This window comes from Clostridium ljungdahlii DSM 13528, assembly GCF_000143685.1.
GTDB lineage: Bacteria > Bacillota > Clostridia > Clostridiales > Clostridiaceae > Clostridium_B > Clostridium_B ljungdahlii.
In genome coordinates this window covers 230,686-288,356 of the sequence record NC_014328.1, presented here as the reverse complement: position 1 = coordinate 288,356, position 57,671 = coordinate 230,686, and the positions used below count along the sequence as shown (strand labels likewise).

56 protein-coding genes, 6 tRNA genes, 2 riboswitches and 1 other annotated feature (2 of these 65 only partly in view) are annotated in these 57,671 nt (G+C 31.7%); of the genes, 13 read left to right on the top strand and 49 right to left on the bottom strand.

Annotation, left to right across the window (positions count from 1 at the left end; genetic code table 11):
- Positions 1–23, bottom strand: partial view of a nucleoside kinase gene (locus tag CLJU_RS01390; protein ID WP_183128078.1) — the start only. 1,669 nt of this gene lie to the left of the window's left edge; only the first 23 of its 1,692 coding nucleotides appear in the window; its start codon is at positions 21–23; its stop codon lies off the left edge, out of view.
- 197 nt (positions 24–220) lie between these two features.
- Here CLJU_RS01390 and CLJU_RS01385 point away from each other — a divergent pair, with 197 nt between their 5' ends.
- The 9 genes from CLJU_RS01385 (at position 221) to leuS (ending at position 8,238) form a co-directional block, all read left to right on the top strand.
- The gene (locus CLJU_RS01385) at positions 221–916 is read left to right on the top strand and encodes a DUF421 domain-containing protein (protein WP_013236967.1); all 696 of its coding nucleotides are present in this window, start codon (positions 221–223) and stop codon (positions 914–916) included.
- A complete protein-coding gene (locus tag CLJU_RS01380; protein WP_013236966.1) occupies positions 913–1,293 on the top strand; it encodes a DUF4363 family protein in 381 nt (126 codons plus the stop codon). The genes CLJU_RS01385 and CLJU_RS01380 overlap by 4 nt, the downstream gene beginning before the upstream one ends.
- A gap of 339 nt (positions 1,294–1,632) precedes the next feature.
- Entirely contained in the window at positions 1,633–2,565 is a 933-nt protein-coding gene (gene fba, locus CLJU_RS01375) for a class II fructose-1,6-bisphosphate aldolase (protein ID WP_013236965.1), read from the top strand.
- Between the two features lie 127 nt (positions 2,566–2,692).
- Positions 2,693–3,223: a class IV adenylate cyclase gene (locus CLJU_RS01370; RefSeq protein ID WP_013236964.1), complete on the top strand. Its 531-nt coding sequence runs from the start codon at positions 2,693–2,695 to the stop codon at positions 3,221–3,223.
- Between the two features lie 8 nt (positions 3,224–3,231).
- The gene (locus CLJU_RS01365) at positions 3,232–4,110 is read left to right on the top strand and encodes a DUF5685 family protein (RefSeq protein WP_013236963.1); all 879 of its coding nucleotides are present in this window, start codon (positions 3,232–3,234) and stop codon (positions 4,108–4,110) included.
- Positions 4,094–4,675, top strand: coding sequence for a J domain-containing protein (locus CLJU_RS01360; RefSeq protein WP_013236962.1), 582 nt, complete (start codon positions 4,094–4,096; stop codon positions 4,673–4,675). The genes CLJU_RS01365 and CLJU_RS01360 overlap by 17 nt, the downstream gene beginning before the upstream one ends.
- Before the next feature lie 31 nt (positions 4,676–4,706).
- Positions 4,707–5,225, top strand: coding sequence for a hypothetical protein (locus CLJU_RS01355; protein WP_013236961.1), 519 nt, complete (start codon positions 4,707–4,709; stop codon positions 5,223–5,225).
- Between the two features lie 76 nt (positions 5,226–5,301).
- Positions 5,302–5,376 (top strand) — tRNA-Gln (locus CLJU_RS01350).
- 101 nt (positions 5,377–5,477) lie between these two features.
- Positions 5,478–5,684: a binding site (T-box leader), on the top strand.
- 121 nt (positions 5,685–5,805) lie between these two features.
- On the top strand, positions 5,806–8,238 hold the full coding sequence (gene leuS / locus CLJU_RS01345) for a leucine--tRNA ligase (protein WP_013236960.1): 2,433 nt from the start codon (positions 5,806–5,808) through the stop codon (positions 8,236–8,238).
- Positions 8,239–8,316: 78 nt separating this feature from the next.
- Here the strand turns inward: leuS and yjbM are convergent, their stop codons facing one another.
- Positions 8,317–9,105, bottom strand: coding sequence for a GTP diphosphokinase (yjbM, locus tag CLJU_RS01340; protein ID WP_013236959.1), 789 nt, complete (start codon positions 9,103–9,105; stop codon positions 8,317–8,319).
- A 187-nt stretch (positions 9,106–9,292) separates the two neighbouring features.
- On the opposite strand from yjbM, the gene CLJU_RS01335 reads away from it, so the two are divergent.
- Positions 9,293–10,096 carry a DUF2225 domain-containing protein gene (locus tag CLJU_RS01335; RefSeq protein ID WP_013236958.1) on the top strand — a complete coding sequence of 268 codons (804 nt, stop codon included), beginning with the start codon at positions 9,293–9,295 and terminating at the stop codon, positions 10,094–10,096.
- Positions 10,097–10,139: 43 nt separating this feature from the next.
- Here the strand turns inward: CLJU_RS01335 and CLJU_RS01330 are convergent, their stop codons facing one another.
- The 5 genes from CLJU_RS01330 to CLJU_RS01310 form a co-directional block, all read right to left on the bottom strand.
- Positions 10,140–10,826: a metallophosphoesterase gene (locus CLJU_RS01330; protein ID WP_013236957.1), complete on the bottom strand. Its 687-nt coding sequence runs from the start codon at positions 10,824–10,826 to the stop codon at positions 10,140–10,142.
- Positions 10,827–10,830: 4 nt separating this feature from the next.
- Positions 10,831–11,097 (bottom strand): EscU/YscU/HrcU family type III secretion system export apparatus switch protein, encoded by a 267-nt coding sequence (locus CLJU_RS01325; protein WP_013236956.1) that lies wholly within the window; start codon positions 11,095–11,097, stop codon positions 10,831–10,833.
- 74 nt (positions 11,098–11,171) lie between these two features.
- Positions 11,172–13,016 (bottom strand): hypothetical protein, encoded by a 1,845-nt coding sequence (locus CLJU_RS01320; protein ID WP_242825695.1) that lies wholly within the window; start codon positions 13,014–13,016, stop codon positions 11,172–11,174.
- A gap of 108 nt (positions 13,017–13,124) precedes the next feature.
- The gene (locus tag CLJU_RS01315; protein WP_013236954.1) at positions 13,125–13,751 is read right to left on the bottom strand and encodes an ECF transporter S component; all 627 of its coding nucleotides are present in this window, start codon (positions 13,749–13,751) and stop codon (positions 13,125–13,127) included.
- 87 nt (positions 13,752–13,838) lie between these two features.
- Positions 13,839–13,955, bottom strand: a riboswitch (FMN riboswitch).
- Between the two features lie 343 nt (positions 13,956–14,298).
- A complete protein-coding gene (locus CLJU_RS01310) occupies positions 14,299–16,464 on the bottom strand; it encodes a Tex family protein (protein WP_013236953.1) in 2,166 nt (721 codons plus the stop codon).
- A 161-nt stretch (positions 16,465–16,625) separates the two neighbouring features.
- Here CLJU_RS01310 and CLJU_RS01305 point away from each other — a divergent pair, with 161 nt between their 5' ends.
- Positions 16,626–17,966 (top strand): M28 family metallopeptidase, encoded by a 1,341-nt coding sequence (locus CLJU_RS01305; RefSeq protein ID WP_013236952.1) that lies wholly within the window; start codon positions 16,626–16,628, stop codon positions 17,964–17,966.
- A 92-nt stretch (positions 17,967–18,058) separates the two neighbouring features.
- Here the strand turns inward: CLJU_RS01305 and gdhA are convergent, their stop codons facing one another.
- The 14 genes from gdhA to CLJU_RS01235 form a co-directional block, all read right to left on the bottom strand.
- Positions 18,059–19,405 carry an NADP-specific glutamate dehydrogenase gene (gdhA, locus tag CLJU_RS01300; protein ID WP_013236951.1) on the bottom strand — a complete coding sequence of 449 codons (1,347 nt, stop codon included), beginning with the start codon at positions 19,403–19,405 and terminating at the stop codon, positions 18,059–18,061.
- A gap of 159 nt (positions 19,406–19,564) precedes the next feature.
- Positions 19,565–20,803 carry an MFS transporter gene (locus tag CLJU_RS01295; RefSeq protein ID WP_013236950.1) on the bottom strand — a complete coding sequence of 413 codons (1,239 nt, stop codon included), beginning with the start codon at positions 20,801–20,803 and terminating at the stop codon, positions 19,565–19,567.
- 79 nt (positions 20,804–20,882) lie between these two features.
- A protein-coding gene (gene prfB / locus CLJU_RS01290) for a peptide chain release factor 2 (RefSeq protein WP_099047006.1) occupies positions 20,883–21,990 on the bottom strand; the annotation gives its coding sequence in 2 pieces (ribosomal slippage) (positions 20,883–21,911 and positions 21,913–21,990; 1,107 coding nt in all).
- Positions 21,991–22,010: 20 nt separating this feature from the next.
- Positions 22,011–24,524, bottom strand: a complete 2,514-nt coding sequence (gene secA / locus CLJU_RS01285; RefSeq protein ID WP_013236948.1) for a preprotein translocase subunit SecA — start codon at positions 24,522–24,524, stop codon at positions 22,011–22,013.
- Between the two features lie 180 nt (positions 24,525–24,704).
- The gene (gene hpf / locus CLJU_RS01280; RefSeq protein ID WP_013236947.1) at positions 24,705–25,232 is read right to left on the bottom strand and encodes a ribosome hibernation-promoting factor, HPF/YfiA family; all 528 of its coding nucleotides are present in this window, start codon (positions 25,230–25,232) and stop codon (positions 24,705–24,707) included.
- Positions 25,233–25,664: 432 nt separating this feature from the next.
- Positions 25,665–26,345, bottom strand: coding sequence for a ComF family protein (locus tag CLJU_RS01275; RefSeq protein ID WP_013236946.1), 681 nt, complete (start codon positions 26,343–26,345; stop codon positions 25,665–25,667).
- On the bottom strand, positions 26,318–27,340 hold the full coding sequence (locus CLJU_RS01270; protein WP_013236945.1) for a hypothetical protein: 1,023 nt from the start codon (positions 27,338–27,340) through the stop codon (positions 26,318–26,320). The genes CLJU_RS01275 and CLJU_RS01270 overlap by 28 nt, the downstream gene beginning before the upstream one ends.
- Positions 27,324–29,561, bottom strand: coding sequence for an SF1B family DNA helicase RecD2 (gene recD2 / locus CLJU_RS01265; RefSeq protein ID WP_013236944.1), 2,238 nt, complete (start codon positions 29,559–29,561; stop codon positions 27,324–27,326). The genes CLJU_RS01270 and recD2 overlap by 17 nt, the downstream gene beginning before the upstream one ends.
- A 130-nt stretch (positions 29,562–29,691) precedes the next feature.
- Positions 29,692–30,867: a methionine adenosyltransferase gene (gene metK / locus CLJU_RS01260; protein WP_013236943.1), complete on the bottom strand. Its 1,176-nt coding sequence runs from the start codon at positions 30,865–30,867 to the stop codon at positions 29,692–29,694.
- A 170-nt stretch (positions 30,868–31,037) separates the two neighbouring features.
- Positions 31,038–31,137: riboswitch (SAM riboswitch) on the bottom strand.
- Between the two features lie 79 nt (positions 31,138–31,216).
- Positions 31,217–31,301, bottom strand: a tRNA-Tyr gene (locus CLJU_RS01255).
- Positions 31,302–31,306: 5 nt separating this feature from the next.
- Positions 31,307–31,382 (bottom strand) — tRNA-Thr (locus CLJU_RS01250).
- 21 nt (positions 31,383–31,403) lie between these two features.
- Positions 31,404–31,479: transfer RNA gene (locus CLJU_RS01245), tRNA-Val, on the bottom strand.
- Between the two features lie 9 nt (positions 31,480–31,488).
- A tRNA-Tyr gene (locus CLJU_RS01240) sits at positions 31,489–31,573 on the bottom strand.
- A 5-nt stretch (positions 31,574–31,578) separates the two neighbouring features.
- A tRNA-Thr gene (locus CLJU_RS01235) sits at positions 31,579–31,654 on the bottom strand.
- 249 nt (positions 31,655–31,903) lie between these two features.
- Here CLJU_RS01235 and yyaC point away from each other — a divergent pair.
- A complete protein-coding gene (yyaC, locus tag CLJU_RS01230) occupies positions 31,904–32,452 on the top strand; it encodes a spore protease YyaC (RefSeq protein WP_013236942.1) in 549 nt (182 codons plus the stop codon).
- 91 nt (positions 32,453–32,543) lie between these two features.
- Here the strand turns inward: yyaC and mreB are convergent, their stop codons facing one another.
- The 27 genes from mreB to CLJU_RS01095 all read right to left on the bottom strand — a co-directional run bounded on the left by mreB (position 32,544) and on the right by CLJU_RS01095 (position 56,096).
- Complete coding sequence (gene mreB, locus CLJU_RS01225) at positions 32,544–33,575, bottom strand: rod shape-determining protein (RefSeq protein WP_013236940.1); 1,032 nt, start codon at positions 33,573–33,575, stop codon at positions 32,544–32,546.
- Positions 33,576–33,672: 97 nt separating this feature from the next.
- Positions 33,673–33,927 (bottom strand): sporulation transcriptional regulator SpoIIID, encoded by a 255-nt coding sequence (spoIIID, locus tag CLJU_RS01220; RefSeq protein WP_013236939.1) that lies wholly within the window; start codon positions 33,925–33,927, stop codon positions 33,673–33,675.
- A 222-nt stretch (positions 33,928–34,149) separates the two neighbouring features.
- On the bottom strand, positions 34,150–34,866 hold the full coding sequence (locus CLJU_RS01215; protein WP_013236938.1) for a M23 family metallopeptidase: 717 nt from the start codon (positions 34,864–34,866) through the stop codon (positions 34,150–34,152).
- A 151-nt stretch (positions 34,867–35,017) separates the two neighbouring features.
- Complete coding sequence (gene spoIID, locus CLJU_RS01210) at positions 35,018–36,064, bottom strand: stage II sporulation protein D (protein ID WP_013236937.1); 1,047 nt, start codon at positions 36,062–36,064, stop codon at positions 35,018–35,020.
- Positions 36,065–36,248: 184 nt separating this feature from the next.
- Positions 36,249–37,508, bottom strand: a complete 1,260-nt coding sequence (gene murA, locus CLJU_RS01205; protein ID WP_013236936.1) for a UDP-N-acetylglucosamine 1-carboxyvinyltransferase — start codon at positions 37,506–37,508, stop codon at positions 36,249–36,251.
- Positions 37,509–37,602: 94 nt separating this feature from the next.
- On the bottom strand, positions 37,603–38,340 hold the full coding sequence (locus tag CLJU_RS01200) for a YwmB family TATA-box binding protein (RefSeq protein WP_013236935.1): 738 nt from the start codon (positions 38,338–38,340) through the stop codon (positions 37,603–37,605).
- Positions 38,341–38,679: 339 nt separating this feature from the next.
- Positions 38,680–39,078 carry a F0F1 ATP synthase subunit epsilon gene (locus CLJU_RS01195; RefSeq protein WP_013236934.1) on the bottom strand — a complete coding sequence of 133 codons (399 nt, stop codon included), beginning with the start codon at positions 39,076–39,078 and terminating at the stop codon, positions 38,680–38,682.
- A gap of 66 nt (positions 39,079–39,144) precedes the next feature.
- Positions 39,145–40,539, bottom strand: a complete 1,395-nt coding sequence (atpD, locus tag CLJU_RS01190; protein WP_013236933.1) for a F0F1 ATP synthase subunit beta — start codon at positions 40,537–40,539, stop codon at positions 39,145–39,147.
- 12 nt (positions 40,540–40,551) lie between these two features.
- Positions 40,552–41,403: an ATP synthase F1 subunit gamma gene (atpG, locus tag CLJU_RS01185; RefSeq protein ID WP_013236932.1), complete on the bottom strand. Its 852-nt coding sequence runs from the start codon at positions 41,401–41,403 to the stop codon at positions 40,552–40,554.
- A 22-nt stretch (positions 41,404–41,425) separates the two neighbouring features.
- Positions 41,426–42,940 (bottom strand): F0F1 ATP synthase subunit alpha, encoded by a 1,515-nt coding sequence (gene atpA / locus CLJU_RS01180; protein ID WP_013236931.1) that lies wholly within the window; start codon positions 42,938–42,940, stop codon positions 41,426–41,428.
- Positions 42,941–42,944: 4 nt separating this feature from the next.
- The gene (locus tag CLJU_RS01175) at positions 42,945–43,490 is read right to left on the bottom strand and encodes a F0F1 ATP synthase subunit delta (RefSeq protein WP_013236930.1); all 546 of its coding nucleotides are present in this window, start codon (positions 43,488–43,490) and stop codon (positions 42,945–42,947) included.
- A 2-nt stretch (positions 43,491–43,492) separates the two neighbouring features.
- The gene (locus CLJU_RS01170; protein WP_013236929.1) at positions 43,493–43,972 is read right to left on the bottom strand and encodes a F0F1 ATP synthase subunit B; all 480 of its coding nucleotides are present in this window, start codon (positions 43,970–43,972) and stop codon (positions 43,493–43,495) included.
- Between the two features lie 58 nt (positions 43,973–44,030).
- The gene (gene atpE / locus CLJU_RS01165) at positions 44,031–44,276 is read right to left on the bottom strand and encodes an ATP synthase F0 subunit C (RefSeq protein WP_013236928.1); all 246 of its coding nucleotides are present in this window, start codon (positions 44,274–44,276) and stop codon (positions 44,031–44,033) included.
- A gap of 42 nt (positions 44,277–44,318) precedes the next feature.
- Positions 44,319–45,002: a F0F1 ATP synthase subunit A gene (locus CLJU_RS01160; RefSeq protein WP_023162552.1), complete on the bottom strand. Its 684-nt coding sequence runs from the start codon at positions 45,000–45,002 to the stop codon at positions 44,319–44,321.
- Between the two features lie 28 nt (positions 45,003–45,030).
- A complete protein-coding gene (locus CLJU_RS01155) occupies positions 45,031–45,393 on the bottom strand; it encodes an ATP synthase subunit I (RefSeq protein ID WP_023162551.1) in 363 nt (120 codons plus the stop codon).
- Positions 45,394–45,786: 393 nt separating this feature from the next.
- Positions 45,787–46,941, bottom strand: a complete 1,155-nt coding sequence (gene wecB / locus CLJU_RS01150) for a non-hydrolyzing UDP-N-acetylglucosamine 2-epimerase (RefSeq protein WP_013236925.1) — start codon at positions 46,939–46,941, stop codon at positions 45,787–45,789.
- Between the two features lie 17 nt (positions 46,942–46,958).
- Positions 46,959–47,987, bottom strand: coding sequence for an MraY family glycosyltransferase (locus CLJU_RS01145; RefSeq protein ID WP_013236924.1), 1,029 nt, complete (start codon positions 47,985–47,987; stop codon positions 46,959–46,961).
- 49 nt (positions 47,988–48,036) lie between these two features.
- The gene (locus CLJU_RS01140; RefSeq protein ID WP_013236923.1) at positions 48,037–48,447 is read right to left on the bottom strand and encodes a deoxycytidylate deaminase; all 411 of its coding nucleotides are present in this window, start codon (positions 48,445–48,447) and stop codon (positions 48,037–48,039) included.
- Positions 48,448–48,591: 144 nt separating this feature from the next.
- Entirely contained in the window at positions 48,592–49,221 is a 630-nt protein-coding gene (upp, locus tag CLJU_RS01135) for a uracil phosphoribosyltransferase (protein ID WP_013236922.1), read from the bottom strand.
- Between the two features lie 126 nt (positions 49,222–49,347).
- Positions 49,348–49,797 carry a ribose 5-phosphate isomerase B gene (rpiB, locus tag CLJU_RS01130; RefSeq protein ID WP_013236921.1) on the bottom strand — a complete coding sequence of 150 codons (450 nt, stop codon included), beginning with the start codon at positions 49,795–49,797 and terminating at the stop codon, positions 49,348–49,350.
- A gap of 101 nt (positions 49,798–49,898) precedes the next feature.
- Positions 49,899–50,357 carry a low molecular weight protein arginine phosphatase gene (locus CLJU_RS01125; RefSeq protein ID WP_013236920.1) on the bottom strand — a complete coding sequence of 153 codons (459 nt, stop codon included), beginning with the start codon at positions 50,355–50,357 and terminating at the stop codon, positions 49,899–49,901.
- A 52-nt stretch (positions 50,358–50,409) separates the two neighbouring features.
- Positions 50,410–51,462 (bottom strand): L-threonylcarbamoyladenylate synthase, encoded by a 1,053-nt coding sequence (locus tag CLJU_RS01120; RefSeq protein WP_013236919.1) that lies wholly within the window; start codon positions 51,460–51,462, stop codon positions 50,410–50,412.
- Between the two features lie 112 nt (positions 51,463–51,574).
- On the bottom strand, positions 51,575–52,297 hold the full coding sequence (locus tag CLJU_RS01115) for a ZIP family metal transporter (protein ID WP_013236918.1): 723 nt from the start codon (positions 52,295–52,297) through the stop codon (positions 51,575–51,577).
- Positions 52,298–52,365: 68 nt separating this feature from the next.
- Positions 52,366–52,992, bottom strand: a complete 627-nt coding sequence (locus CLJU_RS01110) for a hypothetical protein (RefSeq protein WP_013236917.1) — start codon at positions 52,990–52,992, stop codon at positions 52,366–52,368.
- Between the two features lie 64 nt (positions 52,993–53,056).
- Positions 53,057–54,130, bottom strand: a complete 1,074-nt coding sequence (gene prfA / locus CLJU_RS01105) for a peptide chain release factor 1 (protein ID WP_013236916.1) — start codon at positions 54,128–54,130, stop codon at positions 53,057–53,059.
- A gap of 60 nt (positions 54,131–54,190) precedes the next feature.
- Complete coding sequence (gene prmC / locus CLJU_RS01100) at positions 54,191–55,054, bottom strand: peptide chain release factor N(5)-glutamine methyltransferase (RefSeq protein ID WP_013236915.1); 864 nt, start codon at positions 55,052–55,054, stop codon at positions 54,191–54,193.
- A complete protein-coding gene (locus tag CLJU_RS01095) occupies positions 55,044–56,096 on the bottom strand; it encodes a DUF1385 domain-containing protein (RefSeq protein ID WP_013236914.1) in 1,053 nt (350 codons plus the stop codon). Before CLJU_RS01095 ends, prmC begins: the two co-directional genes overlap by 11 nt.
- A 172-nt stretch (positions 56,097–56,268) precedes the next feature.
- Here CLJU_RS01095 and rpmE point away from each other — a divergent pair, with 172 nt between their 5' ends.
- Positions 56,269–56,481 carry a 50S ribosomal protein L31 gene (rpmE, locus tag CLJU_RS01090; RefSeq protein WP_013236913.1) on the top strand — a complete coding sequence of 71 codons (213 nt, stop codon included), beginning with the start codon at positions 56,269–56,271 and terminating at the stop codon, positions 56,479–56,481.
- Between the two features lie 64 nt (positions 56,482–56,545).
- On the opposite strand, the gene rho is transcribed toward rpmE, so the two are convergent.
- Positions 56,546–57,671, bottom strand: partial view of a transcription termination factor Rho gene (rho, locus tag CLJU_RS01085; RefSeq protein WP_406541098.1) — the 3' portion only. Its footprint extends 305 nt past the window's final position; the window shows 1,126 of its 1,431 coding nt (coding positions 306–1,431); its start codon lies off the right edge, out of view — the gene reads right to left on this strand; its stop codon occupies positions 56,546–56,548.

Below are 57,671 nucleotides of genomic sequence, written 5' to 3'. Positions count from 1 at the left end.
GCTTCACAAATATCTTTGTACATCAATTTAGTACTTACCTTCCCCATATAATTCATCCCCTTTGACTTAAATATCTTACTAAATTAAGTGCTACTATCATTATACTTCATATTTATTCTAAAATGTTCTCGTTTTTACTTATATTTTTTTGTATTAATGTAAATATATAAATAGATATATATTTTCAATATATAATTTGGAACTTGAAGGGTGGTATTTTATGTTCATAGTACTTTTTAGAACTATTATCTTATATTTACTAGTTGTAATATCCATGAGGCTTATGGGAAAAAAACAGATAGGTGAAATGGAACCTTTTGAATTAGCTGTAGCAATAATGATATCCGAATTGGCTTCTCTTCCAATGCAAGATACCAGAATTTCTATAATTCACGGTATAATTCCAATAATAACTCTTTTGACTTTACAAACTCTTTTAGCGTTACTTCAGCTTAAGAGTGAAAAAATAAGATTATTTTTTAGTGGAAAACCAACCATACTAATTGATAAGGGAAAGCTGGACTTAAAAAAATTAAAGGACGAAAAATTCAATATAAATGATTTAATGGAAGAACTGAGAATGCAGGGATATTACAATTTATCCGATGTAGAATATGCCATACTTGAAACCAGTGGCCAACTTTCTGTTATACCTAAAACCGAACTTACCCCTGTAACTAAAACAGATTTAAAAATAAAACCTTCTCAAGATGTACTACCCATAACACTCATAATGGATGGTAAAATAAACTTCAAAAACTTGATTATAGCAAAAAAAGATGAAGCTTGGCTCAAACAAATGATGAAGAAAAACAGCATAGTTTCTACAAAAAATATATTAGTAGCTTTACTCGATTCAAAAGGGAAATTTTATTACCAACTAAAAGAAAAAAATACACAGGATGTGATTAAATGAAAAGTTCTATAACATCTTTTACCATATTCATATTGATGATGTTATCTATACTATTTTCAATACAATATTTAAATACAATATGTAGTAAATTAGAAAGTTCAAACATAAAAATAGAAAAATCTATTGAATCAAATTCCTGGAATGAAGCCCGTAAAAATTATGAGAATTTCATGATTCAGTGGGAAAAATATTCACCAAAGGTATCAATTTTTTCAAATCATAATGAAATAGACAATATAAACAGTGAGTTATGGAAATTAATGCAGCATATAACATATAGAAATGGAGAAGAATCCCTAGCCTCTATAAATGTAATAAAAAATTTGCTGCATCATATACTGAAAATGGAGCAACTAAACATCCAAAATCTATTTTAAATGCAATTTTCTATTTAAATTCCATATATTCGATATTGTATTTATGGTAAAAACTATTTACTTCTGATATACTGTAATTGTACGTTTAGTACCTTTAGACTTAACTAGCGAATATTGTAAAAATGTTCGAAAAATAAGTTTGTCCATAACTTTAAAAACTTTATATAGGGTTCATAACTTAAACTTATAGATTTATATGTAAAAAACTTTTATTCTTATATTAATAAGACACAAGAATAAACTGAATTGCTTATAATATATCCATGTGTATACATCTAGCTTTCACTTAGAATCCCTATATTATAGCTATAAAATATTATATTGGAAGGTGGAATAATAATGGCATTAGTTACTACTAAAAACATGTTCAAAAAAGCTTATGAAGGAAAATATTCAATAGGCGCTTTTAATATTAATAATATGGAGATAATTCAAGGTGTAGTTAATGGAGCAAAGGCTAAAAACTCTGCTGTTATTTTGCAATGTTCAGCAGGTGCAATAAAGTATGCAGGTCCTAAATATTTAAAAGCCATGGTAGACGCTGCAATAGAAGAAACAGGTATTGACCTTGCACTTCACTTAGATCATGGTCCTGATTTTGAAACTGTAAAACTGTGTGTAGAGAATGGTTTTACTTCAGTAATGTTTGATGGCTCACATTTTGATTATGAAGAAAATGTAGCAAAAACTCAGGAAGTTGCAAAATATGCTCATGACCACGGAGTAGTAGTGGAAGCAGAGCTTGGTGTACTTGCTGGAATAGAAGATGATGTATCTGCCGCAGAACATATATATACTGATCCAGATCAAGCAGAAGATTTTGTAAATAGAACTGGTATAGATTCCCTAGCTATAGCTATAGGTACTTCCCATGGTGCATTCAAGTTCCCGCCAAACTTCAAACCTAAATTAAGATTTGACATACTTGAAAAAGTTCAGGAAAAACTTCCAAACTTCCCTATAGTACTTCATGGTGCTTCAGCTGTAGATCAAGAAGCAGTAGCAACTTGCAATAAGTATGGAGGAAATTTAGCTGGTGCTAAAGGAATACCAATAGATATGCTTAGAAAAGCTTCTTCAATGGCTGTATGTAAAATAAACATGGATACTGACTTGAGATTAGCTATGACTGCTGCTGTGAGAAAAACTTTTGGAGATAAACCAGAAGTTTTCGATCCAAGAAAATACTTAGGTGCAGGAAGAGATGAAATACAAAAAGTAGTAGAATACAAAATAGATAATGTTCTTGGTTCTGCAAATTCCTTAAAATAAAAAATAAGAGGCTTCCTTATTAGGTTTAAGGAAGCCTCTTATTAAATTTTTATTAATTTAACCTTTAGATATTAACTTTTATGGTATAATTCAAAATAACAATAGTTTTTCATAGGGAGTGAATTCTTTGGAAGAATGCGAAACAAGAATAATAAAAATAGATCCTGATCATATAAGATTAAAACTAAAACAGATGAAAGCTATAAATGTTAAAATGGAAAATCAAACAAATTATATATATGACTTTAAAGATGGACGTCTCATAAAAAATAAAGGTTATGCTAGAATAAGAGTTGTAGAAGATCTACTCCACAATTCAAATCATTTTTACATGACTACTAAAAAACTTTTAAGTCAAGAAAAATATAAAGTAATGGAAGAAAATGAAACTGAAATACTTGATGCAGAAGCAGGTAAAAGAATATTTAGATCACTTGGACTAAACTTACTTCAAGCCATAAAAAAGTACCGGGAAAGTTACAGATATAAAAACAGCTTAATTGAAATAGACATAAATGATACATCCTTCTGTCCTTTCCCTTATATAGAAATAGAAACTAAAAGTGATAGTGAATTAAATGAACTGGTAGAATTGCTTGGATATTCCATAAAAGATACTACCTCCAAAACCATATATGAAATATTAAATGAAAAATAGGAGAATCTATGTTTGGTTATGTAACTCCATACAAAATGGAGCTTAAAATAAAAGATTATGAAAAATTTAAAGCTTATTATTGCGGATTATGCAGGTCTATAAAATATAACATTGGGAATGTTCCCAGGATCTCTCTAAATTATGACATGACTTTTCTTGCGCTGCTTTTAGACTCTTTAGGAACTGGTGAACAAACTTATGTAAAAAAAAGATGTATCCTTCATCCTCTGCAAGAAAAAATTTTTTTAAAGGACAATGATTCTCTGAAATATGCAGCTTTTTGCAATATATACCTAAGTTATTTCAAACTTTTAGATGACACAGTCGACGACCATTCTTTGAAAAGCAAAATATTTTCGATTTGTCTCAAAACATACTTTAGCAAAACAGATGAAAATTATAAAAAAGTTTTCATACATATAAAAGAAAATTTGAGTAATCTTTATGAACTTGAAAAGAAAACTAATAATAAATCCATAGATATGATATCTCATCCTTTTGCACACCTTACTGGATTTATATTAAGTTCTTTTAAGTATGAAAAATTTAAAGAGGAACTGTATTTTCTTGGATATAACCTTGGTAAATGGATATATATTATAGATGCTTTAGATGACTTACATGATGATATGTCAAAGGGAAAATTTAATGTTTTAAATAAATGTTTTAATGTGGAAAATTTAAGCTATGAAAGATTTTCTAAAAAAATAGAAGGTAGAATTGATTTCATTTTAGGTACTTGTGCTGCACAGTGCATGAATACTTTTGAAAAACTTCCTATAAAAAAGAATAAAGAATTACTACACAATATATTACAATATGGACTTTTAGATAAGATGGATAAAGTTTTTAAAAGGGGTGTTTACAAAGATGAAAAATCCATATGAAGTACTTGAAATAAATGAAAATGCTTCAAAAGATGAAATAAAAAAGGCTTATAGAACCTTAGCTAAGAAATATCATCCTGATCAGTATGGTAACAATCCACTTAAGGATTTAGCCGAGGATAAAATGAGAGACATAAATGAAGCCTACGACTATTTGATGAAAAATGAAGGAACAAATACATATAATAATGGAAGTGGTAATACCTATACTGGCAGCAATTCTAGCACATATCAGTCTATAGAAAATGATATTTATAATGGGAATTTAAGTAGTGCAGAATCAAAACTTATGGGAATAAACACAAGAGATGCAGAATGGCACTACCTCATGGGGATTTTAAACACTAGAAAGGGCTGGTATGACCAGGCTAGCACTAATTTAAGCACCGCCTGCAGTCTTGATCCAAATAATTTTAAATATCAAGAGGCATTAAACAAGTTAAGAGGTATGAATAATTCCTATAGACAACCTTATTATGACAACAGGAGAAGAGACCCTGACATATGTAACATCTGTGCTACATTATATTGTTTAGACTGCTTATGTGGAGGTGGAAATTGCTAAAACTATCAATCTAAAAAAGAGGTGGGTATCAATGACAAAAGCTCAAAATAAAACCTCCAATATAACTAAAGGAGGTTTTTTAACTACCTTAGGAGTTATTTTAGTATACTTAAGTGGCATAGTGCCAGTAAATAAGGCTTCTCTTCTGGCTTTAGCTTCTTTTATCATACCATTATCCGTGCTTGTTACAGGTTACAAAAATGCTATTACTATTTATGCAGCTACTTCCTTACTATCGCTTTTAATATGTGGGTTTAAAATCACAGTGCTTTCCTACATAGTATTTTTTGGTCTCTATGGATTAATAAAATACCTTGTTGAGAAACTCAGGAAATTACCTCTTGAAATTATATTAAAACTTGCTTTTTTTAATATATGTTTATTAGTACTATTTTTACTCTACAGTCTATTTTTCCCCGGTCTTTTAAAAATAAAAATAAGTCCTTATTTAATTGTATTAGGTACTGAAATAGCTTTTGTAATATATGACTATCTATTAACCTTATTTATAAATTATGTTAACAGATATATCTTAAAAATAATAAAATAGTATTGTATTTAATAATAAACTATTGACATATGAATTTATGGTGATATAATGTTTATTGTTGAGATTTACATAACAGTGCCCATTCGCCAAATGGTAAGGCACCTGTCTCTGGAACAGGTATGTGTTGGTTCGAGTCCAGCATGGGCAGCCAAGAGAGAACTCTTTATTTTAGGAGTTCTTTTTTAAAATAAAATTTAAAAATAAATTCTTGACAGAAAACTGTTTAATATTATAAAATAAAAAATAAACCAATATTTGGCTTTGAAAAAGGAACAGTAGTATTTGTATCACTAAAGAGAGCTGTTGTTAGGTGAAAAACAGTGTGAACAGAATGCGAACTCACCTTAGGAGCTTATCTGAAGAAAATCAGATACGGTATGAACCGTTATTTTTTGAGTGAAACCAGTTTATAGGTTTAATTAGAGTGGTACCGCGGAAGTTAAATCTTTCGTCTCTTGATTTTAAGAGATGAGGGATTTTTTTATATTCTAGCAACAAATAAACACCACAATTCTACTAGACTTCTTAGCTTACAAAAGCGTAAAGGCTATATTAAATTACAAATAAAGGAGAAGATATTATGTACAGTATCGAAACTGATAAAAAATGGCAAGCAAAATGGGAAGAAACATCACTTTATAAATTTGACGATAACAATTTAGATAAAAAATTATATGTACTGGAGATGTTCTCCTACCCTTCAGGTAGTAAACTTCATGCAGGACATTGGTTTAACTATGCTCCTGTAGACTCCTGGGCAAGACTTAAGAAAATGCAGGGATATAATGTGTTCCAACCAATGGGTTTTGATTCTTTTGGTCTTCCTGCAGAAAACTATGCTATTAAAACTGGAATACACCCAAGTGATTCCACAGAAAAAAATATAGCTACTATGGAAAAACAACTTAAGTCTATGGGTGCAATGTTCAACTGGGAAAACGAAGTAATTACCTGTCGTCCTGAATATTATAAATGGAATCAGTGGTTATTTTTGCAATTATATAAACATGGTTTAGCTTATAGAAAAAATGCCCCTGTAAACTGGTGCCCTAGTTGTAAAACAGTACTTGCAAATGAACAGGTACAAGATGGATTTTGTGAAAGATGTGGTACCGAGGCAACTAAAAAGGATTTAACTCAATGGTTCTTCAAAATTACAGATTATTCAGAAGAACTTCTTCAGTGCCTAGATAAACTGGATTGGCCAGAAAAAACAAAAGCTATGCAAAGACATTGGATAGGTAAATCCACCGGTACAAATGTAACTTTTAAAGTAGCAGATTCCGATATTGAGTTCAGTGTATTTACCACAAGAGTTGATACCTTATTTGGTGTTACTTATGTAGTTTTATCACCTGAAAATACCTTAGTTGATAAATTAACCAAAGAAGAATACAAAGATGAAGTAGAAAAATATAAAGAATCAGCTAAGAAACAAAGTGAAATCGAAAGACAATCAATTACAAGAGAAAAAACTGGTGTATTCAGTGGTTCTTATGCTATAAATCCTATAAATGGTAGGAAAGTTCCTATATGGATAGGAGATTATGTACTAAATACTTATGGTACTGGTGCCGTAATGGCAGTTCCTGCCCACGATGAAAGAGACTTTGCATTTGCAACAAAATATAAGTTACCTATTGAAAGAGTTATAGAAGGTGGAGATTCCTTACCTTATGTAGAACATGGCAAGATGATAAATAGCGGTGAATTCAATGGTCTAACTACAAAAGAAGGCAAAGAAGCTGTAACTAAAAAACTTGAAAGTATGGGATTAGGATCTGGAAAAGTAAATTACAGACTAAGAGACTGGTTAATTTCAAGACAGAGATACTGGGGAACTCCTATTCCTATAGTATATTGCGAAAAATGTGGAATAGTTCCTGTACCAGAAGATCAACTGCCAGTTGAACTCCCTTATAATGTAGAATTTTCTCCTGATGGTAAGTCTCCTCTTTTAAAATCAGAAGAATTCATGAATACTACATGCCCTTGCTGCGGAGGTCCTGCCAAAAGAGAAGCCGATACTTTAGACACATTTGTATGTTCTTCCTGGTATTACTTAAGATATGTTGACAACAAAAACAGTGAAAAACCTTTTGATAAAGCTAAAATAGATAAAATGCTTCCAGTAGACATGTACGTAGGCGGACCTGAACATGCTTGCATGCATCTTCTGTATGCCCGATTTATTACTAAAGCTCTTAGGGATATGGGATTCTTAGACTTTGACGAACCTTTCCTATCTCTTAGACATCAAGGTATAATACTTGGTCCTGATGGTCAAAAAATGAGTAAATCAAAGGGAAATACCATATCTCCAGATGACTGCATACAAGAATACGGTTCTGACGTATTTAGAATGTATTTGATGTTTGGATTTGACTACAGCGAAGGTGGAGCTTGGAACGACGACGGAATTAAATCCATAAGTAAATTTGTAGATAGAATTGAAAGAACTATCTCTTCTGTAAAAGAAATTATAGAAAGTGGGGATACCGGAAAAACTTCTATGGATGCTGCGGAAAAAGAACTTAACTATACAAGGAACTTTTCAATCAAATCTGTATCAGAGGATGCTAATAAATTTCAATTTAATACATCTATAGCTAGAATTATGGAATTTACAAATGCACTTTCGAAGTACATTCAGCAAAAAGATAAAAATATATCGCTGCTAAAAGATACTGTAATTGATTTTGTAAAAATCATAGCACCTTTTGCACCTCACTTTGCAGAAGAACAATGGGAATCTCTAGGAAAAAGCTATTCCATATTTAATGAAAAATGGCCCGATTTCGAACCCAATGCACTTATAAGAGACGAGGCAGAAATAGCCATTCAGATAAATGGTAAAATCAAAGCTAAAATAAACGTATCCACGAACTTGAAAGAAGACCAGATAAAAGAGTTATCTCTTTCTAATGAACATATCAAATCCCTTTTAGACGGTAAAGATATAAAGAAAGTCATAGTTGTAAAAGGCAGACTTGTAAATATAGTAGCAAAATAACAATATGTAAATAGCTGTCATTACTAATTTCAGTTGCTAGTTTTAGCTAAAACCTGCAACTGAATTGTAATATGACAGCTATTTGTACATTTGAAGTAACTTTTCTGTAGAGCGGAGTAAGCTTACAAGTTCAGACACTTCTCCCTCTTCAATTAAACTATTTAATTGGACTTGATATCTAGTTGATTCGCTTAATTTTCCCATAGAAGACATCGTAAGTATATTGTTCATTATATCAGAAACCAAGCTTGACTTTACTTCAAATAACTTTTGAGCATCCTTTATTTCATCCTTGATCTCAAGCATCTGTTGATCAAGCTGGAAAGCTGCATCTGCCGCACTCTTAAGTTTTAATTTTATTCCACCAGGTATGTCCTGCTTATATTTGTAGTTCAGCGAGTGCTCTATAGTAGCCCAAAAATTCATGGCAAGAGTCCTTATCTGAAACTCAGCTAGTATTTCTTTCTCACCCTCTGCCATATTAACAGGATATTTAATTATTACATGGTAGCTCCTATATCCACTTTCCTTCACATTAGATACATAATCTTTTTCATACATTATACTCATGTCTTTCCTATTTCTTATTATCTCAACTACCTTTTCTATATCATCTACAAACTGACACATAACTCTAATACCAGCTATATCTTCCATCTCATAACCTATTCTGTCAAGAGGTATATTGAACTTATTGGCTTTCTCTAATATGCTAGATATCTCTTTTACTCTTCCAGTAACAAATTCTATTGGTGAGTATTCATTCCTTTTTCTATATTCTTTTCTTATACTTTTAAATTTTACTTTTAGCTCTTCAACAGCTTGACTATATGGTATTAAGAATGTTTTCCATTCCCCTATTGCCACACAAATCACCCCCAACAAATTATATAGGTACATTATTATTATATCAAAGATTTAAATTATTCAATATAGTATATATGTTTCCCATATACTTAATAGTATAATTTTAATAATTTTTTTGATATAATAATATTATAACTTAATAATTAGTAAAAATAATATATTATTCATAATGAAGGTGGCTACAGATATGTCTAAAAAAACCTCTTTGGGTCTAGAAAGTTTAAATGAAGATGATGGCTTAAGTGAAGAAGAAAAGCAAAAACTACTGCTTTACAATAAAAAAGTAGTATGTCCTGTTTGTGACAATAATTTTAATGCTAGAGCTATTAAGAAATCTTCTTATAGAATACTAAAAAAAGATTCTGACTTTTTTATAAGATATTCTATTATAAATCCCTATTTTTATGACGTATGGGTATGTGATGAATGTGGTTATGCTGCTATGAAAAGTGACTTTGAGCACCTGAGTGATTATGATGCAAACATAATTAGGGAAAACATCTCCCCTAAGTGGAAAAGTAAGAATTATCCTGAGGTATATGATATAGATTTAGCTATAACAAGGTACAAGTTATCTCTTTTAAATTATTACATTATAAATGCTAGATCTAGTAAAAAAGCAATGAATTCTTTAAAAATCGCCTGGATGTACAGACTTAAGGAAGACGAAATAAAAGAAATGGAATTTCTAAACCAGGCATTAGAAAATCTTCAAAATGCATATTATAATGAGCCTTCTCCTATATACGGTATGGACAAGTTTACTACAATGTATCTTATAGGAGAGCTTATGAGACGTACAGGTAAAGAAGAAGACTCCATAACTTGGTTCAGTGAAGTAACATCCTCTACTATAGCATCACAAAAAATTAAAAATTTAGCTAGAGATCAGAAAGATCTTATAAAGAATGTAATAACTGAAGATAATAATCCTACGGATGACTCAGGTGATAATAAAAAACATGGACTTTTTTCTAAATTTCACAAGTAACCTGTCCATACATTTTTAGAGTAAGCTTATTTTTAAGTTTACTCTACATTATTCTTATAGGGTTAAATTTTATATAGTCTGCAGAAGCTAGTATGTACTCTACACCATTCAAATTTCCCGTTACAGCCTTGGACAAGGATTCTCCATGAAGATGTCCATATATGACTTTCTCTACGCCATATTCCCTAAATATATCTGTAAATCCCGAGGACATAAACTTTTCACTTATAGGCGGATAATGTATCATTACTATAAATTTTTTATATCCTGACTTTACTGCACAATCCAAAGAATTTTTCATTCTTAAAAGTTCTCTTTTATATATTTTTTCATCATGAGCAGAAAAATTATCACTTTCTGGACAATTCCATCCCCTTGTTCCGCATATTCCATAATCCTTATAGGTAAAAAAATTATTTTGTATAAAACCCATGTCTTCATACATATTATTTAGTTTAGTAATACTGTTCCACCAATAGTCATGATTTCCCTTTATCATTAATTTTGTTCCCGAAAGTTGGTGCACCCACTCTAAATCACAAGCTCCTCCTTCCATATTCATGGACCAAGATATATCTCCTGATATCAATACCTTGTCTTCACTAGTTATTTTACTGTTCCAATTTTTTTTAATTTTTTCATCATGATTAGCCCAGTTGTTTCCAAAAACATCCATAGGCTTACTGCCCGTTAAGTCCAAATGCAAATCTGATATTGCAAATAAAGCCAAATAATCACCTTCTACTTATATTTTTATCTATATCTATCACATAAGCTATTACTTTAGCTACCGCATCGTATAACTCAAAAGGCACATTATCCCCTATGTCCACATTACTCAAAAGATTGGCAAGCTCTTTATCATAAACTATAGGAACACCGCTCTCTTTTGCCTTATTCAGTATATTATCTGCTATTTGACCTATGCCTGCTGCAGTAACTATAGGTGCTTCATAATTATATTCATATTTTAAAGCTGCTGCTTTCTTTTTCTTATCCATAATATTCCCCTTCAATAAGAGTTCAGTAATGAGTTCATAATAATCAGTGAGGTATCTGAAAAAAATGCCTAAAGTTACGCCTTTGTATTTATAACACCTATATCACTATCCTGAAAAAATTCTCTACAAGTTGATATGTTCATCTCTTCTTTCTTTTCATCAAATCTAACATATACATTATACCCTATATCAGATAAGCTCTCCAGTACCCTTTTTTCAGTTTTCTTGAATAAATTAAGCCATTCCTTACTACATTTGATATCTATATCCATGCTACGGTTTTTAACGCTTAAATATGCATCTACTGTTCCCATATTTTCAGTACTTACAGAAGTTACTATTTTTACATTAGTAGAATCTATTTTTTTCCCTTTTTGCCTATCATCCTTAATCATCAGTTTACATTGATAATCTTGTTGATTTAAATTTATAGGAACATCCATATAATAGTATGAATTAGATACAGTATTGAATACTTTGAAATCGTTCATGTTATTGTTAAGCACCTGTACAATATTTCCACTAAGTTGATTTTTGCCATCTCCTTTTTGATCTAAAACTGTTCTTATAATATCCTTCATCTCACTAGTCTTTATGTTTATCTGTTCTTTTATCTGGCTTACAATGTCATCCATACCATTTTGCTTTATAAAATTATTATGGTGAGGACTTTCAACTTTACTTCCTTCCTTTTCAGAAAACTTTGAAACCGTATTTGAGGTATCCTTTTGTTCTAAATTCTCTATATCCTTAGAAGAAATGCCCTTATCTGTACCTGTTTTTTGTTCTATATTTTTAGAAGACATATCTTTATCTATACTTGTCTGCTGTTCTATGCCTTTAGAGGAAATATCCTCCTTTACATTAGATGATTGTTCTACATTTGGAGATTGAGTTTTTTCTTCACCTACTGAATTTTTGATTTTATTTAAAATCTCATTTAACTTATTTGCATCCAATCCCTCACTATTTAAAACAGTTTTATTTTCTACGCCAGCCCTTTCTGTACCTGTCCTACTAACAGTGTCCTTTTCACTCTGTGTAGAAGCAATATTGTCCTTAGTAGCTATGTTTTCTGCTTTGCTGTCACTATTTTCACTTCTATATACTTCAGTTTGGGCTTTTTCGGAAATAACTTTTAGATTGTCTTTTGTACCTTCAACTTGGCTTTGTGGCTGTACATTAGTGGATTTCTGTCCAGATAGAGTTTCTCCCAAGAATTTTATTTCATTATATATGGTTCCGTCTTTTTTAAATACATTGTTAAAACTTTTTATATTATCTTCACTTAGTTCCATATTGTTTTCTAGGAAAGTAAGCAAATCATCACCACTTATCTGTTTTAGTTGACTAAAAAAATTTTTTAATGTACTAGTGGTAAATTTACCTTCTGTGCTTTCAGGGGATATGCCTCTACTATCCAAATATTTATCTATAAACTCATTTTCTTCATTAGGCTCACTTTTTATTTTGTCTATAAAATCCAGGGTAGTTTTTATATTAGAAATATTGCTTTTGGTAAGTGGTATTTCGTGCTTAAGCATGCTTTTTACAAGCTGGTAGTCATCACTACTTAAATTAAGGTCACCGGATTCTCTAATAAAACTATCTATAGAATCTTTGCCTCCGACTTGTTCTCCATCTTGGGAGTTCACAATTTTTAACTTAAGCTTTCCATTTTCGAATCCTTGTACTTCTAGTCTTACAAGCTTATTTGGCAAAAAATCTACTGGGTTTTCTATTTCCGCAGAAAATTGCCATCCATCTAAAAGTTTTAAAAGTATCTCTCCCGTAGATTTTTTTAAATCTAAAATTCTAGCGGAAAATTTTTCACCTACTTCAAAAGATAATTTAGTAGATATACGCTTGTTATCTACATTATAACTACTGTTTACATTCCATATACCTGGCAAATTCATCACCCTTTATAATTTATTCTCTTTTTAAGTTATGTATAAATTATCGTACAAAAATGTTTTTTCATAAAGATAAAAATAAAAAAACCTGGGATAAACCCAGATTTTCCTTTAATTATTATGTTCTGCCAAACCTCTGCTTTTACTCTGCTCTTGTTTCAGTACCGGTGATACACTCTTATACAAAACTAGTGTAAGTGCTGTAAGTAATAATCCTTTTAATAAATTAAAAGGTACAATAGCAAATAATATCAAGGTATTTATATCTGTTATACTTCCATTTACTTTTCCTGCTGCTGCTACCATTGCACTTATAGGGAAATTAAGTACTTTTTCATAAAGCGGAAGTAATACAAAGTAATTTAACACTGCAGCAAATACTGACATAGCAATAGTTGCCGCCCCAAGACTAACTGCTGCTGTCTTTTTAGTTTTATGTCTATTATATAAATATCCTGCTGTAAACACTAAAACTGAACCCACTGCAAAATTTGCAAACTCTCCTATAAATGCTGTTTTTCCATCAAATATTCCATGAAGTATATTCTTTAAAAGCTCTATGGCAACTCCAGCTCCAGGTCCAAGTGCAAAAGTGCCTATTAAAGCCGGTAAGTCACTTATATCAATCTGTAAAAACGATGGGAACACAGGAATTGCAACTTCTATGAACATAAGTAAAAATCCAATTACACCTAACAATGATATCTTTACTAGCCTGTTTAACTTATTGCTTCTCATATCTAACATCCCCCTAAAATATTGTGTATAACCTTCTAAGGTAAGCAAAAAAGCCCTGATAAAATATCAGGGCTAATAAACGCTACATTTTACCTTCTTTCATCCAGACTCTACTGTCGGCCTCGGAATCTCACCGAATCATACCAATTATGGCTCGCGGGCTATACCGCCGGTGGGGAATCACACCCCGCCCTGAAGATTATATTTTAAATTTTCAAATTTATTATAATACTTTTACCAGCACATTTCAACATATTCTTAAAATAACTTTTATCCAATGATTACCTTATCTAATAGTCCTATAGTTTCTGTTTGTCCGATCGCTACCATCGATAACACCCCATCGCACACAGCGAAAGCGACTATCACCAAATCAAAGATTTGGAATATCTGCTTTTCTTCAAAGTGGGGTATAAGCACTGCTACGCGCCTGGATAAGCTCTTCCCCTAAAGGATAACGTATTCTAAGTGCTAAAGACACTAAGAATACTGTTTAATAAGGTTCAGATGGAGAAAGGTATTCCTTATAAGCAAACTCCACCTGAACCTAAGAATCACTTGATTTCATGCTAAGTGATATTCTCTTTCTCTTTTCATCTACTTCAAGTACAGTTACTTGGACTATATCTCCTACTTGAACTACATCAAGTGGATGCTTCACAAATTTATCTGACAACTGACTTATATGAACAAGTCCATCCTGATGAACTCCAATATCTACAAAAGCTCCAAAATCTGCTACATTTCTAACCGTGCCTGTAAGCACCATACCTGGCTTTAATTGATTAATGTCTATTATTCCAGTCTTAAGTATAGGTTTAGGAAGTTCTTCTCTTGGATCTCTACCCGGTTTTTTTATCTCTTTTATTATATCTTTTAGAGTTGGCTCACCTACATTAAGCTTTTCTGAAAGAACGTCTATGCCTATTTTATCAACTCTATTATCTATACCTGAAAGTTCTCCATTTTTTAAATCTTCCATATTATATCCAATAATTTTCAAAAGTTCTTTTGCTGCATCATAAGATTCAGGATGGACAGAAGTATTGTCAAGTGGCTCACCGCTTTCCATTACCCTTAAAAATCCTGCACACTGTTCAAAAGCTTTGGCTCCCAATCTTTTGACCTTTAAAAGCTCTTTTCTGTTTTTAAATTTACCATTTTCCTCTCTATAAGCTACAATGTTTGACGCTATAGCAGTATTTATTCCAGATATATAGGATAGAAGAGAAGGCGTTGCTATATTTAGGTCTACACCTACACTATTTACACAATCTTCTACAATTCCCTTTAAAGATTCATCCAATTTCTTTGGTGCAACATCATGCTGGTACTGCCCTACACCTATGGATTTAGGATCTATTTTAACAAGCTCTGCTAAAGGATCTTGAAGCCTTCTGCCTATAGATATAGCTCCCCTTAAAGATACATTTATGTCTGGATATTCCTTTGCTGCAAGTTCCGATGCAGAATAAATTGAAGCTCCTGCTTCAGATACAATTACATAGTACAGGTCCTTTCCTTTCTCTTCCTTAACTTCTTTTATAAGTTTTCCAATGAGTTCTTCAGATTCTCTGCTAGCAGTTCCGTTTCCAAGGGATACAACATTTACATCGTATTTATATACTAGCTCTTTTAGTTTCTTTATAGATCCTTCCACATCATTTTGAGGTGCAGTAGCATATACTATTGCGGTATCTAACAACTTGCCTGTATCGTCCAATACTGCAATTTTGCATCCATTTCTAAAACCAGGGTCATAGCCAAGTACATTTTTTCCCTTTATAGGTGATTGCATCAAAAGCGCCTTCAAATTGGCTTTAAATATTTTTATAGCACCTTCTTCTCCCATATCTGTAAGTTGTGACCTTATTTCTCTTTCAATAGATGGATAAATTAGTCTCTTTAGCGAATCTTCTACACTTTTTTCTATATAAGTATCTGTTATATTATTTCCTTTAAGAGATTGATTTTTTAAGTAAATTTCTATATTCTTCATATCACAACTTATCTTTACAGATAAAACTTTTTCTTTTTCCCCTCTATTTATAGCTAGTATTCTATGAGGTGGAATAGACTTAACTGCTTCTCTATAATCATAGTACATTTCATAAGGAGTTGGTTCTTTGCTTTCACCCTTCGTTTCAATTATTCCATTTTCCCAAACAAATTTTCTTATCCATTTTCTATATTTTGCTTCATCAGAAATAACTTCACTTATTATGTCAACTGCACCTGCTAGTGCATCTTCTACAGACTCAACGCCCTTTTCTTCATTTATAAATTTTTCTGCATACTTTTCTATATCATCTTGGAAGTTACCAGCTAAAATAGCTTCTGAGATAGGCTTAAGTCCCTTTTCCTGTGCAATAGTTGCTCTGGTTCTTTTCTTTGGTTTATATGGTCTATATATGTCTTCTACTTCTGTTAAAGTACTGCTGTGTTCTATAGAATTCTTTAATCCTTCCGTAAGTTTTCCCTGTTCTTCTATTATTCTTATTACATCTTCTTTTCTAGATTTAAGATTTCTAAGATATGTAAGTCTTTCTGCCAGTTTTCTTAAAGTTACATCACTCATGCTTCCTGTAAGTTCTTTTCTATATCTAGCTATAAAAGGCACTGTATTACCTGAATCTAAAAGTTCAATTACACTATTTATATATTTTTTATTTACACTAAGCTCTTCAGCTAATGTATCTATTATATTATCCATTTTTACCTCCTGGTTAATTTTATTTATGATAAATCTCTAAGTTAAAAGCAGGATTAAACATATTGAAAAAGTAAATCAGCTAAAAATATATTACAACAGTTATATACACTTTGGCAAATTAATATATATTTAGAAACACTTTATTTTAGAGGTTATTATTAATGAAAAAATTTATGTTTATACTACCATTAACTATATTTTGTATTATTTGTTCGTTAAGTTTTCAATATTACTATTTTATACATCCACTAAATTCTTTAAAAGTTAAAAATACTATTTCCTATCTATCTTCAGATAATTTTAAAGGAAGGCTTACTGGGACCTTAGAAAATTATGAAACAGCGGCTTTTATAAAACATTATTTTAAATTAGAAAATTTAAGTTCTTACAATAAGGACTATCTACAATCTTTTAATGTGGTTTATCCTGAAAAAATAGATGCTGCTCCATATCTCATAGTAAAGGATAAAAATGGCTTTATAGTAAAACAGTATAAGTATGCTGCAGATTATAAGGAAGATATGCTAAATTTTAAAAATAGTATTGTATCTTTTAAAAAAGGTGATGTTATTTCACCATTAGGAAACAGCTTTCAAGTACAGACATCAAACCAATATTTTTTGTTTTATACTCCCAAAAATAATAGCTTAGATTTTAGAAGTTCCTTTATTTCAAATTCTCGGGGAAGTATGTACATTATGATAAAAGAACAAACTGCCAGAGAAATAAAAAATTATTTAAATTTAGGTTGTGAAATAAGCTGTTTTATACCTTTTCATAATAAATTGACTTCTGCTTACAACGTAATAGGATACATAAAAGGTAAAAACCCTGCTCTACCTCCACTTGTTCTATCTGCCCATTTTGATCACCTTGGCTCTGACCTTTCCGGCACAATATATAGCGGTGCCCTAGACAATGCTTCTGGTACATCTTTTTTACTTGGTCTTATAAAATATATAAATTCTATTGGGAAACCGGAAAGAAATATAGTAATTGCAGCTTTTAATGCAGAAGAATTTGGATGCCTAGGGTCAAAAAATTTTGCACAGCAATATAAAGACACCCTAAGAGGGGGAAAAGTTATAAATTTTGACATGTTAGGCAGTGATAAAAACGTTCCTCTTTCCATAATGGCTGGAAAATGGGATTCAAAAAATTCACCTTTTGTAAAAGAAATAGCACAATTATGTACTAGTAGCAAGATAAACTTTAAGTATGCTTTTGAAAATTCCAGTGATCATCAATATTTTAGAGCTTATAACATAGACGCCCTAACTTTATCAGATGCGGACACATCAAAAATACACACACCTATGGACAAATCTCAATATATAAATACAAAATCCATAGATAGGTGTTTCAATGTAGTTTCAAAAGAAATTGACAGCTATGCCTTCAATAATAATCCTTTTATTTTATACTCTAAATATTTATTAGTCATATCGTTTTGTGGAATACTTATAATGGTTAATTTATATTTGCATCAATTTTATAAATAAATCTGCTTAAAAGTTCATAATTGACAGTAGACGGTTGAAGGAGGATTTTTCTTTAAAAAAATCCTCTATAACTTCCAAGTTTCTTTGTAAACTTAAATTATGCCTTGGGCCATCATAGCCTCAGCAACTTTTAAAAATCCAGCAATATTGGCTCCTACAACTATATTTCCTTCATTTCCATATTCTTTTGCCGCGTTTTTAGAATTATTATAAATATTAATCATTATATTTTTGATCTTATTATTTACCTCTTCAAATGTCCATGAATACCTTATACTATTCTGAGACATTTCAATAGCAGAACATGCAACTCCTCCTGCATTAGCTGCCTTAGAAGGTCCAAAAAGAATCTTATTACTTAAAAATACATTTATTGCATCTAAAGTTGACGGCATATTTGCTCCTTCTGATACAGCTATAACACCATTTTCTACAAGAGCCTTAGCAGATTTCTCATTTATTTCACCTTGAGTTGCACAAGGAAGAGCTATGTCACACTTAACATTCCAAATTTCTCTAAAATCTGGTACATACTTAGCAGTAGGCACACTTTTTAGATATTCTTTTATTCTTCCCCTTCTAACTTCTTTAATTTCTTTTACTACATCTAGATTAATTCCATTTTCATCTAAAATATATCCATTAGAATCAGAACAAGTAATAACTTTAGCTCCAAGTTCAGTTGCTTTTTCAATAGCATAAATAGCCACATTTCCCGAACCTGAAACTACTACTTTTTTATCTTTGAAACTCAAATTATGATCCTTTAGCATTTCTTCAGTAAAATAAACTAATCCATATCCTGTTGCTTCTGTTCTGGCAAGACTTCCTCCATAAGTCAGTCCCTTGCCTGTCAAAGTACCCTGTTCACTTACACCTTTAAGTTTATTATAATAGCCATATAGATATCCAATTTCTCTTCCACCGACACCTATATCTCCTGCAGGTACATCTCTATTAGAACCTATGTACTTGTACAGCTCAGACATAAAAGCTTGACAAAATCTCATAACTTCGTTATCAGATTTGCCTTTTGGATCAAAATCTGAACCGCCTTTTGCTCCTCCGATAGGTAACCCTGTTAAGGAGTTCTTAAATATTTGCTCAAATCCTAAAAATTTTACGATACTTTGATTTACAGATGGATGAAATCTTAACCCACCCTTATACGGTCCTATAGCCGAATTAAATTGAATTCTAAAACCTCTGTTTACTTGAACCTCTCCATTATCATCAACCCATGGGACTCTAAAACTTATAGCTCTTTCTGGTTCAGTTAATCTTTCAAGTAATCCTGCTTTAATAAAATCAGGTCTTCTATCAAATACAGGTACTAAAGAAGTTAAAACTTCTTTTACCGCATCAAGAAATTCTTCTTCACCTAAATTTCTTTTTTGTACAGTACTTAAAACTTTTTGAACATACTCTTTGCCATCCATATTATTACTCCTTCATAAAATAATTGTAGTTATCTTTACTATTTTACTTATAATTATACCAAAATTAACATAATTCAAAAACATATTCTATCATCTTCTAAAAATTTTGTACAAGCTTGAATTACTATTTATCCATATTATCCAATATATGTAACATAATCAATTATATCTAGGTTTCCTGTTTTTTAATTCAACAAAAAATACAGTGATAATCGTAAATAGAAACATCATTAATCCACAGCTAAAGAATCCAAATTTACCACCGAATTTTTCCATAACTGCACCCACGAAAGCACTACCGAAAGGGGTGCTTCCAATATTTAAAAGGGCATATATACTCATTACCCTCCCCCTATATTCATCTTCTGTATTAAACTGCAGTGTAGCATTTGCTTTATTTAAAAAAGTAAGCCCAAAGAATCCTATACATACAAATAGCATCCCTACCAATAAATAACTACTTGTAAATAAAGTTACTATTTGTAAAATAGCCAATATAAATGAATTTATAATGAGGAAATGCTTACTTCTAAGTCCCCTGCCTATCCCTGCCATAAAAATAGCTCCTAAAAATGACCCCGCACCTGAAAGACTTAAAAAAATACTATACTCTTTCGCTCCTCCATTCATGACTTGCTTTGCAAATACAGGTATAATTACATTGCTATTAAATGCAAAAGTACATACTATAGCCATCATAAACATTACAGATAGAAGTATTTTCTTATTTATAGTATACATAATCCCACCTTTTAAATCCTGAATTAGATTGAAATTTTTGGTTCTTAATGTTGGATTACCTTTGGCCTTTATTTGAAACACACCATAGATAACAGGTATAAAACTAATTGTATTGACAAGAAAGCATTGAAATACTCCTAATTTGTTCATTATTATTCCTGCAAATGCAGGTCCAACTATACGTGATATATTAAAAACAGTTGAGTTTAAAGATATAGCATTTGGAAGATCCTTTTTTCCTACAAGTTCAATAAAGAAGGACTGCCTTGTAGGCATGTCCAAACTTGTTATAATCCCATTAATAACAGCTAATATAGCTAATATCCAATACTTACTATATCCAATATAAATAACGAAAGTCAATATAAAGGACTGTATCATATAAGAAAACTGAGTCATTAAAATAATCTTTCTTTTGGGATATCTTTCTGCTATAACACCTGCAATAAGTGTAATCAAAAGTACTGGTGCATATTGAAATACTGATATAAGTCCAAGAAGAAAAGGAGAATTAGTTATCTTATACACATACCAACTGAGTGCGGTATTTTGAATCATAGTTCCCATTAGTGACAAAAGCTGTCCTGACAAAAAATATCTAAAATCTCTATGTTTTAGGGATGAAAAGACATCCCCTACTGTACTTTTAAAACTCAAGCTAAATCCTTCTTTCAATTATACGTTAAAAATACATGCAAATAAATGCTATCAGATTGTACGCCTGATAGCACTTTATTTACTTTGCCTGCTGTCTTAAATAGGCTAATATAAAATTATCAATTTCTCCATCCATTACTGAAGACACATTCCCATTCTCTACTCCAGTTCTATGATCTTTTACAAGAGTATATGGATGGAATACATAGGATCTTATCTGGCTTCCCCATCCCATGTCCTTAAGTTCTCCTGCAAGATCTTCTATCTTTTCCTTATGTGCTCTTTCTTTAAGTTCCACAAGTTTTGATTTTAACATGAGCATTGCAGTCTCTCTATTATAATGCTGACTTCTTTCATTCTGGCACTGTACAACTATACCCGTAGGTATATGAGTTATCCTGACTGCAGATTCCGTTTTATTTACGTGCTGTCCGCCTGCACCAGAAGACCTATAGGTATCTACCCTTAAATCTTCTGGCCTTATATCTATGTCTTGGTCTTTGGTAAGTTCCGGCAAAACCTCTACAGATGCAAAAGAAGTCTGCCTTTTCCCATTAGCATTGAAAGGTGATATTCTAACCAATCTATGAATACCCTTTTCGGCTTTCAAATACCCATAAGCAAATTCCCCTATTATCCTTAATGATACACTTTTTATTCCAGCATCATCTGCAGGAAGAATATCTAAAGTCTCAACTTTATACCCAGACTTTTCTGCCCATCTGGTATACATCCTCAAAAGCATCTCCGTCCAGTCTTGGGCATCTGTGCCACCTACTCCCACATGTAAATTCAATATGGCATTGTTTTTATCATATTCTCCTGATAAAAGTATTTCTATTTTAAGTTTATCAATTATATTTTCGATATCTTCCACTTCAGATAATATATCTTTGCAGTCAGAAACGTCTTCCTCTTCTTCCGCAATATGAGCTAGAATTTCTGCATCATTTATTCTACTCTCCAACTTATTATACATATCCAGCTTTTCATTTAAAAACTTTTCCTCAGAAGTTACTTCCTGTGCCCTTTCCAAGTGATCCCAGAAATTAGGTTCCTGCATTTTCATCTGCAATTCTTCTATCCTATTCTTATAGTTACCTAGGTCAAAGAGACTCCTTTATTTTATTTAATGTTTTTTTTAATATGCTCAATTTTGATAGGGATTCTTCCAAATCAATTATCATACAACCACCTCAATGTCATCTTAGTTATTTGCAAGCTTTCCACAACAATTTTTATATTTTTTGCCGCTGCCACAAGGGCAAGGATCATTTCTTCCTACAGTTTTTTCTTTCTTTATAGGTTTTTTCTTCATTGCAGTTTCTTCACCTTGATTAGTAACTACATTCTTAGCTACTCTTTCTCTCTCAGGTGCTTTTTCAATTTGTACATGAAGAAGATACTTAACCGTATCCAATTTAATATTATATATCATTTCTTCAAACATTTCACTGCCTTCAAACTGATATGCTTGCGCTGGTTCCTGCTGCCTGTAGGCTCTAAGTCCAATAGCTCTCTTTAAGTGCTCCATATCATCTATATGATCCATCCACTTTGTATCAACAACTCTAAGTAAGATAACTCTCTCAATTTCTCTCATCTGTTCTGGAGTACACTCTTCTTCTTTTTCTTCATAAATTTTTTGACCTATATCTATATATTTCTGCTTAATTTCCTCATTAGAAAGATTTATAATATCCTCTTTCTTTATGGAATCTTTTTGTACATAAACTTCTTCCATATATTTTATTAGCTTTTCTACTTCATCTTCAAAATCTTCTTCTATACCGGATATATGAGAATCTACAATAGAAGATACTAAACTCTTTATCATATCAACCATGTATTCTCTAAGATCTTCACCTTCAAGCACTTGTGATCTCTGTTTGTATATAATTTCCCTCTGTTTATTTATTACATCGTCATATTGAAGTAAAGTTTTTCTTATATCAAAGTTATTTCCTTCTACTTTCTTCTGCGCACCTTCTATAGCATTTGTAACCATTCTACTTTCTATGGCCTCATCTTCTTTGAGACCTAATTTTTCAACTATTCCCTGAAGTCTATCTGAACCAAATATTCTCATCAGATCATCTTCTAGTGATACATAAAATCTTGACGTACCAGGATCTCCTTGACGTCCTGAACGCCCTCTAAGTTGGTTATCAATTCTCCTTGACTCATGTCTTTCAGTTCCTATTATTTTAAGTCCGCCAAGAGCAACTACATCCTTTCCTAGCTTTATATCAGTACCACGACCTGCCATATTAGTTGCTATAGTAATTGTTCCTTTTTCTCCTGCATGAGAAATTATTTCTGCTTCCATTTCATGAAACTTAGCATTTAAAACTTGATGAGGTACTCCTCTTTTCTTTAACATATCTGAAAGTAACTCAGACTTTTCTATACTTACTGTACCTACAAGTACAGGCTGGCCTTTTTTATAGGTTTCATATATTTCATCTGCTATAGCTTTAAATTTCCCTTTTGCACTTTTATAAACTACATCAGGGTAATCTGTTCTTGCTATAGGCTTATGGGTAGGTATTACTATTACATCAAGTCCGTATATTTCTCTAAATTCATTTTCCTCTGTCAGTGCAGTACCTGTCATACCTGATAATTTATTAAACATCCTAAAATAATTTTGATAAGTAATAGTTGCAAGTGTCTTTGATTCTCTCTCTACTTTTACATTTTCCTTAGCTTCTATAGCTTGATGTAACCCATCGCTGTATCTTCTGCCTTCCATCATTCTTCCTGTAAATTCATCTACAATGAGCACTTCTCCATTTTTTACCATATAATCTTTATCTCTTCTCATTATATAGTTAGCCTTCAAAGATTGAACTACATAATGCTGTATCTCCATATTCTCTGGATCCGCATAGTTTGCCAATTGAAAGAAGTTTTCAGCCTTTTTTACACCTGTATCTGTAAGTATTACCGAATTTGCCTTTTCATCTACCTCATAATCCTCTTTTTGTAAGGATTTTGCAAAGCTATCCGCAATATTATAAAATTCAGTTGATTTTTCTCCTTCACCTGAAATAATAAGAGGTGTTCTTGCTTCATCAATTAAAATAGAGTCAACCTCATCCACTATAACAAAATTAAGCCCTCTTTGTACTCTTTCTTCTTTGTAAATAACCATATTATCTCTCAAATAGTCAAATCCAAATTCACTATTAGTACCGTAAGTTATATCACAATTGTACGCTTCTTGTCTCTGGGTTTGATCTAAATCATGTAGTATTACACCTACTTTAAGTCCTAGCGCTTCATATATAGGTGCCATGGTATCTCTATCTCTTTTTGCCAGATAGTCATTTACTGTAACTATATGAACTCCTTTTCCTGTAAGTGCATTTAAATATGCAGGTGCGGTAGCAACAAGTGTTTTACCTTCACCAGTTTTCATCTCTGATATTCTTCCTTGATGGAGCACTACTCCACCTATTAACTGCTCCCTATATTGCTTTAAGCCTATAGTTCTATATCCTACCTCTCTAACAACAGCAAAAGCTTCAGGTAATATTTCATCTAAAGATTCACCCTTAGAAAGTCTATCTTTAAATTCATCTGTCTTTGCTCTAAGTTCTCCACTCGTCAATCCCTGCATTTTTGAATCTAAACTATCTATTTTATCTACTATAGGGATAACTCTTTTTACTTCCCGTTCACTATATGAACCGAATATTTTCTGAAAAAGTTTCATTATTTTCATCCTCACCATGTTAAATTTGTTTACAAAAGTATACACCTTATAAATTATATCATCTAATTATTAGGTGTTCAACTTATTAAATAATAGTTTACTTTAGTTTAATAATATGCTGTCTATTTTTAAAGTATAAAAAGAGGAAGCTTTATGCTCCCCCTTTATTGCATCTAACTTTTAAAATTCAGGCTCTATTAATCCGTAATTTCCATCCCGCCTCTTATATACTACATTTACTTCTCCATTTTCAGCATCCTGATATACAAAGAAACTATGACCTAAAAGTTCCATTTGAAGAACTGCTTCTTCAGATGACATTGGTTTTATTGCAAATTTCTTGGTTCTAACTATTTTTTGTTCTTGTTCGTCTTTTTCTGACTCATCTGGTATGCATTGAAATCTCAAAGATTCCGAATTGTTTCTTCTTAACAACTTTGTCTTTTGCTTTCTTATCTGTCTCTCTAATTTATCCACAACTAAATCAATTGAAGCATACATATCTGAATTTCCTTCTTCTCCTCTTAGTATAACTCCTCCAAAAGGAATAGTGACTTCAATTATTTGTCTAGTTTTTTGTACGCTTAATGTAGCATGCGCTACTACATCAGGGTTGAAATATTTTTCTAGCTTACATAGCTTCTTCTCCACCGCATTTTTCAATGCATCAGTTACCACGATATTTTTCCCTTTTACAGTTATTTTCATATTTCCAGCCCCTTCCTATTGTAATCCTAAACATATGTAAAGGATTAATCTATGTTTTGTTAGTTATATTTTAATACTGTTTATCATAAATTACAATAGCTATTAATGACACATTTATACTACTTTTTTATTAATACCAAAAACTAATAATAAATAATCTTTTAAAATTAATATAGCAGCCTTAAAAAAGGCTGCTATATTGCACTGTTAGTGCATTTGCAAGTTAGCTGACCTGGTCTTTGCCCCCACACTCGCCTGCTGGAACTTTCGCTACCGGGAATTAACCTCTCACTACTAATCCTCTCGTATTTTACGGCAGGACTTACTTCTAAGCCGCACCATGCTCATTAAATATTTTATCTAACTTACGTGGATCGTTTTGCCTGCGACTGGCATCGACTTTCAACCACAAACCTAACTTGACTAATAAAATTATACTCTACTTTTTGCTCCAGTCAATACGTTAATTTTTTTTGCTCCATTTTTCAAAAGTTCTGAACAGCATCCAAAAGCTGTAGCACCAGTAGTTAAAACGTCGTCTATTAACAAAATTTTTTTATTTTTTATAATTTTTTTATTGCATACCTGAAAGCTTTCTGACATATTACTCCATCTCTCTGTTTTATCCAATCCTATTTGATCCTTTGTTTCCTTTATTTTGTCTAGACAGCATATAACAGGCTTATTAGTATAACTCCCCAAACTGTTCGCCAAATATTCAGCTTGATTATATCCTCTCTTTTTCAATGCTTTCTTAGTCATAGGTACGTATGTAAAAACATCGAAATCAATGTGATTATTAGCTATAATATTTCTCATACACTTTGCTATAACATCTCCAGCTTTAAAAGAACTCTTATACTTTAATTTTATTATAAGTTCCATCATCGCTCCAGAATAATAAGCACTACTATAGCATTGAATTTTTTTATCATCATATCCAATCTCAAAACTGTCTTTACAAACTTTTATATTGCTTTCACAAGCTTCACATATGTTTCTATCATTATATATATCTTTTTTACATAGTATACATCTTTCATCTCCACAATATATAAGCCCTAGTACACAATCTAATAAAAATTTTAAATTTTTAGTAATCCCATGTTCCATGCTTCCCTATTAAAATTGCTAGTTATACTCTTTGCTTTCTCAATCTCTTCTGTCTCTATATTGGAAACCAGTATAACCTCCTCTTTTAAATCTTTTTCACCTCTTCCAACACTTCCACACAAGTAAACAAATTCTTTATAAGTAAAGTTAACATCATCTGCAAAATATACTATCAATTCTGAATTTTTTGCATTTAATGCAGTTTCTTCAAAACAGTTAGTTATTAATATTGAGTTTTTTGTCTGTAAAAACTTATAAATCAATTTCTTATTCGATTCCCCTTTAGCAAAACATACTACATCATGTGCTAAATTTTTACAATATTTATGCATATATGAAGCTACCTTGTCTATTTTATATTTGCTAGGTACATATATTATTATCTTCTTGCCTATACTTATTGACCATTTTAAATAATCGTATACCAAAAAAGGCATTTCTTTATTCATATTCAGTCTAGTAAGTATACTCCTCGGTTCAATTATTAATCCTTCATTTTTAGCAGGCAAAAATACCTTTTTACTATTTTCAACTATACTTTCTATAGAATATATTATAACTTTACTATCCTCATGAGTTAATTTGCTAATTAATTTGCATATCTCGTACTTATTGTATAATGAAAAACTACTTATATCATCATATATAACTAATTCAAACTTATCTTCCAACTTTGACGCATTTTCAAAATTACATATCTGCAATTTACAATTTGAATTACTTTTACATCCTTTTACATAGCAATAATCTGTAAAATGTGTATACTTTTTTATATTTTTTATTATATCCACATTACCCATTTTTTCATTAGTAATATAAATAATATTTTCATTTTGTCTTATGTATTTTTCAATAATCTCCAGGAAAATCTCAGTAGAATTATAAGGAACTGAGATACAGTTTAAAAAAATATCTTTAGTACCGCTCCATTTTACTATATTCTCACTTATTTTTTTTCTCTCATTAATAAGACATGATTCATTCCACAGTAGCATTTGTTTCACTCTCCATTATATCCATTATTCTATATTTTAATAACGAATACCTTTCAAAGCTTTTATTATTATTTATCATAAAGTTCAAAGCTTTCAAACTCCCAACAAGTATTACCATCTGTTTTGCTCTAGTTATAGCTGTATACAATAAATTTCTATTCATAAGCAGCGGCGGACCCATAAACATAGGTATAATAATTACTGGGAATTCACTACCTTGACTTTTATGTATGGTTATTGCATAAGATAAATCCAGCTCATCTAAGTACATACTATCATATACAACTCTTTTTTCTTCATCAAACACAACTACCACTCTATTTTTTTCTTCATCTATGTCTTCTATATATCCAAAATCGCCATTAAAAACACCCATACCACTTTCCTTGTTTTCTTCTGAAATGCCTTGCCATTTTAAAGTATAATTATTTTTAATCTGCATCACTTTATCTCCTACCCTAAAAGTCATATCTCTAAACTTTTTTTCTCTCTTATTGGGACTTTTAGGATTTAGAACTTGTTGAAGTTTTTTATTTAAATTTGATACTCCCAAAACTCCCTTTCTCATAGGAGATAGTATTTGAATATCCTCTATTTTATTCCAACTACTATTAAAACTTGGCAGCCTTTTATCTATTAATCCTACCAATGTATCTAATATATCCGAAGGATCCTGACACTTTATAAAATAAAAATCTTTATTCTTTTTATTTAAAATAGGCATCTCTCCAGAATTTATCTTATGAGCATTAACTATAATCATACTCTCTTTTGATTGCCTAAATATCTCTTTTAATCTAACTACTTTAATACACTTACTGTCTATAAAGTCTCTTAGCACATTTCCAGGTCCTACAGATGGAAGCTGCTCTGCATCCCCTACTATTATTAACCTAGTTCCCATAGAGACAGCCTTCAATAAGTTATTCATGAGCACTATATCTATCATAGAAGCCTCATCTATAATAACCACATCGCATTGTAGTGGTGATTGCTCTCCTCTTGAAAAAAATAAAGCTTCTTCATCGCTTCCCACTCCCATTTCAAGAAGCCTATGTATGGTCTTTGATTCTCGTTTTGTAGATTCTGACATTCTCTTTGCTGCCCTTCCCGTGGGAGCACCCATTAAAACTTTAAGCTTTGCCTTTTCAAATAATCTAATTATGCAATTAATTATTGTAGTTTTACCTGTTCCAGGACCTCCTGTTATTATCTCCACTCCATTTTCAATTGCCCCTCTAATAGCTTCTTTTTGAGAAACAGCAAAATTCATATTATTTTCCTTCTCAAAATCTTCTATCTCTTTATCTATATTAAAATCCATATCCTTATATTTAGTAAAAGCTAACATCAATATTTTTCTAGTTACACTCAATTCGCAATAATAATAGGTCATAGAAAATACACATACTTTATCTTCCCACTTCTCCAATTTTATTTTTCCATTTACAGAACTTTCATATATGTTTTCTTCCAGTTCTTTTTGAGTTATATGGAGTATGTCAACACCTTCTTTTATAAGGTTATCTATAGGCATATACGTATTTCCCAAGCTGCAAAACTTATTCACCAAATACCTTATTCCACTTTGTATCCTAAATGGAGAATTATTCTCTATTCCAAGGCTTCTTGCTATCTTATCTGCCGTTTTAAAACCTATACCACTTATTTCTTCTGTAAGGGTATATGGATTTTCTTTCACAATACTTATAGAATCTGCTCCAAATTTTTTATGTATTTTAACACACTGACTAGGAGTTATTCCATAAGTTTGCAGAAATATCATTATATTTCTCACTTCATTTTGTTTAGAATAGGATTCCTCTATTAAAGCTATTTTTTTTGCTCCTATACCTTCTATTTCTTTTAATCTTCCTATGTTATTATCCAATATTTGAAGGGTATTTTCACCAAACTTCTCTACTATTTTCTTTGCTGTTACTGGACCTATGCCCGATATTATTCCAGAGGCCAAATATCTCTCTATGCCAATAGTAGTACTAGGTATTATCTCTTCAGAAGCCTGAACCTTAAATTGATTCCCAAACTGAGGATGAAGAACCCATTCCCCTACAGCCTTCAAATTTTGTCCTTCAATTATATTAGGTATACATCCTACTATAGTTACTTCATCTTTATTTTCTCTTATTTTAGCAACTACATACCCATTATCTTTATTTTGAAATATTATACTTTCTACAATTCCTTGTAATTCTTGCATAGAATCTCTCCTACCCTTATTTGCAAACAAAATCATATATTTATAAATAATTATACCACATTAAACTTTGTCTTAATCCACCATACTAAAAAAGCTCTATATCATTTTACAATATAGAGCTTTTCATTATTTACATATATTTTTTTATTTCTTCAACCTTATCTAGCCTTTCCCAAGGTACATCAATATCAGTTCTTCCAAAATGTCCATAAGCCGCAACTTGCCTGTATATAGGTCTTCTAAGATTTAAATCTTTTATTATAGCAGCTGGTCTCAGATCAAATACCTTGTTTACTATATCTACTATTTTTTCTTCCGGTATATTTCCTGTACCAAAAGTATCTACAGTTATAGATACAGGCTTTGCTACACCAATGGCATAAGCAAGTTGTATTTCCAACTTATCTGCAATACCTGCAGCTACTAAATTTTTTGCTACCCATCTTGCAGCATAAGCAGCAGATCTATCAACCTTGGTTGGGTCTTTACCAGAAAAAGCACCGCCGCCATGTCTTCCATAACCACCATAGGTATCTACTATTATCTTTCTTCCTGTAAGTCCAGAATCTCCCTGGGGACCTCCAACAACAAATCTTCCTGTTGGATTTATGAAATACTTAGTTTTATAATCTAAAAACTCTCGTGGTACAACAGGTCTTATTACATTGTTTATTATATCTGTTTCAATTTGTTTTCTAGTTACCATTTCATCATGCTGAGTAGATACTACTATGGTATCAACTCTAACTGGCTTATTGTCTTCATATTCTATAGTAACTTGAGTTTTTCCATCCGGTCTTAGATAATCTAAAACTTTATCTTTTCTAACCTGTGCTAATCTCTTTGCAAGTTTGTGAGCAAGACTTATTGGCATAGGCATATATTCTGGAGTTTCATTTGTAGCAAATCCGAACATCATACCCTGATCTCCAGCACCTATAGCTTCTATGGCCTCCATTTCGCCTTCCTTAGCTTCTAAAGCTTTATCGACTCCCATAGCTATATCAGATGATTGTTCATCAATTGAACTTATTACTGAACAAGTCTGGCAGTCAAATCCATATTTAGCTCTAGTATATCCTATTTCTCTTACAGTATTTCTAACTATTTTTGAAATGTCAATATAACAATTGGTTGATATCTCACCCATAACCAAAACCATACCTGTAGTAGTTGCAGTTTCACACGCTACTCTTCCATAAGGATCTTGTTCCAGTATGGCATCTAAGATAGCATCTGAAATCTGATCACACATTTTATCTGGATGGCCTTCTGTAACTGATTCAGATGTAAATAGTTTTCTCATTTTCTATACCTCCCATGTAAAAATATACTTTTCTTACAATAAGTGAATTAATTCTATTGCATTAAATGCTAATTTAAATCCTATATTCACAATATAAACTGAAATACCTAAAGTGGCATATCAATTAAAAAAACCTCTTCGATAAGAAGAGGTTAAATAACTTAACTACTCTCTTATCTTGCAGAATACTGCAGGAATTGGCACCTTGGTGATTTTCACTGGTTGCCGGGTTTCATAGGGCCTTGTTCCCTCCGCCTCTCTTGATAAGAGCTATAATATAATTTTTTGATTTATTAAGATTATAAAATTTTTATAAAATAAAAAACACCTAAAAGTGCCTTTATATTTATGGTGGAGGAAGATGGATTCGAACCATCGAAGTCACTGACAACAGATTTACAGTCTGCCCCCTTTGGCCACTCGGGAATTCCTCCGCATTTGGTGCTGGCAGTAGGAATCGAACCCACGACCTACTGATTACAAGTCAGTTGCTCTACCTGCTGAGCCATGCCAGCTTATTCTATTATTATTCTAAATGGTGGGCACAATAGGGCTCGAACCTATGACCCTCTGCTTGTAAGGCAGATGCTCTCCCAGCTGAGCTATGCGCCCTTATATTTATGGTGGAGGAAGATGGATTCGAACCATCGAAGTCACTGACAACAGATTTACAGTCTGCCCCCTTTGGCCACTCGGGAATTCCTCCATGTTTGGTGCTGGCAGTAGGAATCGAACCCACGACCTACTGATTACAAGTCAGTTGCTCTACCTGCTGAGCCATGCCAGCTTATTTTATTACCCTACGCTCTTTAAAACAAGAACGTACTCAACGTAAATTAGTATACAGTTTTATTAACTTATTATCAAATTTAATATATGATTAAATTTTAATATTATATATATCTTTCTCCATATTTCTCTATATTTCTTTCAAAATCATATTCACTTAATTTAACTTTAATAATTTGTATAAACTCATCATATAAATTATATATAGTGTTCTTCACAAGTACATACATAAAAGAAGGTGAATATATTGAATAAAGCAAAAACTAATTATAAAGATCCCTTAGCATATTACAAGCTTGCCTATTTTTTAAAAAATTACATTAATAACGATACCATAATTGTATGCATTGGTACAGATAGATATATAGGGGACTGTCTGGGTCCCTTAGTAGGTACACTTTTAAAGTGCAAACATTTTCCTCTACCTGTCTACGGTACAATCTCAGATCCTATACATGCTTTAAACATTGAAAGCAAACTGAATAAAATAAATTTACTTCACCCGCATAAAAACATTATAGGAATAGATGCTTGCTTAGGTGATCTAGAAACTATAGGCGATATTCAAGTAAGAGACTTTCCAGTTCATCCTGGCAAAGGTGTAGGGAAATCTCTCCCGGATGTAGGGAATTCCTCAATAATAGGTATAGTTGATTCAAATAGCAGTGAAGATTTATTTAATAATTCCAGCAGCAATATACGTCTTAATTTAGTTTTAAGTATGGCTGAAGTAATACTTTATTCATTAATTCATTCATATTATTTATATTACAACAACATATTTATTGATATTTAACTATGTCTAACATTTTAGTGTATATAAGAAAATTAAAATCTAACTTATTAAAAAATACATAATACTAAATAAGTTAGATTTTTTCTTTGTTTTAATCTATTAACGTTATATCATCGCCGCTAAAAACTACTTCCATTTTGTCTAAATATTCAAGTACTTTACCTGTACCCAGTGCTACACATGATACTGGTTCTTCTGCAACATAAACAGGTACGTTAGTTACTTTTTGTATTAAATTACTCAATCCATTTAAAAGTGCACCTCCACCAGTCATAAAAATACCTTTATCAGCTATATCAGCTGATAATTCTGGTGGTGTTTTTTCCAGTACTGCACGAGTTGTATCTGCTATAGAATTTACAGTTTCTTTTAGTGCTATTCTCATTTCCGCAGAAGATACCGTTATATTTTTAGGAAGTCCTGTAATTAAATCACGACCTCTTATTTCCATACTTACTTCTTCATCTCTATCAAAAGCAGATCCTATTTTTATTTTTAAATCTTCCGAGGTTCTTTCACCAATCATCAACTTATGTTCTTTTCTCACATATTTCATTATGGCTTCATCGAACTTATCACCTGCAACTTTAATAGAAGACCTTACAACTATTCCTCCAAGTGAAATTACTGCTACATCAGTGGTTCCTCCACCTATATCTATTACCATATTTCCACTTGCCTTAGTTATATCAATACCAGCTCCTATAGCTGCTGCCAGTGGTTCTTCAATTAAAAATACCTTTTTTGCGCCTGCATTTTTAGCCGCATCAATTACAGCTCTTTTTTCAACTTCAGTAGCTTCACATGGAACGCAAACAACTATTCTTGGTGAAGATATTCTATTTTTACCACAAGCCTTGCTTATAAAATACTTCAACATTTTTTCCGTTACATCATAATCAGATATAACTCCATCTTTTAATGGACGAATGGCAACGATATTACCAGGTGTTCTACCTATCATCTGCCATGCTTCTTCTCCTACAGCTAGTACTCTATTTTTTATCTTATCTATAGCAACAACTGAAGGTTCCTTTAAAATTACCCCCCTGCCTTTAATATAAACAAGTACGGTTGCTGTACCTAGATCTATTCCCATATCTGTTCCTATGCTAAAAAACATTCCCTTTTCACTCCTAATCTCCTTTGCTTTTGAAACTAAAAGGTAAATTTATTTACCTTTATTATCATATCATATTCTAATTATAATAGGAATGTTTTTAGCCTTCAATAGCTTTATATTTCATTTTAGTAGCTTTACCACCTCTTATATGTCTCTCTGCCTTATTATAATCTAATATACTCTTAGCTTCCTGAGCGATCTGAGGATTTATTTTAGGCAACCTTTCTGTCATATCCTTGTGTATAGTACTTTTACTTACCCCAAAAACTTTAGCCGTTTTCCTTATTGTGGCCTTAGATCCTATTATATATTTGGCAACTTCCAAAACCCTTTCTTCAATATAATCTTTCAATTTTATTCAACTCCTTTTTACAGTTACCGTTTTACAATCAACAATTGATGATGAAACTTTACATTATATATCCATAAACGTATTTACTCGTATTTATCATTAAACTAAATAATCTCTGCCAATTATACTTGTTCCTATATATTTATAAATATGCTGATTAATATTTTAAAATTCATTGTGTATGGGCCATTTCTCCATAAAATTCTAAGAAATGGCCAAATATTAGTATTTTATATATTTACCTGGGTCAACAAATTCTTTTCCTTTCAAAACAGCGAAGTGCAAGTGATCTCCGTATTTCTCATAAGCTGATCTCAATGTACTTTTCCCAACTACTCCAATAACTGCTCCTTTTTTTATGGTTTGACCTGCACTAACTTTCACATTTGGATCTAGGTTAGAATAAACTGTTTTTAATCCATTTTGATGATCTATAATAACTTCTACTCCATCCTGTGTTGCTGTATTTACTGATTCTACCTTTCCATCCATAGCTGCAAACACTGGTTTGCCAAGTGGAGTTTGTATATCATATCCTAAGTTTGGTCTATAAGTTGCTGTAGAATCCCAATATACTGGATCCTCTGAATAACCTCTTGCAATATTACCCTCTACTGGCTTTTGAAAGGAAGTGCTTACTGAGTTAGATACTCCCTTCGATGCTTCGTTATTAGATATATTGGATTTTGACTTATTATCCTTTTTTACTTGAAGAGCATTATTATAATTGGAAGAAGGCTTTTCATTTGCCTTTGCTGTTTCCCTAATTTTTTTCTGCTCTACAGCCTGACTTTTTTGAAGCTGTGCACTTTGATTTTTATTATTTCTTGCTGTTATTACTGCTGCTGTTACTGCAATGCATAAACATATAAACAGTATTACATAAAAGCTCTCCTTTTTTAAAAAGTTGATTGCTTTGTTAAAAGATTTTTTGTTCATACTAACACCTCCTTTTTGTAGTTTGTCCAGAGAATAGAAAAAAATACATATTTTATGAAATTTTTTTACAAAAAAAAGAGGAAATTTCCCTCTTTTTTACTTAATATTTATTTAATGTATTTTAGTAACATACAATTAGATGATATAATCATTATTTTTTAAATAAGTTTACATCTTCTAGACTAGTTCCCTCATAATAATGAGACAATATATTTTTATAGTTTTGGCCATTTTTGCCCATATAATTAGCTCCCCACTGGCTCATTCCAACTCCATGTCCATATCCAATGCACTGAATATACACACCATCTTTAAAATCTATACTAAAGTTTGCCGAATTCAATCCCATAATAGCTCTAAATTTTGTACCAGATATTGTAACAGCACCAAGTTTAATTTCTTTTACAGATCCACTTTCATTTTTACTTTTTATAGCTATTTGATTAGATAAATTTTCTGAAGATAACCCTGAATTAGCGTAACTTGAGTTTACCTTGTTTATAAAATCCACATATGACATTTTCACTGAAGTTTTATATTTTCTAGCACTTTCTTCTCCTGGACTTTCTACGCTCTTTAAATATCCCTCTGCTTCTCCAAATACGTCTTCTGAATTTTCAGTTTTTCCTGCACTTACTGCAAAATAGTATGGCTCCATCACCAATTTATTTTTATAAGTCAGCACCTGACCTGAAGTAGCTTGCACTGCATCTACAATTTTGCTCCAATACTTATCCCCATCACTCTTAGGCCAATTTTTAATTCTATCTTCTTTGTTAACAAACACCTGACACTTGACTGTATCACATACATCTGCACCTGTATTGCTTTTGTATTTTTTCCCTCCGTACACCTCCATATGTGCAGCTGCAAAAGTTCTAGACGCCACAGCCTGTGCTTTAAGTGCTTCTTCCGAAAATTCCGCAGGCATTTCAGCAGCTACTACTCCTGTTACATATTGCTCTAAATCCATTTCTTTTACTTTATCTTCTTTAGTTATATACACCTTTATTTTTTCTGAATTGGTATCCTGTTTTTTTAGTATTATATTTTTTGAGTTTATCAGGAATTGAGGTAAATTATCACATTTTGAGTTTCCAGTTCCAACTATAAATAAGGAAAGTACAATTATAAATAATGTACCCATAAATACTAAAATAATAAATTTTTTTAAAAAGTCTAATACATCATTCTTCATATTTTTCTCCTGTTAGGCCCTTGAAAGAAAATATCAATTCATTTCTTTGAAAATGCCTTATATATATTTTAAACTACAATATTATATTTTTATTGCAATATCTTATAAAATATTCCAATAAAAAAACAAAGAAAAAATTTTGTTCTAATCTTTTCTTTGTCTAATAATATATATAATAGGAGTATTATTCATTTATCCTCTTAATATCAGCTCCTAGTGCTTTTAATTTTTTTTCAATATCTACATAGCCTCTATCTACATGGTATATATCTGCAATTTCTGTTTCACCTTCTGCTGCCAACCCACAAAGTATAAGGCTTGCACCTGCTCTTAAGTCAGTTGCTTTAACTTCTGCTCCAGTAAGTTTTTTTACACCTTCTATAACAGCACTTCTTCCATCTATCTTTATGTTTGCTCCCATCCTTTTCATCTCTGCTACGTGCATAAATCTATTTTCAAAAATAGTTTCTGTTATTATACTTGTACCCATAACAGTACATAAAAGTCCTGTCATCTGTGACTGCATATCAGTTGGAAATCCAGGATAAGGCATAGTTTTAATATCTACTGGTCTTAATTCATCTCTTCCATCTACAATCAAGCTACTTCCTTGTGAGCTTATATGAACTCCAACTTCAGTTAACTTGGCGATTATAGGTTTTAAGTATTCTTCATTAGCACCATTTATTTTAATCTTGCTTCTAGTTATAGCAGCTGCCACCATAAAAGTACCAGATTCTATCCTATCAAATATTGGTCTATGAGTACTTCCCTTTAAGCTTTTTACTCCTAATATTCTAATAGTACCTGACCCTGCACCAATAATATTTGCCCCCATGCTATTTAAAAATTTTGCCAGATCCCTTATTTCGGGTTCTTCTGCTGCATTCTCTATTATAGTTTCTCCTTCTGCCATTACTGATGCCATCATTATATTTTCTGTAGCCCCTACTGAAGGAAAATCTAGATATATTTTATCCCCTATCAATTTCTTAGCACTTGCTTCTACATATCCATGCCCTACATTCACCTCTGCTCCAAGAGCACTTAATCCCTTCAAGTGAAGATCTATAGGTCTAGTTCCAATATTGCATCCACCTGGAAGACATAATCTGAACTTTCCAAACCTAGCTATCATGGGACCCATTATTAAAAATGACGCCCTCATTTTTTTTACCAATTCGCTGCATGGGTTACAATCTTTTATATTAGATGAATCTATTATTACTTTATTTGTATCTTTGTCTATATTTATATCTGCAGATATACTCCTCAATATGTCACTTATTACAAAAACATCTTCAAGCATTGGTACTTTTTCTATTACACATTTATCTCCGCTTAAAATACAAGCTGCTATAATAGGCAATACAGAATTTTTAGCAGTACTGATATTTACTTCCCCATGCAGTTTATTTCCTCCCTTAACTACTATTTTACTCATAATGTTCCTCCATTCTATAATTGCTAATATGTTACTTAATTTTTGTACCGCCTTATAAGTTACATTTAACAAAAACATCCATATTATATGATTCCTAATATGTAACCATTATTTCTGGAGTTCCCATAATTATATAAGTGCCTGTATCATATTTTACAACAGCATAGTTAAAATCTATTAAACCTGTGCCACTTTGTATTGGCTCATACTTATGTGTATAAGCAGTAGAACTGTATCCTTCCTCTAAAGCTATAGTTTTAATGTCAGATGTACCATAGCATTTTAAAATGTTTTTAACTTCACTATTTACACTACTTACGTCTTGTTTCTGAGTTTTTGCCTTTACATATTCAAAATACTTACACTTTTCTTTTCTATCACCTAGAGATCTATCTACCATACTTTTCAAATCCTGTAATTTGTACTGACTGGATTTTCTTGTAATGTTAACTGTAATGATATTATAATTTTCATTTTCTACACCTTCTACATAGCCCTCTGCATAATATCCATTAAATTCTATACAATAAATTTTATTATTTCTCCACACTTTTTTGTTACACTCACTATATCTCATTAATACCTTAAATATTTCATCTACAACCTTTTCCTTACCACTAGAAGTATTAAAAGTAGCCATAATTCCACACTCCACCGGGGTACTGTTAGTCTTTTCTAATATGTTTTTAAATATATCTGTTTCCTTTAGATTAGAAACGGATTTTTGGAATAATGTAGATCTTACACCCAAATTATCTCCTGAAGCACAAACATAATATTGAAAAGAAAATACAAGAACCAATAAACAGCTTAACATTTTTAGTTTTTTCATATATATTTAGTTCTGCACAAAATTAAACAGAACATTTTCACCCCCTTCTATTTCTCTTTAAAAATTATGGACAACTTTTCCTTTTAATATTCAATAGATTTCTACTTAGTTTAAGTTGCTAAATTTTATCTGATAGTCTTTTTTTATACTAGAGAACTGACATTAGTATTTCAAAAAATAAAGATTCCATAGGAGGGACCTATATTAGTATATAATTCTAAATAACAAAATGTGAATATTTTTAGATACAAAAAAAACACTATCCAAAATCATTGTATTAATGATTTTTAGATAGTGTTTTTTATCTTCAATTAAAATACAGCAATATCAAAAGCTCCATTATTTCAGATTAATTCTAGCCAGTGCTCTAGCCAATGCCATTTCTGCTCTTTTTACATCGACTCCATCTTTCTGACTAACTAATCTTTTTTCAGCTCTTTCTTTAGCAGCTTTTGCTCTATCTATGTCTATTTCATCTGGCCATTCACAAGAATCACATAAAATTTTTAGCTCATTATTTATTACTTCCAGTACTCCGGTTGATGTAAATGCCTTTAATTTTTTGCCATCTTTTTGAACGATTTCGGTATTTGCAGGTTTTAAAGTGGTAACTAAAGGCATATGGTCTGGAAGAATTGCTATGTCGCCTTGAATACTTTCCGTTATTACTTCTACTACTTCTCCTTCATAGAATTCTCTATCGGGAGTAAGGATAGTTAATTTTAAAACTTCTGACATATTAATCTCCTTTAAAATTTACATTAAACAAAATTCTCTCAAACCAATTTTGCTTAATAAATCACTTTAATTTTTTCCCATATTTTTAGCTGCTTCAACCACTTCATCTATACTTCCTTTAAATAAGAAAGCAGTTTCTGGCAAATCATCATATTTACCTTCAAGAATTTCTTTAAAACCTCTTATAGTTTCCTTTATTTGAACATATTTACCCTGATATCCTGTAAATTGTTCTGCAACAGAAAATGGTTGTGATAAAAATCTTTGAATTCTTCTAGCTCTAATAACTACTAATCTATCATCTTCTGAAAGCTCATCTACACCAAGTATTGCTATAATATCTTGAAGTTCACTGTATCTTTCAAGTATATGTTTAACATCTGATGCTACTTTATAATGATCCTCTCCTACAATCCTTGGATCCAATATTCTTGAAGTGGATGCCAGTGGATCAACAGCAGGATATATACCAATTTCTGATATAGATCTAGAAAGAACTGTAGTTGCATCAAGATGCGTAAATGTTGTAGATGGTGCCGGGTCAGTCAAGTCATCTGCTGGAACATATACTGCCTGAACAGATGTAATAGACCCCTGTTTTGTGGATGTTATTCTTTCTTGAAGAGCACCCATTTCAGTTGCAAGAGTTGGCTGGTAACCAACGGCACTAGGTATTCTACCAAGTAACGCTGAAACTTCAGATCCTGCCTGAGTAAATCTGAATATATTATCTATAAATAAAAGTACATCCTGACCTTTATCTCTAAAATATTCTGCCATAGTAAGTCCTGTAAGTGCAACTCTCATTCTTGCTCCAGGTGGCTCATTCATCTGACCAAATACCAAAGCAGTCTTCTTTATAACTCCTGATTCCTGCATTTCATAATATAGGTCATTTCCTTCTCTTGTTCTTTCTCCAACACCTGTAAATACTGATAATCCACCATGTTCTTTTGCTATATTATTTATAAGTTCCTGTATAAGAACTGTTTTACCAACACCAGCTCCACCAAACAGTCCTATCTTTCCGCCTCTTTGGTATGGTGCAAGAAGATCTATAACTTTAATACCAGTTTCAAACATTTCAGGCTTAACAGATTGATCTTCAAAACTTGGCGCCTGTCTATGAATAGGATAGTATTGTTCTGCCTTTACTTCTCCATTTTCATCAATTGGCTGTCCTAGCATATTAAAAAGTCTTCCTAAAACTGGCTCACCTACAGGTACAGATATAGGAGATCCTGTATCTTCTGCATCCATACCTCTCATTAATCCATCTGTACTCTCCATGGATATAGTTCTTACTACATCATCACCCAAATGTTGTGCAACTTCTGTAATAATTTTTTTATCACCTGATTTTATATCTATGGCATTATATATATTAGGAAGGTTTTCTGTATCAAACTTTATATCTACTACAGGTCCTATAACCTGAACAACTTTGCCTATATTTGGCATCAATGTCCCTCCTTACTTAAGAGCTTCTGCTCCTCCAACTATTTCAGTTATTTCCTGTGTAATAGCAGATTGTCTCTCTCTATTGTATTTAAGATTCAATTTATCCAGTAAATCATTTGCATTTTTAGTTGCCCCATCCATTGCTGTCATTCTGGAAGCCTGTTCACTTACTTTTGAATTTATCATACAGTTAAGTACTTTTTGCTTTAAGTGTAAAAGTACTACTTCATCCATCATTTCATCTATTGATGGTTCAAATTTAACAAGATAATTTGTTTTTTCTTTTTTATCAGCTTCCAATGGAAGTAATTTTTCAACAACTACTTTTTGTCTAACTGTTGAAATAAACTTAGTATATACTATATTAACTTCTCCAACCTCGCCACTTCTATAAAGGTCTAGAGCCTTATATACTATGGTATCTGCTTCATTTATAGTAGGAACATCTGAAATATCCACGTATTCTGCTTCTGTACTATACTTAAGCCTTTTAAAATACGTTCTTCCTTTTTGTCCCACAGATATCAAAAGGCAATTTTCTTTATTTTTTGACATTGCAGCATCTGCTTCATTTACTACACTGCCATTAAAGCCTCCGCATAATCCTGTATCTGAATTTAAAGCTATGTAGAGTTTCTTATTGCTTTTATTACCATGTATATAAATATTTCTTCCCTCTGCTCCTAAAACAAATTCATTCATAAGGGAACTAAATAGTTCACAATATTTATTATTTGCCTCAAGCTTTTTTCTAACTTTTCTAAGTTTAGAGGTGGCAATGAGTCCCATGGCATTTGTTATTTTTTGAGTACTGGTTATTGATCTAATTCTTCTTTTTATTGTAACAAGTCCTGCCCCTGCCATATTTCACCTCCCGCAGAAGAAACTATGCCTCTGCTAAAAATATTTTTTTGAATTCCTCTATAGCATTTCCAAGTTTATCACTTAATTCATCGGATATAATTTTTTTATTTTTTATTTCATCACCTATTTCTTTATGATGAGTACTCATATAATCAAGGAATTCTCCTTCAAATTCTACAACTTTTTCAACCGGTACATCCATTATATACTCTCTACCAGCTGCAAACAGTATCATTACCTGATTTTCTACAGGCATTGGTTTGTATTGAGGTTGTTTTAATATTTCTGTTAATCTCTTACCTTTTTCAAGCCTTTTCATAGATTCTTTATCAAGGTCTGATCCAAATTGAGCAAATGATGCAAGTTCTCTATACTGTGCTAAATCCAATCTAAGAGTACCTGCTACCTGCTTCATTGCTTTAATTTGTGCATTACCACCAACTCTGGATACGGATATACCTGCATTTATAGCTGGTCTTTGACCCGCATAGAAAAGCTCTGATTCAAGGAATATCTGACCATCTGTTATAGAAATAACATTTGTTGGTATATATGCAGTAACATCTCCTGCCATAGTTTCTATTATAGGAAGTGCTGTAAGTGAGCCTCCACCTAACTTATCAGAAAGCTTTGCTGCTCTTTCAAGTAATCTTGAATGCAGATAGAATACATCTCCAGGATATGCTTCTCTTCCTGGTGGTCTACGGAGTAATAATGACATTTCTCTATAGGCAACCGCATGCTTAGATAAATCATCATACACTATAAGTACATCTTTTCCCTTATTCATAAAATATTCACCCATGGAACATCCTGCATAAGGAGCAATATACTGAAGTGGTGCTGACTCAGATGCTGATGCAGATACTATTATGCTATAGTCCATAGCACCTGCTTCTGTTAAGTCATTTACTATATGAGCTACAGTAGACTGCTTCTGACCTATAGCTACATATATGCATATTACATCTTTTCCTTTTTGATTTATTATAGTATCCATGGCAATAGCAGTCTTACCTGTTTGCCTGTCTCCTATTATTAATTCCCTTTGTCCTTTTCCAATTGGTATCATTGAATCTATAGCCTTTAACCCGGTTTGCAGTGGTTCTTTAACTGACTGTCTTGTTATAACTCCTGGAGCTACAAGATCTACAGGCCTAGTTTCTGATGTCTTTATAGGACCTTTCCCATCAATAGGCTGTCCAAGTGAATTTACAACTCTTCCAACAATAGCTTCACCTACTGGTACTTCTACAACTCTACCTGTTCTTTTAACTGTATCTCCTTCTTTTATTCCCTTCTGGGAACCCAAAAGAACACAACCTACATTATCCTGTTCAAGGTTTAAAGCCATACCATAAACATCATTTGGAAACTCTAAGAGTTCATTTGCCATACATTGATTAAGGCCATAAACTCTAGCAATACCATCACCGATTTGAATTATTGTACCTGAATCAACTGTTTCTATTTTCTTTTCATATTTCTGTATTTCATCTTTTATAATTGAAGTTATTTCTTCAGGTTTTATGTTCATAGGCTCACCTCTGTTCTCCCTTAAGCATTATTTTTTTCATTTCAGAAAGTTTTGACCTTATACTACCATCAATAACTTCATTATTTACCTCAACATAAACCCCACCTATTATACTAGGATCTATTTCTTCTTCAATCAAAACTTTCTTATTAAATTTCTTTTCTAGCTTTTCAATTAAAGTGTTTCTCTCATCATCATTCAAAGCAATAACTGTTTTTACTTTTGCCTTAACAGTATTATTACTCTCAAGATATATATTTTCCATTTCCCTAAGTTTTCCATCAATTTCATTAATTCTATCTTTCTCTATAAGAACTAATAAGAATGAAAGTATGTCTTCATTCACCTTATCTTTAAAGATTTCAGTAAACATTTTTTTCTTCTCTGATGTACTTACTTCTGGATGTTCCATGATTTCCAAAAATTTAGAATTACCTTTTATAGCGGCTACAACCTGCCTTAATTCTTCTAGGTATTCTTTAACTTTTCCTTTTTCTTCTCCAATTTTATAGAGTGCAAGGGCATATCTTCTATCTAAATACTCATGCATAGTTAAATACCTACCTTAGCTATAAAGTCCTCAATAAGTTTCCTATGCTGCTGCTCATTAATAGATCCCTCTAAAGCTTTTGATGATACTAAAAGTGCTAAATCTACCACTTGATTTTTTATATCGTCTTTTGCTTTTTCTCTTTCTCTTTCAGCTTCAACTTTTGCCCTATCTAATATTAGTTGAGCTTCTTTCTGGGCATCATTTACTATGTTTTCGGAAACTTTATCGGCTTTATTTTTATAGTCTTCAACAATAGCTTTTCCTTCTTGTTTTGAATTCTTTAACAACTCTTGATGTTGAGTTACTAATTGTTTAGACTTCTTTTCATTTTCATCAGCAGTTCTTATTTTATTGTCAATCTCTTGCTGCCTATTTGTAATAGTGTTATTGACAGGTTTAAAAAAGAAATGCTTCAGAATGAAATACAATATGATAAAATTTATTATTGTTATAACGACTGTAGTCCAATCAATTTGCATATTAAATTCCAATCCTCCCCTCTAAATGTATATGTAAATTAGTGAGGTATACATTAGATCAAACTTTAAATACTAAAATAAGAGCTATTAATAGAGAGTAAATAGCTGTTACCTCTGATAAAGCTGCACTTACAAAGAATGTACTTAGTATTTTACCACTTGCTTCTGGCTGTCTTGATACTCCTTCAACTGCCTTACCAGCAGCATTTCCAACTCCAATACCTCCTCCTAAACATCCTATAGCAGCTAAACCTGCACCTATTGCTGCCATACCTGATATAAATGAATGTGCATCTAAATTCATAATAAAAAACCTCCTTAAATAAGTATTAAAAAGTAACTATTATTAGTCTTCAGCTATAACTTTTATATTCATTATTGTTAACATAACAAATACTATCATTTGGATTGAACCATCAAATAAATCAAAGAAAGCGTGTAAAGGAATTGGTATTAACAATTGAGAAAACCATGCCATACTACCTAATCCTTTATATACCATACCGATAATTACAGCTCCTGCTGTCAAATTACCAAAAAGTCGTAGACTTAGGGAAACTGGAAGAACTAGCCTTTCTATAATATTAATTGGCAATAGCGGTACTACTGGCTTAGTATATGCTCCAAAATAACGCACTAAACCATTTTTTTTAATTGAATTAAATTGGACTAATACAAAAGTTATTAATGCCAATCCAACTGCAACACTTAGATCTTCCGTTGGTGCCCTTACTCCTATCATCACTGGAGCAATGTTCATTACTAAAATGTATATGGCAAGCGTTCCTACATATGGTATAAATGATACATACTCTTTTCCCATGTTTTCAGTAACTAAATTTCTTACTGCTTCAACAATAATTTCAATAACACTTTGTTTTTTATCCGGTATTTTTTTCATACTAGATGTAAAAAATTTTGCCAATATAGCTAAAATTATAATAATGGCCCATTGTACAATGACACTGGAAGTTATTGGAATTTGAAATGCTCCCAGATGTATTAAAAACAATGGTGAAAAAGCCTCCACTTCATCACATCCTTTCCTAAATTTATTGTTAATTATTTTCAATAAGTGAATATATATATATCCCTAATAAATGGGATGTATAGCCAATTAAATAAGCAACTACATTGTATTTACTGCATATAAATACCCAATATCCTATTCCTGCTGCCATTACAACTCGTATAATAAAACTTATTATATACAAAGATGCTGATGAATTTCTAAATCTTTCTGATATGAGGGCACCTACAATGGTATTTATAAAAAAATTAAATATTGCTATGGAAACACCTAATAATATAAATAATCCATAACTTTTAAAAAAAAGCTGTACTAAACAGGCCAAAATCATGCCAAATAATAAATTAATTACAGATACTTTCTTTACCATGTCTAGAATATGTTTATTCATCAAGTTCCCCCAATATAAATAAGATTATATACCTTAAATATATAAAAAGATACAATCAAAAAGTCTTAATTGCTCAATTTTTGCTCAATTTTAGCCAGTTTATATTACACCTTTTTATGATTTCTCCTTAAATCTATGTATTTCCTTAATAAGGATTCTGATAATTTACAATTTAGAATTTATTTAACTAACTAATTGTACCAAATATTTTTTAAATATACAATACACTCAGTGTAATATTATAGTACAAATAATTAAAATGGGAAAAAATATACAGATTTTTAACCATATATTGATATTTTAACATCATATATTACTATATTGTCTGTATAATTATGATAAAATGTATGCTAATCTCCTTTAAAAAGAATGAAAATTGAAAATTATAACTTTTTAATTTGATTTAAACTCACTATATGTACCTTTTGCTAAATCAAAATATTGTAAAATAGCTTCTGTTATTCTATAAGCTGCCTTGCCATCTCCATAAGGATTTATAGCTTTACTCATTACATCATATTCCTTAGGATTTCTTATAAGCTCATTTGCTAACTTTATTATTTTTTCTTCATCCGTTCCCACGAGTCTTACTGTGCCTGCCTCTACAGCCTCTGGTCTTTCAGTCACATTTCTAAGCACCAATACAGGCTTTCCAAGATGGGGTGCTTCCTCCTGAAGTCCACCAGAATCAGTCATAACCATAAAACATTTATTCATTAAATTGTGTGTTTCCTTAGTATCTAGTGGAGGCAACAAATGAACTCTAGAAACATTTCCAAGTATTTTATATACCATATCCTTTACTACAGGATTCAAGTGTACCAGATAAACAATTTCTGTATCTTTATTTTCATCTATAATCCTTTTTAATGCATTACAAATATTCTCGATACCCTTTCCCCAATTTTCTCGTCTATGAGCAGTTACCATTATAACTTTTTTATTATCATAATTTATGGTATTTAATTCATCATTACTAAATTTATAATCCTTCTCTACTGTAAACCTCATAGCATCAATTACTGTATTTCCAGTTACAAATATTTGATTTTCAGACACACCTTCTTTTAACAAATTGGACTTTGATCCAGTGGTTGGTGCAAAATGAAGGTCAGCTATAGCACCTGTAAGCTTTCTATTCATTTCTTCTGGAAATGGGAAATACTTATCGTAAGTTCTAAGTCCTGCTTCTACATGCCCAACCTTTATTTTTTTATAGAAAGCAGCTAATGCTCCTGCAAAAGTAGTAGTCGTATCTCCATGAACAAGTACTAAATCAGGTTTTTCATCTTCAAATATTTCCTCAAGTCCCTGAAGTACTCTATTAGTTATACCTGTCAATGTCTGTTTAGTTTTCATTATATTTAAATCAAAATCGGGAACAATATTAAAAAGCTGTAAAACCTGATCAAGCATCTCCCTATGTTGAGCAGTAACACATATTTTATTATCTATTTCTTTTCTCTTCTCAAGTTCCTTAACTAAAGGAGCCATTTTTATTGCTTCTGGTCTTGTGCCAAATATAGTAACACATTTAATTTTGTTCATATTAAAAACCTCCTTTTTTACTCTCTATGTTTAAAAAATCCAGCCTTCCAGGCCATAAGAACCAAAATAACCATAACTATTATTAGAAGGAAGTATGATCTTTGTGCATTTATCTCCATGGCTATTATAGAAATACTTCCCAACACTGCACTTATACTATACATTATCATAACAACCTGTTTTTGTGTAAGCCCCATATCAAGAAGTCTATGATGCAAATGTCCTCTATCTGCTTGCATAATAGGTCTTCCATTTATTTTTCTTCTTATCATTGCAAATAAAGTATCATATATTGGTATTCCAAGTGCTAAAATAGGTACAGCTACAGAAAAAGCTGCAGCAGATTTTATTGCACCCTCCATGGATATGGCTGCAAGTAAAAAGCCAAGCAACTGTGCCCCAGTATCTCCCATAAATATAGATGCTGGATTAAAATTGTAAGGTAAAAATCCAAGTATAGCTCCAGATAATATACTAGTAAGCACCGCTGCCTCATATCTATTATTCAACAATGCTATAATAAAAATAGTTATAGAAGATATAAATGCAATACCTGCTGCCAACCCATCTAGACCATCAATTAAATTGAGTGCATTAGTAATTCCAATTACCCATATTATAGTTAGAGGAATGGATATTACTCCTATATTTATAAACTGGTATGCTCCATCAAACGGATTTGTAATTATTTCTATTTTTATCCCATAAATTATCAAAACCCCTGCTGCTGCTAATTGAAACAATAGTTTACACCAAGGCTTTATATCAAACTTATCATCTAAAAGCCCTCCTATTACTATAATAGTAGCTCCTAATATAAGTCCCGTTTCAGATTCTGTAAGTTTACCCGTTTTCAAAAATAGAGTAATTATAAACGAAAAGTATATGGCCAATCCACCTATAAGTGGTATAGGCTTATTATGTATTCTTCTATTATCCTTAGGCACATCCATAATATCTAGTTTAACGGCAAGCTTTTTAATGAAGGGTGTAAGTATAACTGAAAACATTATCGAAACTATTGCAAATAAATACAAATTATTCATAATAACCTTCCTTAATCACATCTTATGTTTTCTACATATTCTGTTATTCTCATCTCTTTATGCATATCAATTCAATTCCCGATGTTTTTTCAAACCAATTAATTTCTGGAGTATACTCCTCACAATATACAACTCTTTTAATTCCACAGGTAATTATTAATTTTTGACATTCAGGACAAGGCATATGGGTAACATATAACGTTGAACTTTCTCTATCATCAGGAGCTACCTCTAGTAGACAGTTTACTTCTGCATGAATTGTCCTTACACAATGATTATTCTTCATGTAACACCCTACATCTTCACAATGCTCTAAGCCCCTGGGACTTCCATTATATCCAGTTCCCTTTATCCTTCTGTTTTTAACAAGGACCGCCCCTACATGCAGCCTAGGACATGTACTTCTTTCTGCAACTTTAAATGCGATGTCTATAAAATAATTATCCCAATCTTTTCTCATAATAAGTATCTCCTTGATATATAATTATTACAACCTATATTATAAACTATTAATCAAAGTTTTAAAACAATCCACAAAGGTTTTAATTCTAAAGTAAAGAGTTCACTTAAATTATAAGTGAACTCACTACTACATTTAGTGGTATTATTTTGTTCCGTATAACCTGTCTCCAGCATCTCCAAGTCCTGGTACTATATATCCATTTTCATTTAATTTTTCATCAATTGACGCTATGTATACATCTACATCTGGATGCGTTTCTGTTACTGTTTTTATTCCCTCTGGTGCAGCTATCAAACACATAAGTCTTATATTCTTAGCACCTTTTTTCTTCAATATAGTTATGGCATCGGATGCGGATCCTCCTGTAGCAAGCATTGGATCTGTAACAATTACTTCTCTTTCTCCTATATCCTGTGGTAACTTACAGAAATATTCTACTGGCTTTAATGTAGCCTCATCTCTATATAATCCTATATGTCCTACTTTTGCTGCAGGAATAAGTTTTATCATTCCTCCTACCATTCCAAGACCTGCTCTTAGTATAGGTATTATAGCAACTTTTTTACCTGAAAGCATTTTACAAGTTGTTTTACATATAGGTGTCTCTATTTCTACATCCTCTGTTTGAAGATTTCTTGTAACTTCATATGCCATAAGCATGGCTACCTCTTCTACAAGTTCTCTAAAATCCTTAGATCCTGTATGCTTATCCCTTATTAAAGCTAATTTATGCAGTATAAGTGGATGTGTTATTTGTGTTACTTTACTCATATATATTCCTCCTATTTTTCATTTCATAAGGCATTTGAAAGAAAATAACAAGTCAAAGATACTAGCATACTGACTAGTTATTTCTTTGAAAATGCCTAATATCAATTTTAATTATATAATATTCATTTATTTGCTATACTTTTTCTCTATTTCTGTAATTTTATCTATCCTTCTTTGGTGTCTGTCTCCTTGAAATTTAGCAGATAGAAAAGTATCAACTATATCAATAGCAAGTCCTATCCCCACAACTCTCTGTCCCATAGTTAGTATATTAGCATTATTATGTTCTCTACACGCATGGGCACTAAAAGTATCACTACAAAGTGCGGCCCTTACACCAGGTACCTTGTTTGCAGCTATACTTATACCAATACCTGTTCCACATATAAGTATCCCAAAGTCATAATTCTTGCTTGCAACCTCTTCTCCAACTTTTAATGCATAATCAGGATAATCACAGGAGGATTCTGAAAAAGTTCCAAAATCTTTGAATTCTATATTCTTATCCTGTAAATGTTCCATCACTTCTTTTTTTAAAGGGAATCCAGCATGGTCACTGCCTAAAGCAACTTTCATAAAAAATACCTCCAAAGTTATAATATTTTATTTAAAGCATATATTATTAAGTTAAATCAATTTTTCAAAGGCAATTCCGCAAAAAAAGAAGATACTAACATCTAATTAATGTCTCTATCTCCCTTTAATTTGTTAATTAATAATAAAATACCATTTTTTAATTGTTTATAAGTATATCTGTACTCTTCTATATCTTTTCCAAAAGGATCTGTTATATCCTGCTCTAAAGAAACAAATTCATTTAAAGTATATACCTTATTCTTAAATTCAGGAAAATTCTTCTTTATGATATCTCTTATATAACCTGTCATAGTTAAAACAAGCATTGATTTTCTTATCATATCTTCATTTATCTGAACGGCCTTCCTGCTGCTTATATCTATGTTAATATTTTGTTTGACTACCGCTGCAGAATTTTTAGAAGTTACACTGTCCTCTACTACTGCAACTCCTGCTGAAATAGCTTTTATATGTTCTATATCACACAAATAATTAAATATTGCCTCTGCCATACAACTTCTACAGGTATTACCTGTACAAACAAATAATATATTTTTCATAGATTAAAAAGCCTCCTAAAAATCCTGCGTTTAAATTTTCACATTTTAAAAATTACACCATTATAATATCAAATCCAGCAGATTTATTTAATCTATTCATCACAGCTGTCCCTATTCCATTCTCATCAAAAGCTTCAGCTATTATAATATCTACATTCTTGTCATCAAAACTTCTTAATGTCTCAAATAAATTTTTAGATATACTAATCATATTATTTCTACTTCCCAGTGATATTACTAATCCATTTTTATAAAAATCTTTTGTTTCATCTGTAGCAAGTATACCTACCACTTTATTTTCACCTATATAATTTTGCACCATTTCGTTAATTTTTTCAATAGTTTTTTTTAAATCTCCCTTAACTATTTTTAGGGGTGCCTTTGGAGCATAGTGTCTATACTTCATTCCTGGAGCCTTAGGTCTTAAATTTTTATCTGGCTTTTTCATTACTGCAGGATCAATATATATACTATCATCTATCTCTTTTAATGCCTCTAGAGTTATTCCTCCTGGCCTAAGTACACAAGCAGGATTTACTGTACAATCTATTATTGTTGATTCTACTCCAACTTCACACATATCCCCACCTAATATAAAATCAACTTTTCCATTTAAATCTTCTATACATCTTTCTACATCCGTAGGACTAGGTCTTCCAGATATATTTGCAGAAGGTGCAGCAATTGGAACTTTTGATGTTCTTATTAGCTCCCTAGCTATTATATTAGATGGCATTCTAATTCCTATGCTTGGAAGAGATGCACTGGTGATATCTGGTATAACTTGTGATTTAGGAAGAATTATAGTCATGGGACCTGGCCAGAATTTCTTCATAAGTTTCTTAGCTATTTTAGGGACATCAACTACCAGCTCTTTTATATCTTCTATATCAGATATATGTACAATCAAAGGATTATCCTGTGGTCTTCCCTTAGCTTCAAATATTTTTTTTACTGCATCAGGATTGAGAGCATTCGCTCCAAGTCCATATACAGTTTCAGTAGGAAAAGCCACAAGTCCACCTTCTTTTATGACTTTTCCTGCTTCTTCAACAATACCCATATCTAAGTTTTCTTTATCTACGATTTTCACTTTTGTGTTCATCTAACATTCCACCTTTACATTAAGGCATTTTCAAAAAATATCCGTCGCATCTTTGACTGTTATTTCTTTCAAATACCTAAAAACAATACTTCATATTTTAAATTATATAAATCTAAAATGCCTGTACTATTACAAGTCCTAAAACAATTCCACATAAAGTTCCAAGTGTACTTGTAATACCATCCCATAGTTTTGAGGATTCTGGTATCATCTCTCCGCATACCACATACAGCATTATTCCAGATGCAGCAGATAAACACGCTCCCAATACATTTTTAGAAATATTAGCTATGTAAACACCTGCAAAAGTGCCTATGGCAGTCGGAAAAGCTGTAATGAAAGCATATAAAAGTATCCTTGAAATTTTTACCTTAGATGCCATAAGTGGTGCTGACACAGCAATTCCCTCTGGTATATCATGAATTGCAATTATGAGGCTCATCTTTATTCCAAGAGTTCCTCCTGCTGCAAACCCACATCCCATTATTATACCTTCTGGAAAATTGTGAATCATAAGTCCCAAAGAAGCCATAAATGCAATTTTTAGATGTTTGTTAGTACTTCCTATGTCTACCTTAGAATCAATTATGGCAATAAGACCAGCTCCTAAAACTACAAATATTATAGTAAAAACAAAGTTCCATTTATTCATAGATTCAGGAATTAAGTCAAATACTACTACAGACAGCATAATTCCACCTGCAAATCCTATTATAGCACCTAGCAGCTTATTAGAGGGTTCTCTCACTATTACGCCAAGTGAAGCTCCTATCATTGTTCCTACAAGTGACACTATGCTTCCTATTATAACTATACAAGTTATATTTGCATTCAAAAAAATCACCTTATATTATTATTTATATATCATGTTTATTTTAAGACTCTTCAATATATGAATACATTTTATTTTTTCTTATTATCAATGTAATTTTCTGAGTTTTCTCTATAATATTTTATTCTTTCAATGGTTTCCTCAGTAAAGTGAGCATAAACACAACTCTTATAAATAGTGTCCAAAAGTGGATATTTGTTCAATTCCCCTCTTTTTATTATAGTATAGTAAAAGGTATTTTCAGGATGCAAAATTTTCATTTTATTATACTGATGTGCTACATAAGAATGTCTTTTGAAAAATTCTTTATGTACCAATATCATCCTATCACTTCTAAACTTGGAAGTTGATAAAATGATTATTCTAAAATTGGAGTTGTCTCTGTACTTTGAAATATAATTTTCTACATGTACCAAAACAATTTTGTCACATATTATACTTAATTTAGCCCTTCTAATTCCTATTTTCAATTTTAGCTTATATCCATCATAATTAAATTTTAAAAATTCATTATTGATTCTAATAACAATAGCTAGAAAAATAAGCACTTCTAGAACTATTAAGTAAATTATATAAAATATATTAAATTTCCTGGCTAAAATAAGAGCTGTAGGCATTACACAAAAAATAAAGCACATAGACAGCATAAATATCTTGTAAGATTTTTTTTGCTTTCTAATGGCTTTATCTATGTTCATACTTCCCCGTTAGATAGCACTTAACGGTTTTTCAACTCCTCTCCCATTTTCATTACACTTACTATCAATCATTTCCCATTTCCTTCATTTTTTCTGCCTGATCTGCAGTTATAAGTGCGTCTATTATTTCATCTATATTTCCATCTAAAAATGAATCTAATTTATATAAAGTTAATCCTATTCTATGATCTGTAACCCTACCCTGTGGATAGTTATAAGTTCTTATTCTTTCACTTCTATCTCCTGTTCCAACCTGACTTTTTCTATCCTCAGCTATGCTGGCACTTCTTTCTTTCTCTGCCCTTTCATAAAGTCTGGATTTCAAAACTTTCATGCCTTTTTCCTTATTTTTAAGTTGGGATTTTTCGTCCTGACAGGATACCACAAGCCCCGTAGGTAAGTGGGTAATTCTAACTGCTGAGTCAGTAGTATTTACACATTGTCCTCCATGTCCTGATGCTCTAAATACATCTATTCTTATATCATTTGGGTTTATAACTACATCTACATCATCAACTTCCGGAAGTACTGCTACTGTAGCCGTTGAAGTGTGAATTCTTCCACTTGACTCGGTATCTGGCACTCTCTGTACTCTATGAGTTCCACTTTCATACTTTAATCTGCTATAGGCTCCCTTTCCCTTTACCATGAATACAATTTCTTTAAATCCGCCTATATCTGTGGCATTTATACTCATAGTCTCTATATTCCATGCCTGGCGTTCTGCATATCTTGTATACATTCTAGTGAGATTTGCAGCAAATAAAGCTGCTTCTTCTCCTCCTGCTCCTGCTCTAATTTCCACAAATACATTTTTATCATCATTTGGGTCTTTAGGAAGAAGGAGTACTCTTAGATCATTTTCACTTTCTTCTATAACTTCTGTAAGCCTTTTTATTTCTTCTTGTTCCATTTCCTTCATTTCCCTATCTGTTTCTTCCTTAAGCATCTCTTTGTTGTCTTCCAGCTCCTGCTGAGCTTTTTTATATTCTCTGTATTTTGTAACTATTTCCTCTAACTCTGCATTTTCTTTGCATAACTTTTGCCATTCTTTTTGGTCTGCCATAACTTGTGGGTCACTTATCTTAATAGATAACTCTTCATACTTATTTTCTATAAAATTAAGTCTTTCTAACATAATTTTTATCACTCCGTATAAATATTTTCACAATATATTATTATATCATAACATTTTTATTTATAACACTCCTTTAATCACCCTATCTTTCCCTGCTAAATCTTTTATACACATTATATTTTTAAATCCGTTTTGCGCTAATATGTCTGAAACTGACTCTCTTTGGTCATAACCTATTTCAAACATAATAATTCCATTGCTTTCTAAAACCCTCAAACTCTCTTTAGTTATTTTTCTATAAAATTCTAATCCATCTTTGCCTCCAGAAAGTGCCTCTCTAGGCTCATAGTTTTTCACATCTTCCATTAAAGTAGGTATACTGCTTTCTTTTATATATGGCGGATTAGATACAATCATATGAAACTTTACCTCGTTTTGAATATAATATTCCATTAAATTACTCTTGACTACCTGAACTTTTTCCTCTAAGGAAAATCTTCTTATATTTTCTGCCGTAACCTCACAAGCTGTAGAGGATATATCGCAGCATTTTACATTCATACCTTCTATAAGTTTAGCAATAGATATTCCAATAATCCCTGTTCCACAACATACATCACATATATTATGAAAATTATTATGCTTTATTTGAATTAACGCTTGCTCTACTAAAGTCTCAGTATCAGGCCTAGGGATTAGCACCCCAGGTTTCACTATAAAATCAATACCCATAAATTCACAATGTCCTAATATATATTTTACAGGCATTTTATCCTCTCTTAATTTTAAGTACTTATAGTATTCTTCAGTTTCTTTTTCTGGGACTTTATAATCGCCGTTTATAAGCATAAATAATCTGTCCTTGTTTAATACTTTTCCCAAAAGGAGTTGTGCATCCAAAGCATAGCTTTCTATTTCTCTATTTTTTAAAACTTCATATCCTCTTTTTAAAAGCTCTCTTATACTACTTACTCTACTTTTCATAAGAATTCTCTGCCTTCATTAAGTTTTCTTCACAATCTTCATTGTGTTCGTTTTTTACAATTTCGTTCCCATCGTTATCCAATTCCACAACCCTCTTTATCTCTCCACTTTCACTATATCTACTTTCTTCTATTTCTTTTTCAATTCCTTCCGCATACTTTAAAGCTATAATTGCCACTTCCAGTTGGCTATAATCCGGTTCTCTTGTAGTAAGCTTTTGCAGCATGAGCCCAGGATAGGCAAGCACATTTGAAAAATAACTATTGCTTCTGCCCATCCACCTTATAATTTCATAGGTGACTCCAGAAACCAAAGGCAGTAGAATTACCCTGTATAAAATTCTTTGCAAAATATTACCCCAGCCAGTTAAAGAAAAAAGTATTATACTTACTATCATAACTAAAAACAAAAAATTTGTGCCGCATCTTGGATGAAGCCTTTTAAATTTTTTGGCTTTCTCAGGAGTAAGTTCCTCTTCATTTTCATAACAGAAAATAGTCTTGTGTTCTGCACCATGATACTGAAATATTCTACTTATATCAGACATATTACCTATGAGGAATATATAACCTAAAAATATAATTACCCTGATTATACCTTCAATCATATTGAGCTGTACACTTCCATGCACTCCGAACCTTTTAAATATATTTGCTGCAAAAGTAGGAAATATAAAAAATAAGAGTACAGCTATTCCAAGCGATATAAAAATAGTAACTCCCATAAGTACATTATCACTTTTTTCCTTAAATATGCTTCTAAAGCATTTGTCAAACTTAGTGGGCTCCTCTTCATCATCAAAAAATGAAGCAGAATAATTAAGTGTACTTATCCCCATCACCATAGCTTCTATTAAAGATACAAATCCCCTTATCACTGGCAATCCTAAAAATCTATTTCTTTTAGTATAAGATATACTGTCCTCTCTATTTACAACAATCTCGCCATCTGGTTTTCTAACAGCAGTAGCCATACCATGACTTCCCCTCATCATAACACCTTCTATCACAGCCTGGCCTCCAACTGATGTTTTTCTTGACATTGTATCACCTCGTATTAAATGGAATAAATACATTTTAACATAAGCTATACATTAAATCACATTATTCTATATTATAACGAATTAGGCTTTATTGACTTACCCATATGCCTATGTTATAATACAGAAGTTAAAATTAGAGTTTTGTTATTTAAATTTGAAAGAGGTGACTAATATGAAAAACGGCATACATCCAGAATACTATCACGATGCGGTAGTTAAGTGTGCATGTGGAAACACTTTTACAACTGGTTCAACACAAAAAGAGTTAAAAGTGGAAATATGTTCTAAGTGCCATCCATTCTACACTGGTAAACAAAAGGCTATTGATGCTGGTGGAAGAGTAGATAAATTCTTAAAGAAATTTAATTTAAAAATCGAAGAATAGACATATTTTTCTAAATTGTTATTATAAAACCTGTCTTTTATTTAAAAGACAGGTTTTTAATTTTTTACTTTTCTCCTAGTTTGTTCATGTTCATCTTGCTTACAATATTCATAAATTCATAATTGTTCCTAGTTTTTGAAAGTAAACTTATCAATTGTTCTGTAACATTTTGAGTATTATTTTCATCATATATAACTTTTCTTATGTTGAAAGCTGCTTCTTTCTCTAATTGACTTTTAAATAGTAAATCATCTCTTCTTGTTCCAGATTTGTATACATCTATGGCAGGGAATATTCTTCTTTCCTGAAGCTTTCTATCCAAATGTATTTCCATGTTTCCAGTGCCTTTAAATTCCTCAAATATCATGTCATCCATTCTGCTTCCAGTTTCAATAAGTGCAGTAGCAAGTATAGTAAGACTTCCACCTTCTTCTATATTTCTAGCCGCACCGAAAAACTTTTTAGGCATTACTAATGCTCCAGGATCTAGTCCTCCTGAAAGAGTCCTACCTGTAGGAGTTATAGTCAAATTATATGCTCTAGAAAGTCTAGTAATACTATCTAATAATATTACCACATCCTGTCCTTGTTCTACCATTCTCTTAGTACGTTCAAGTACCATATATGCAACTTTAGTATGATGTTCTGGTTCCTCATCAAAAGTTGAATAAATAACTTCTCCATTTATGGACCTTTGCATATCCGTAACTTCTTCCGGTCTTTCATCTATAAGCACAACTATTAATTGTATTCCTGGATGGTTTTTTGAAATACTTTGGGCTATCTTTTTTAGAAGAGTAGTTTTACCTGCTTTAGGTGGGGCAACTATAATTCCTCTTTGTCCTTTTCCTATAGGCGAGATTATATCCATTAGTCTTGTAGATAAATCAGCACTATTGGTTTCTAACTTTATCCTTTCATTAGGATAAACAGGAGTGAGTGTTTCAAAAGGTTTTCTTCCCACTGCCCTTTCTGGATTCTCTCCATTTACTTTTTCAACATACAATAATGCCTTAAATTTTTCACCTTCCTTAGGAATCCTAACTTTACCGCAAACTTCATCTCCTGTTTTTAAATTGAATCTCCTTATCTGAGATGGAGACACATATATATCATCAGGTCCTGTTAAGTAGTTCTTTCCTCTTAAAAATCCATAATTATTATTTTCTATTATTTCAAGTACTCCCCTT

Coding starts and splice junctions, on each gene's coding strand:
- CLJU_RS01385 (WP_013236967.1), top strand. CDS start 221: ATGTTCATAGTACTTTTTAGAACTATTATCTTATATTTACTAGTTGTA.
- CLJU_RS01380 (WP_013236966.1), top strand. CDS start 913: ATGAAAAGTTCTATAACATCTTTTACCATATTCATATTGATGATGTTA.
- fba (WP_013236965.1), top strand. CDS start 1,633: ATGGCATTAGTTACTACTAAAAACATGTTCAAAAAAGCTTATGAAGGA.
- CLJU_RS01365 (WP_013236963.1), top strand. CDS start 3,232: ATGTTTGGTTATGTAACTCCATACAAAATGGAGCTTAAAATAAAAGAT.
- CLJU_RS01360 (WP_013236962.1), top strand. CDS start 4,094: ATGAAAAATCCATATGAAGTACTTGAAATAAATGAAAATGCTTCAAAA.
- CLJU_RS01355 (WP_013236961.1), top strand. CDS start 4,707: ATGACAAAAGCTCAAAATAAAACCTCCAATATAACTAAAGGAGGTTTT.
- leuS (WP_013236960.1), top strand. CDS start 5,806: ATGTACAGTATCGAAACTGATAAAAAATGGCAAGCAAAATGGGAAGAA.
- CLJU_RS01335 (WP_013236958.1), top strand. CDS start 9,293: ATGTCTAAAAAAACCTCTTTGGGTCTAGAAAGTTTAAATGAAGATGAT.
- CLJU_RS01325 (WP_013236956.1), bottom strand. CDS start 11,097: ATGGATAAGAAAAAGAAAGCAGCAGCTTTAAAATATGAATATAATTAT.
- CLJU_RS01320 (WP_242825695.1), bottom strand. CDS start 13,016: ATGAATTTGCCAGGTATATGGAATGTAAACAGTAGTTATAATGTAGAT.
- CLJU_RS01315 (WP_013236954.1), bottom strand. CDS start 13,751: ATGAGAAGCAATAAGTTAAACAGGCTAGTAAAGATATCATTGTTAGGT.
- CLJU_RS01310 (WP_013236953.1), bottom strand. CDS start 16,464: ATGGATAATATAATAGATACATTAGCTGAAGAGCTTAGTGTAAATAAA.
- CLJU_RS01305 (WP_013236952.1), top strand. CDS start 16,626: ATGAAAAAATTTATGTTTATACTACCATTAACTATATTTTGTATTATT.
- gdhA (WP_013236951.1), bottom strand. CDS start 19,405: ATGGATGGCAAAGAGTATGTTCAAAAAGTTTTAAGTACTGTACAAAAA.
- secA (WP_013236948.1), bottom strand. CDS start 24,524: ATGAAACTTTTTCAGAAAATATTCGGTTCATATAGTGAACGGGAAGTA.
- hpf (WP_013236947.1), bottom strand. CDS start 25,232: ATGAAAATAACTGTAAAAGGGAAAAATATCGTGGTAACTGATGCATTG.
- CLJU_RS01275 (WP_013236946.1), bottom strand. CDS start 26,345: ATGGAACATGGGATTACTAAAAATTTAAAATTTTTATTAGATTGTGTA.
- CLJU_RS01270 (WP_013236945.1), bottom strand. CDS start 27,340: ATGCTACTGTGGAATGAATCATGTCTTATTAATGAGAGAAAAAAAATA.
- recD2 (WP_013236944.1), bottom strand. CDS start 29,561: ATGCAAGAATTACAAGGAATTGTAGAAAGTATAATATTTCAAAATAAA.
- metK (WP_013236943.1), bottom strand. CDS start 30,867: ATGAGAAAACTATTTACATCTGAATCAGTTACAGAAGGCCATCCAGAT.
- mreB (WP_013236940.1), bottom strand. CDS start 33,575: ATGTTTTTTAGCATAGGAACAGATATGGGAATAGATCTAGGTACAGCA.
- CLJU_RS01215 (WP_013236938.1), bottom strand. CDS start 34,866: ATGAACAAAAAATCTTTTAACAAAGCAATCAACTTTTTAAAAAAGGAG.
- spoIID (WP_013236937.1), bottom strand. CDS start 36,064: ATGAAGAATGATGTATTAGACTTTTTAAAAAAATTTATTATTTTAGTA.
- murA (WP_013236936.1), bottom strand. CDS start 37,508: ATGAGTAAAATAGTAGTTAAGGGAGGAAATAAACTGCATGGGGAAGTA.
- CLJU_RS01200 (WP_013236935.1), bottom strand. CDS start 38,340: ATGAAAAAACTAAAAATGTTAAGCTGTTTATTGGTTCTTGTATTTTCT.
- CLJU_RS01195 (WP_013236934.1), bottom strand. CDS start 39,078: ATGTCAGAAGTTTTAAAATTAACTATCCTTACTCCCGATAGAGAATTC.
- atpD (WP_013236933.1), bottom strand. CDS start 40,539: ATGCCAAATATAGGCAAAGTTGTTCAGGTTATAGGACCTGTAGTAGAT.
- atpG (WP_013236932.1), bottom strand. CDS start 41,403: ATGGCAGGGGCAGGACTTGTTACAATAAAAAGAAGAATTAGATCAATA.
- atpA (WP_013236931.1), bottom strand. CDS start 42,940: ATGAACATAAAACCTGAAGAAATAACTTCAATTATAAAAGATGAAATA.
- CLJU_RS01175 (WP_013236930.1), bottom strand. CDS start 43,490: ATGCATGAGTATTTAGATAGAAGATATGCCCTTGCACTCTATAAAATT.
- CLJU_RS01170 (WP_013236929.1), bottom strand. CDS start 43,972: ATGCAAATTGATTGGACTACAGTCGTTATAACAATAATAAATTTTATC.
- atpE (WP_013236928.1), bottom strand. CDS start 44,276: ATGAATTTAGATGCACATTCATTTATATCAGGTATGGCAGCAATAGGT.
- CLJU_RS01155 (WP_023162551.1), bottom strand. CDS start 45,393: ATGAATAAACATATTCTAGACATGGTAAAGAAAGTATCTGTAATTAAT.
- wecB (WP_013236925.1), bottom strand. CDS start 46,941: ATGAACAAAATTAAATGTGTTACTATATTTGGCACAAGACCAGAAGCA.
- CLJU_RS01145 (WP_013236924.1), bottom strand. CDS start 47,987: ATGAATAATTTGTATTTATTTGCAATAGTTTCGATAATGTTTTCAGTT.
- CLJU_RS01140 (WP_013236923.1), bottom strand. CDS start 48,447: ATGAGAAAAGATTGGGATAATTATTTTATAGACATCGCATTTAAAGTT.
- upp (WP_013236922.1), bottom strand. CDS start 49,221: ATGAGTAAAGTAACACAAATAACACATCCACTTATACTGCATAAATTA.
- rpiB (WP_013236921.1), bottom strand. CDS start 49,797: ATGAAAGTTGCTTTAGGCAGTGACCATGCTGGATTCCCTTTAAAAAAA.
- CLJU_RS01125 (WP_013236920.1), bottom strand. CDS start 50,357: ATGAAAAATATATTATTTGTTTGTACAGGTAATACCTGTAGAAGTTGT.
- CLJU_RS01120 (WP_013236919.1), bottom strand. CDS start 51,462: ATGAACACAAAAGTGAAAATCGTAGATAAAGAAAACTTAGATATGGGT.
- CLJU_RS01110 (WP_013236917.1), bottom strand. CDS start 52,992: ATGAACATAGATAAAGCCATTAGAAAGCAAAAAAAATCTTACAAGATA.
- prfA (WP_013236916.1), bottom strand. CDS start 54,130: ATGTTAGAAAGACTTAATTTTATAGAAAATAAGTATGAAGAGTTATCT.
- prmC (WP_013236915.1), bottom strand. CDS start 55,054: ATGAAAAGTAGAGTAAGTAGTATAAGAGAGCTTTTAAAAAGAGGATAT.
- CLJU_RS01095 (WP_013236914.1), bottom strand. CDS start 56,096: ATGTCAAGAAAAACATCAGTTGGAGGCCAGGCTGTGATAGAAGGTGTT.
- rpmE (WP_013236913.1), top strand. CDS start 56,269: ATGAAAAACGGCATACATCCAGAATACTATCACGATGCGGTAGTTAAG.